Raw genomic sequence first — 57,671 nt, forward strand, 5'->3', positions numbered from 1 at the left:
GGGCCGGCCGGGAGTGCGTGGTGAGGCTGCCGTGAGTCGATCCAAGCATCGCAGACGCCCGCTCCTGTGTGACGGCTCTCAGTTACCTGGTGGTATCGGCTGCATTACCTGACAGTTAGTCAGGTTACTGAACTGACGCTGCGTCAGGAATGGGGCTGCGCGGGAAAGCTCGGGCGGTCGCGGCGCCGGGCCGGATCGCGTGGGACCCCTTGCGCGGGCGCGGCCCATGGGCTGAACTGACGTACCGTCAGAATTGGGGAGGGGTGTGCGGGATGCAGACGATCTGGCTCGGCGGGGCGGAGTGGCTGGCCGTGCTCCGCATCGGCCTCGGCCTGTGGTGGCTGGAGAGCTGGCGCCACAAGGACAAGAAGGGCTGGTTCGAGCGCGGTACGGGCATCGCCTGGGCGGCGGAGGTGGCCGGCAAGCACCGCTGGAGTGCGGTGCGCACCGGCTTCGACAAGGTCGTACGGCCCCGCCCCAAGGCGATGGCGTATGTCGTGGTCTACGCCGAGCTGGCGCTGGGGCTCGGCCTCGTCCTCGGCTTCCTCACGCCGGTCGCGCTGGTGGGCGGCCTGGTGCTCAACCTGCTCTACCTGGTGCTGATGATCCATGACTGGGCCGAGCAGGGACAGAACGCGATGATGGCCCTGATCTCCCTCGTCGCCCTGTTCGGCATGGGCTGGCAGACCTGGTCGCTCGACGCGGCCGTGGGGGTGTTCCCGTGACGGCCGGTGCCGGTGGGAGTGCGGCGGAGGCGGGTGCGCGCGGCGCCGGGCGGGACGCGGCGCACGGCGCGGCGAGGTTCGATCTGCCGGAGGTGGACGCCTTCACCCGGCCCTACTGGGAGGCGGCGGCCGAGGGACGGCTGCTGCTGCGGCGCTGCCGGGCCGAGGGGTGCGGTGCGGCCCACCACTACCCGCGCGAGTTCTGTCCGTACTGCTGGAGCGAGGACGTCGACTGGGAGCCGGCCGGCGGGCGCGCCACGCTCTACACCTGGTCCGTCGTGCACCGCAACGACCTCCCGCCGTTCGGCGACCGGGTGCCGTACGTCGCGGCCGTGGTCGATCTGGCCGAGGGGCCGCGGATGATGACCGAGATCGTCGACTGCCGGGAGGCGGAGCTGCGGATGGGGATGCCGCTCCTGGTGCGGTTCCGTCGGGTGGGGGCGGCTGCCGGGGACGGCGCCGGTGCGGCCGGCGGTCTCGCCGTGCCCGTCTTCCGTCCCGTGTGACCCCGGCCGGGCCCGCAGCGGGGCCCGGCGGGGCCGGGACGAATCCGGTGGCGGCCCGGCCGGGGGCCGCGTCATGCTGGGGCCATGCTGATCCGTGAGGCGACCGCGGCCGACTGGCCCGCCATCTGGCCCTTCCTCCACACCATCGTGGCGGCCGGCGAGACCTACACCTACCCGCGCGACCTCGACGAGGCGACGGGCCGGGAGATGTGGCTGCTGGAGCCGCCCGGCCGCACGGTCGTCGCCGTCGACGACTCCGGGACGGTACTGGGCACGGCCAAGATGAACCCCAACCACATGGGCGGCTCCTCACACATCGCCAGCGCCAGCTTCATGGTCGATCCGCGGTACGGCGGACGCGGCGTCGGGCGGGCGCTGGGGGAGCACGTACTGGCCTGGGCCCGCGCCGAGGGCTATCGGGCGATGCAGTTCAACGCTGTCGTGGAGACCAACACCGGCGCCGTCGCCCTCTGGAAGTCCCTGGGCTTCGAGATCATGGCCACCCTCCCCGAGGGCTTCTGGCACCCCACCAAGGGGTATGTGGGGCTGCACATCATGTATCGGCGCCTGTGAGGTGACCACGGGGGGAGGGGTGTACAAGGAGCGGAGGCAAGCGCTCTCGGCGCGACGTTACGGCCAGAGCAGCTCCTTGGCCCAACGACCACCCTCGTAGCGGTAGTTGAGGCGTACGTGCCGGCGCCGTGCGTCGCCCTGGAAGAACTCGACCTCCTCGGGGTGCAGCACGTACAGCGTCCAGCTGGGCACCGCCGCGTCCGGTTCCCGCTGGGCACGCTCCCAGGCGGCCTCCGAGGCGCAGGCCAGCTCCTCGACCGAGCCCAGCACCTCGCTCTGCCGGCCGACCAGCGCCGCGGCCAGCGCCCCCGTGGAGCGGCGGTGCAGATCGGCCGCGCTCTCCTCGGGCCCCGCCTCGGTCACCGGCCCGCTGACCCGCACTTGACGGCCGACCGCCGGCCAGTAGAAGCCGAGCGCCGCCCGCGGCCGGGCCGCCAGTTCGCGGCCCTTGCGGCTGCCGCGGTGCGAGGCGAAGTGCCAGCCGCGCTCATCGGCGTCGTGCAGCATCAGGGTCCGTACGGAGGGGGCGCCGGCCGCGTCCGCGGTGGCCAGGGTCATCGTGTGCGGCTCGGGCTGGCCCGCTTCGGCGGCCTCCCGCAGCCACTGCCGGAACAGCGGCAGCGGCTCGTCCGGTGCCCCCGCCGGGTCGAACGCGGGCAGTTCGCAGTCCCAGACCCGCAGCCCGCGCAGCAGCTCGCGGAACGCGCGGGCGGCGGCGTCCGCCTCGCCGACGGGGGCCGCGGGGTCGGCGGGGACGGCGTCCGCTGTGTCCTCGTGCGCGGGGTGATCGCTCATGCTAGGCAGCGTACGTGCGGTCCGCGGCGGCCGGTACGGGATCGGCCGCCGCCCGTGCCGGAACCCGCCCCCGGCCGGGCAGCGGATGGTCCTTGAGCGTGATCGCACGGGCGCCCCGCTGCACATCCTCCGCGATCTTCCTCGCCACGACGTTCTTCCACGGCATGTACGGCAGGATCCGCAGCATCAGATGCCGGAGGCGGATCTGCCCCCGGGTGTCCGCCGTCATCTCCCTCGCGAACTTCCGCGCGAGCGCGTGATTGACCGCGACATAGCCGCGCATCTCCCGCTCGTAGCGCGCGAAGGCCGCCTCCGGGTCCCCTCCGGCCGCCAGCTCCCCGGCCAGCACGTACGCGCCGACCAGCGCCATCCCCGTGCCCTGCCCCGACGCCGGCGAGGCGCAGTGCGCGGCATCGCCGAGCAGCACCACCCGCCCGCGCGACCAGCGGTCCATCTCGACCAGCTGCAGCCCGTCGAAGTAGAGGTCGTCCGCCTCGCGGGCCGCTTCCAGGAGCCGTGGGACCTGCCAGCCGACGCCCTCGAACGCGCCCTGGAGCAGCGCCAGTTGCGCGGTGCGGTCGCGGTGGTCGTAGGTCAGGCGGGGCGAGCGGAAGACCAGCAGACCGGTGGCCCGCGGATCGCCGGCGGAGCTGTAGGCGCAGATCAGCCTGCCGGGTACGGCGTGGTACAACTCCTCGCGGTCCAGGCCGAGTGCGTTCGGCATGGAGAAGGCCGAGATATACGCGCCGAGGTGCCGTACGAACCGCTCCTCCGGGCCGAAGGCCAGGCGCCGGACGGTCGAGTGCAGGCCGTCGGCGCCGACGACGAGGTCGAAGCGGCGCGGGGCGCCGTGCTCGAAGGTGACGTCGACGCCTTCCGGCGCGGTGTCCGCGTGGTCGGCCGGGCGCGGTGCGCCGGAGGTGCTCGCGGCCGGGGGCGCGACGGGGGTGAGCGAGGTGATCGAGTCGCCGAAGAGGTACTCGACGTCGGAGCGGGTGCGCTCGTAGAGGATGCGGGCCAGTTCGCCGCGCATGATCTCGTCGTCGCGATCGACCCGCGCGCCGAAGATGTCGGCCGGGAGGGTGGCGATCCGCTTGCCGGCGTCGTCCACGTACGCGCCGGTCTGCATGTCCGTACTGGCGCGCCGGATGTCCTCCAGGATGCCCATCCGCTCGACGACCTCGATCGCGGCGCCCCGGATGTCGACCTTGTAGCCGCCGGTCCGCAGTGCGGGGGCGCGCTCGACGACGGTCACCGCGAAGCCGTGGCGGTGCAGCCAGTAGGCGAGCGCCGGGCCGGCGATGCTCGCGCCGGAGATCAGCACGGTGCGGGGCGCGGTGCGGGGGCGGGCGCTGATGCGGGCGTGCGGGGCGGTTCCGGGCATGGCGGGGTCCCTTCGGGTGTGGGGCGGGTGGTGCTGGGGGGCGGGCTGCGTCGCGCGTCGCGGCGCTCGGTCGTGGCGGGCTGGCCGACCGACGGTTCGACTATACGAGCGTCTTAAACGCTTGTCTATGACGCTTGTATAGGCGCCCGAAAAACCGTTCGCCCCGTGCCGCCGTCCCTCGCTAGGCTCGCCGCATGCACCACTTCCAGCAGATCTACGGCTGACACGGCCGAGGGCGGTCGTCCGCCCCGCCCGCACACCCAGGCGTGCCCGCCGCGCCACCGACCTCCGGTCGGTGCTGCGCGCCGCCGCCCGGGCCGTCGGGCATGCCGTGTTCCCTCCGTGAATTCTGTGGTGAAGGAAGTGCTCTCCCATGTCCCGTACCGCCCATATCGCCATGCTCGGCTCGCCCATGGCCAGCCATGTGCTGCCCGGCCTGGAGGTCATCAAAGAGCTGGTGGCCCGCGGTCATCGCGTCACGTACGCCAACAGCGACCACGCGGCCGCGCTGATCGCCCCCACCGGCGCCGAGTTCGTGCGCTGCACCACCACCCTGCCGGCCGTCGAGAACGACTGGCCCCAGGACCCCATCGCCGCGAGCTCGCTCTTCCTCGACGAGGCCATCGAGATGCTGCCGCAGCTGCGGGCCTTCTACGACGAGGACCCCGCCGACCTCTACCTCCACGACGTCTGCTCGTTCGCCGCCCGCGCCCTGGCCGAGGCGCAGGGCCGCGACCTCGTCCAGCTCTCCCCGACGTTCGTGACGTGGGAGGGTGCCCAGGAGGAGATCGGCGCCGCCTACGCCGCACTGCCGGGGGCGCGGGCGTACCAGGACCGGTTCGGCGCCTGGCTCGCCCGGAGCGGTGCGGTGACCACGGACGTGGACGAGTTCTCCGGCCGGCCGCGCCGGGCGCTGGCGTTGATCCCGCGGGCCATGCAGCCGCACGCGGACCGGGTCGACGCCGACGTCGTGACCTTCGTCGGGCCGTGCCTCGGCAGCCGTGCCGAGCAGGGCGGCTGGGTGCGGCCGGCCGGTGCGCGGAAGGTGCTGTTGGTCTCGCTCGGCTCGGCGTACACGCGGCAGCCGGAGTTCTACCGGCAGTGCGTGGCGGCCTTCGGGAACCTGCCGGGCTGGCATGTGGTGTTGCAGATCGGCAAGTACGTCGACCCGGCGGAGCTGGGGACGGCGCTCCCGGCGAACATCGAAGTGCGGTCGTGGGTGCCGCAGTTGGCTGTCTTGGAGCAGGCGGACGCGTTTGTGACGCATGCGGGGATGGGCGGCAGCGGTGAGGGGCTGTACACCGGGGTGCCGATGATCGCGGTGCCGCAGGGCGCCGAGCAGTTCATCAACGCCGACCGGCTGGTCGAGCTGGGTGTCGCCCGCCGTATCGACACCGCCGACGCCACGGCGGAGGCGTTGCGTACGGCCCTGGTGGAGCTCACGGCCGATCCGGCGGTGGCCGCGCGTTCGGCCGAGCTGCGGGCCGAGGTCCGTGCGCAGGGCGGCGCCCGCCGGGCCGCGGACCTGATCGAGGAGCGGTTGGGCTGACGGCACAGGGGCGGCCGGGGCCGGGGTGCGAGCCCGGGGCCCCGGCCGCCCCTCGTCAGTCCCGTCCCAGCACCACCGTCCCCGACGAGCAGAACCAGCCGCCCGTTCCCGAGGCGACCGCGAGCCGCGGCAGTGCGCCGTCGGCCCGGTGGACCTGGCGTTTGGGCCCGGCCTCCCCGCGGAGCTGGCGTACCGCCTCGACCAGCAGGAACAGGCCGCGCATACCAGGGTGGCAGGCGGCCAGGCCGCCGCCGTCGGTGTTGACCGGCAGCGCGCCGTCCCGCAGCAGCCGCCCCTTCTCGACGAACGCGCCGCCCTCGCCCTTGGCGCAGAAGCCCAGGTCCTCCAGCGTCACCAGGGTCATATAGGTGAAGGCGTCGTAGATCTGCGCGAGGTCGATCTCGGCGGGGCGGACTCCGGCGCGGTCGAAGGCGAGGCGCCCGGAGACCGCCGCGGGCGAGACGGTGAAGTCGTCCCACTCGGACATGGTGGTGTGGGAGACCGCGGTGCCGGAACCGAGCACCCATACCGGGGGCTTGGCGAGGTCGGGCACGCAGTCCTCGGCGACCAGCAGGACCGCGCAGCCGCCGTCGGAGCGGATGCAGCAGTGCAGCTTGGTGAACGGGTCGGCGATCATCGGGCCGGAGAGGACCTCGTCGACGGTGATCGGGTCGCGGTACATGGCGTCCGGGTTGGCCGCCGCGTTGGCACGCGCCTGGACCGCGATCTGGGCCAACTGCTCCAGCGTGGTGCCGTATTGGTGCATATGGCGGCGGGCGGCCATGGCGTACTTGGCGATCAGGGTGTGCCCGTAGGGGACCTCGAACTGGAGCGGGCCGCGGGCACCGAAGGAGAGGTTCGCGGTGCGGCGGCGGGCCTTGATGTCGGCGCGGGCGGTGGAGCCGTAGACGAGGAGCACGGCGCGGGCCTGGCCGGCGGCGATCGCGTCGGCGGCGTGCGCGGCCAGCACCTCCCAGGTGGCACCGCCGACCGAGGTCGAGTCGACCCAGGTGGGGCGCAGCCCCAGGTACTCGGCGACCTCGACGGGGGCGAGGGTGCCCAGCCCGGCCGAGGCGAAGCCGTCGATCACCGACCGGTCCAGGCCGCTGTCGGCCAGCGCCCGGCGGGCGGCCTGCGCATGCAGGGCGTACGGGGTGGCCCGGTCCACGCGGCCGCAGTCGGAGAGGGCCACCCCGGCGACGGCCACCCGGCGACGCCTCGACGGGACCCTTGAAGTCGCTGACGGCACTGGCACTGGCGGCACGGGCGGCGCTGAAGGCATGAATCTGACGGTACATCAGATACGCTCGGGCGGGCAGGGCGCCTCGGGCGCCCCAGGATCGGGAATCCCCTGGGAAATTGCACCCTCCGTCCCTACTATGACGCTCCGTCAGATCGCAAAGCCGGGGCCCGTTCGGACCGGACGGGCGTTGTCGCACGGCCGGGAGGAGCCCGCCGATGGATGCCGCGTTCACCGAGGAGCAGCACGAGATCCGCCGTACGCTGCGCGAGCTGCTGCACAAACGCTGCGGCCCGGACGAGGTCAAAGCGGCGGTACGCACCCCACCGGGCTACGACGAGCAGCTGTGGCGCCAACTCGCCGCCCAGCTGGGGCTCCCCGGGCTGGCGCTGCCCGCCGTGTACGCCGGGGTGGGCTGCGGACCCACCGAACTCGCCCTGGCCTGCGAGGAGACCGGCCGCGCCGTCCTCCCCTCGCCGTTGATCGCCACCGCGGCGCTGGCCGCCCCGCTGATCCTCGCCCTGGGCAGCGAACGGCAGCGCGCCGAGTTGCTGCCCCCTCTGGCGACCGGGGAACTGACCGGGACGCTGGTCGTACCGGGCGGACGGCTGGCCACCGCGCTGGCCCTGACCGGCGCCAACGACGGCGACTGGGCGGGTGGCGGCCGGGCCGGCGGCATCCAGGCGCGGCGTGTGGCACCGCAGGGCGCGGTGCCCGGGCCGAAGGGCGGTGAGGGGTCAGGGGCGGGCGCCGGCTGGCGGCTGTACGGGGAGGCCGGGCAGGTGCTGAACGGGCACACCGCGCAGGTACTGGTGGTCGCCGCGCACACCGGCGGCTTCGCGCGCAGCCGCACCCTGCTCTTCCTCGTACGGGCGGACGCCGTCGGACGGACGGGCGCCCAGGTAGGTGACGACGGGCCGGCCGGCCTCCGGGGGCTGCTGCGGACCCGTCAGACCGCGCTGGACGAGACCCGGCCCCAGGCGCGCGTCGAACTGCGCGACGTCCCAGCGGAGTTGCTGGGCGAGGGGGCGGGGGAGGGCGAGGAGGCCGGCGGCGCCGACGGGGCGGCGGTCGCGCGGGCGCTCGCCGCGACCGGTGCGGTGGCCGCCGCGGCGCTGGCCGCCGAGGCGGTCGGGGCGGCCGATACGGCGCTGGCCCGGACCGTCGCCCACGTCCGGCAGCGCGAGCAGTTCGGGCGGCCGATCGGCTCCTTCCAGGCGGTCCAGCACCGGCTCGCCGACCTGTACGTGTCGCTGCAGGCGGCGCGCTCGGCGGTGTACTACGCGGCGTGGTCGGCGGGGCGCGGACGGTCCGGGGAGCCCACCGCCGCCCCGTACGGTCCGCACGCGACGGCCGAGCCCGGGGTGGCCGCGCTGGCCCTCGCACAGGCGCTGGAGACGCTGCGGGCGGTGGCGGCCGAGGCGGTGCAGCTGCACGGCGGCATCGGCTTCACCTGGGAGCACGAGGCGCATCTGTACTTCAAGCGCGCGGCCTGCGACGAACTGCTGCTGGGGCCCGTGCACCGGCTGCGCGCCCGGGCCGCCGAGGAGGCGGGGCTGTTCCCCGGCGGGGCGGACGCGGTGGACGGCGGCGGTCCGGCGGGGGCCGCGGGGCCGGCCGGTGCGCCGGCGACGGGCCGTGCCCGAGAGGCGGTCGATGCGTGATGCCGGCAGGTGAGCGGCTGGTGCAGAGGGTCTCGGCGACCCGTACGTTCGCCCGGGTGGCACCGCACGTCATCCCGGCGCTGGACCGCGCGGTGCACCGGCTGACCCGCGGAAAGGTGCTGCTCAGCGCCAGGATGCTGCCCGGGTTGATCCTGACCGCGACCGGCGCCAGGAGCGGGCTGCCGCGGCGTACGCCGCTGGCCTGCGTGCCGCAGGAGGACGGCGGGTGGCTGCTGGTCGGCAGCAATTTCGGGCGGCCGGGCCATCCGGCCTGGACCGGGAACCTGCTCAGGAATCCGGAGGCGGAGGTGAGTTGGCGGGGTCAGGACATCGCCGTACGGGCCCGGTTGCTCACGGGTGAGGAGCGGGCGCGGGCGTGGCGGGCGGCGCTGGCGTTCTGGCCGCCGTACGCCGCGTACCAGGCGCGGGTGGCGCGGGAGATCCGGTTGTTCCGGCTGGAGCGGCGCTGAGCCCGCCGTACGCGGACCGTTCCCACGCACACACAGCGGGTGCCCCGGCGTACCCCTTGGGGGACGGGCGGCACCCGCTGTGTGTGCGCTACAGCTATGGCAGGACGGATACAGGACCGATACGGGCCGACGGCGAACCGGCTCGGGTGCAACGGGGCTTCGGGGCGCGGCTGTTGCCTGGCCGCTCCCTTGGTCGCCGGTGCGGTTGCCTGGTGGTGGATCCGTTAGGAAGTCCGCTTCATATGGTCCGCTTCATTTGGTGGGCTTCTTGCCCGTGATGCCGAAGTGCACCAGCAGCGCCAGATTCGGCTTGAGCTCGGCCTGTTTGACGCCCCAGCTCTGGAAGCCCTTCTGGTGTCCGGCGACCGCCGCGAGCATCGCGACGATGGAGCCGGCCATGGCCGCCGCGCTGACGTCCTTGTCGACCTTGTTCTTGCTCTGGAGTTCCTGGATGGAGTCCGTGAGCGAGTTGGTGACGGCGTTGAGGATCTTCATGCGGATCTTGTAGAACCGCTTGTCGCCCTCGGCCGCACCCAGGTCGACGACGCGGAGGATCGCGTCGTGCTTGCGCCAGAAGGAGAGGAAGCCCTCGACCAGGTCCTCTGCCGCCTGCCAGCCGGACTTGCCCACCCAGGAGCGTTCGGCGACAAGATCGGTCAGAGTGGCGCCTTCCTTGGCCATCTCCTCGGCGATTTCGAGGACGGCTCCCTCGACGTCCGGGAAGTACTGATAGAACGTAGCGGGAGAAGTCCCCGCTTTTCGGGCCACATCGATGACCTTGACGTCCCGGTAGGGGGACGAACTGAGCATTTCACTGAGGCAGTCGAGAAGCTTTTGCCGCGTCGCCTGTCCGCGGCGGCCAGCAACTCTGCCGTCGACGGTTCGAACTTGTCCTGTCATGCCGTCAGCTTACCGAGGGGTGATCGGAGCGCGATTTGACTGCCTGCAAATGGGGATGGGGAGTTAGAGGTGCGCGCTCCCCTGCGAGTGTGCTGGTGGTGGGCCTGCTGAGGGCGGTGGATTCGGTGCGGAGGCTTGATCCGAAGCGGTGAATGGCCTTATCAACAGGCTGTGGACAACTTTGGTGGATAAGCGGTCACTGTCTGTGCATGAAATAGGCAATCGCGGACGCCAGTTGGGCGCCCGGCGCATATATCGCGTAAGGCTTCCGCTTTCTCGCGCGGAATCGATCAGTATCCACCGGAATCGAGTTCGCGTTCGATTGATTGTGTTTGATTACTCGGCGAGCGCGCGACGCGAACCGGCGCTAGCTTGGACATATGGCCACCACGGCGGCCGGCGATAGCGCCTGCGCGGACGGTGATCGCCGCGCCGCGCGGGTGGCTTGGTGTCGAAGTGGTCGGCGGCGGCGCAGAATTGAGGCGTCGGGCAGGGGAGGGTGACGGGGGGCGACGAGGGGTAACGGCGGGGGCATGGCCGGCCGGCCGTCGAAACGCAGCGGTGAACGTCCGTATATCGGGCGGTGTCGCGCCCGGGGGGAGCCGCAACTCATCGGTAACCCCCAGGTGGCCACCCGGCGGCGGACGTATCGGAGCACGTCAGGCCAGGTTGGGTTACGTCGGGTAACGGGCCTGTTGCGGGTCGCGGGGGGTATGCCATGACACGGCGGACAGGCCCCGGGTTCGCAACCGTCGGCTCGGCCAGGAAGAATCAGCACGCGGACGGCCGTTTCGGCCAGGCGGTGAGACGCTGCATCGGGGCAGTGGCTCTCGGCGGCTCGTGGCTTTTGAGAGTCTCTTTTTTTACGCCCCACGGGGAGGTGGCAGGCAAGTGGTGGAGCAGCTGAAGCAGCTGACGCAGCACGATCCCCGGCGGATCGGGCCGTTCGAGGTGCTCGGCCGTCTCGGGGCCGGCGGCATGGGACTGGTCTATCTGGCGCGCTCGGCGTCCGGCCGGCGCGTGGCGATCAAGACAGTGCGTACCGAGCTCGCCGAGGACCAGCTGTTCCGGGTCCGCTTCACACGCGAGGTCGAGGCGGCCCGCGCGGTCAGCGGCTTCTACACCGCGGCGGTGGTCGACGCCGATCCGCGCGCCGCGGTGCCCTGGCTGGCGACGGCGTACGTCCCCGCGCCCTCCCTCGAGGAAATAGTCAATGAGTGCGGGCCGCTGCCGGCCCAGGCGGTGCGCTGGCTGGCGGCCGGTATCGCCGAGGCGCTGCAGTCCATCCACGGCGCGGGGCTGGTCCACCGCGACCTGAAGCCGTCGAACGTACTGGTCGTCGAGGACGGCCCCAGGGTGATCGACTTCGGTATCGCCTCCGGGGTGTCCAACACCCGGCTGACGATGACCAACGTGGCCGTCGGCACGCCCGCCTACATGTCGCCCGAGCAGGCCAGGGACTCGCGCAGCGTCACGGGCGCGAGCGATGTCTTCTCCCTCGGCTCGACCCTGGTCTTCGCCGCCACCGGGCACGCCCCCTTCCACGGCGCCAACCCCGTCGAGACCGTCTTCATGCTGCTGCGGGAGGGCCCCGACCTGACCGGACTGCCGGACGAGCTGCGTGGGCTCCTGGAGTCCTGCATGCAGATGGAGGCCGGCCACCGCCCGTCCCCCGCCGATCTGCAGTCCCAGCTCGCCCCGCACCTCTTCGGCTCCGGCAGCGACGACAGCGGTACGGCCTCGGCCTGGCTGCCGCCCGGTGCGGTGGCGCTCATCGAGGGCCGGCGCGGCGGGCGCTCCGCCGTACCGAAGGACACCCAGCGGGCCGGCTCCGGGCGCGCTGCCGGCCGTCCGGCGGCCGCGCCGCCGTCGGCGCCCCCGATGCCCGCCCCCCGGCCCGTACAGGCGCCTCCGCGGCCCGAGAGCGCCCCCGCGGGTGCCGCCGCGGACGGCTGGCCCGGTCGGATCGGCGCCGGTCCCGGTGCGGCGCACCGCGGCGGCGACCCGAGGGGCAACCCCGGCCCGATGCCGCAGCCCGCGGCGCTCGGCCCGGACATCTCCACGGCCCGCATGACCCCGGTCTCCGCGGCGCCGCCCGCCACCGCGCCGCCCGCCGAGGGCGCCGCCGGTCCCGTACACCTCGGCGGCTCGCCCGCCGCGATAGGGCCGGGTCCGCGCGCCGACGCCCGCGAGCCGCAGCCGCGCGGCCAGGCCGGTGCCGCGACGAACTGGGTACGGCCTCCCGGTGGCGGCCCGGCCCCCGGTGCGGGGCAGCAGGGCGCCCCGGCGGCGGAGGGCGCCGCGCCGCAGCCCGCCGCCCCGCCCGAGGCGCCGTCCGCCGAGCCGGGCCGCTGGCGCCCCTGGCGGTTCCGCATGTCGAACGATGTGTGGGGCACCCCCGCCGTGGACGGCGATCTGCTCTACGTCACGTCCTTCGAGGTGCACGCGCTCGATGTGGCCAGCGGGCGCCGCAAGTTCAAGACCCGTGACGTCGCCTGGGCGATGGCGGTCGCGGACGGGCGGATCCACGCCTCGGACGGTCCGAGCCTGTACGCGCTGGACGCCGTCGACGGCACCGAGCGCTGGCGCCTGAACACCGAGGGCTGGGTCTACGCCCTCAAGGTCGACCGCGGGACGGTCGTCACCAGCACCCGCGGTGGCGGTGTCCAGGCGTGGGAGGCGGCCAACGGCGAGCTGCTGTGGGAGATCGGTGGCGTCCAGACCGACTTCGAGACCGGCGAGGCCGGGCCCGTGGTGCACGAGGGCACGGTGTTCGTGTGGGCCGACGCGCGGCTGAAGGCGCTGGAGGCGCGTACCGGCGCCGAGCGCTGGTCGTACCCGGTGGGGGACGTGGCGGCCTGTGGCGGGGTGCCGATGCGGCTGCTGCCCGCGTCGGACGGCGCGGTCTACGTGGTGGCGGGGACGCGGGTGCTGGCGATCGACATCGCGCGTGGCGAGGTGCGCTGGCACTTCGAGGCGCCCGCGGTGTTCCTGAGCCCGCCGGCCTTCGCCCCCGGACCGGCCGTCACCGGCGGCGGGGTCTATCTGGCGGACTATCTGGGCACGGTCTACGCGCTGGACGCGGCGGACGGCCGCGACCGCTGGCGGATCGCCACCGAGGCCCGGCAGTCCGTCGAACCGGTGCTGGTCGCGCACGGCGCGGTCCATCTGGGCAGCGGCAAGGCGCTCTACACCCTGGACGCGGTGACCGGCACCCCGCGCTGGCGCTTCCAGGCCGGCGCGGAGGTCGTCGGCGCACCGGTCGTCGCCGAGGGCCGGGTGCACTTCGGCTCGGCCGACCACTGTCTGTACACCCTCGATGCGATGGGTGGCCAGCTGCGCTGGAAGCTGGAGACCGGCGGCGAGATCACCGGCTCGCCGGTCGCTGTCGGCGGGGTCGTCTACGCCTGTAGCAAGGACCGCTGCGTGTACGCGCTGGACGCGGCCAAGGGGACGGGGCTGGCGCGACGGGCGTAGCCGCGACGGGCGTAGCCGCGCGATCGCGGAACACGGCTTGGCGATCGGGGAATACGGCTTCGCCCTCGACTCGTTGCTGCCCCGCAGGGGGCGTCCGCGTCCCCTACGGGATGTGTTCGCCCCCGCCCTAGGGTCTCCCGGCGCCCCGCGCCCCCGGGCCCTCGTTTCCCGCCGCCCCGCCCTGCCCGGCCCCGCCCTGCCCGGCCCCGCCCTGCCCGGCCCCGCCCCGCCCGAGCCCGTCTCCCCGCCCCTACTCCCGTTCCTCCGGGGGCGGTTGGGGCTTGTCGGGTTGGGGTTCCCGGGGCTGCTGCGGCTGTTGAGGCTGCGGCCGGCGGTACTCCTGGCCCCATTCCACCGGGGGTGTGGGAGGCAGCCTGCGGGATGTCATGGTCGGCGGTGGCTCCTGGGGCTGTGGCTGGGGCTGTTGCTGGGTGTGTTCCTGGGGCCGTTGCTGCCGGGGCCGCGGAGAGAAGGGCCGCCGTTGCCGTTCGGTCGGGGGCGGCTGGGTGACCGGCAAGGGGGCGGTCGGGGTGTCGCCCTGCTCCCGGTAGGGATCGCCGGCGCTGCCCGCGGGCGGTCCGGGCGGCCCCGGGGCGTACGGCTCCGGGTCCCACTCCTCCGCGCCCGGGCGGCCCGCGTCCCACGGTTCGGGCGTCCCCGGCGGGTAGGCGGCCGGCGGAGCGGGCCTGCGGCTGTCGTAGGGGGCGTCGGGTCCGTAACGGCCGTAGTACCCGTCGTCGTACTGCCGGTCGTCATAGCGCCGGTCGTCGTAGCGCCGGTCGTCGTCCCGCCGGTGGGCGCCGCGGCCGTGTCCGACGCGGTCGCGGCCCCGCATGATCAGGGCGCCGAGCAGCAGCAGCGCACCACCGCCCAGCGCGTTGGCCACGCCCACGCCGAGCCCGCGGGCCCCGGCGGTCAGCTCGCTCGCGGCCTGCCCCTGGCGGACCATCCACAGGATCGTGAAGCCGAGGACGACCAGGCCCGCGAGGGCGACCAGCAGACGGGAACGCAGGGCGACGCCGATCAGGGTCAGCAGCGCGGCGAAGGCCATGGGGAGCACGACGGAGCCGAAGAGGGGGGCGCTGGCGGGGGTGATGCCGTCGAAGAGGTCCTCGATCCGGATGTCTCTGCCGTGACGGCCGTCGTACCAGGGACGGAAGGGGCTCCAGACGGCGGCCGTCGCTCCGACGAGGGCGATCAGGGACCCAAGAACGTTGCGCACCACGGGCGTCGCCTCGCTTCGGATTGTCCTGTTCGTCCTCCGTGACCGACGCTACGCCTGCCCGTCTTCACCCGCTAGACAAGTACGGCCACCCGCGTCCCAGGGGCCTGTGGGCGCTGTCACCGGCTCTTGCTAGGGTGCCGTGCACGCGTCAATCCATGGGGTGGCGGGGCTCAGAGGTTTCCACGGGGGACGGTCGGATGAAGCAGCGCACACGCACGGACATCGGCAGCCGCGGCGGTGCCCGTAGGGGTATCAGGGTGGCGGTCGCAGGCGGACTGGTGCTGGCCACGGTCGCCACGGTCAGTGGCTGCATCAGCAGGCCACGGGTCCACGTGCCGACGAACTTCCCGAGCCCGTCGTCCTCCAGCAGTTACGACCCGTACGGTTCGACCCCTACGGGATACCCGTCGGACACCTACTCGCCCTCGCCGACCCAGGAGACCTTCGACCCCGACGGGCGCAACGACGTCAGCGGCAGCAACTGCGACTTCTCGAACTCGCTGCGCCAGTTCACGTACACGGTCTCCATCACCAACCCGTCGTCCACCGACAGCTTCTCCTACGACATGGCCGTCAACTGGATGAAGGCCAGGCCGGCCGACGGCAAGGCGTACGGGCTGCACGAGCGGTCCATCGTCGTGGGCCCCGGCGACACCGAGACCTACACCGCCAAGTACACGGTGAACCAGTCCTCCATCGGGCAGTTCTGGTACACCTGCCAGATCACCCGGGCGCAGAAGACCCGGATGTGACGGCTCAGCGGGCCGGGTCCCGCTTCCGGGCGGCGAACAGCTCCGCCTGACGCTCCGGAGGCAGACTGCCCAGCGCGATCAGCGAAGGGGCCTGCGCCAGGGCCTGCGCCCTGGCCGCCTCCTTCGCCGCCCAGAGGGCGCGTACGGTGCCCTGGACGGCCCCGGTCGGCTGCGCGGCGACGGCGGCCGCGCGGCGCAGCGCCACCTCGGCCGCGGCGCCCGGTGCGGTCAGCTCGGAGACCAGGCCGATCTCGTGGGCGCGTGCGGCGCCCAGCCGCTCGACCGTGCCCATCAGGGACAGCCGGGCGATCTCGCCCAGGGGCATCCGCTGCGCCATGTGGATGGACTCGTAGGCGCTGACCATCCCGTAGGTGGTGTGCGGGTCGAAGAAGGTGGCGGTCTGGGAGGCGATGATGAACTCGGCCTCGCCCAGGAGGTAGAAGGCGCCGCCGCAGGCCATTCCGTCGACGGCGGCGATGACCGGCTTCCACAGGTCGTTGGCCTTCGGGCCGATGCGCAGCAGCGGGTCGTCCAGGGAGTAGGGGGAGGGCGGCTGGGGGACGTCGACCGAGCGGTCGACACCGGTGCAGAAGGCCCGGCCGCCGGCGCCGGTGATCACCGCGGCCCGTACGGAGTCGTCGAAGCGGAACGCCCGCCAGGCGGCGGTGAGTTCCTCGGCGGTGTCGAGGTCGATCGCGTTGTGCCGCTCGGGCCGGTCGAGGGTGACCAGCGCGACGCCGTCCGCGATCTCGATGCGCACGGTCACGGTCGCTCCAGGGTCCAGCGGGGTACGGTCACGCCGCCGGGCATGGGGTGGAAGACGGCCTTCACCGGGGCGCCGATGCGCAGCCGCGACGGGGCGACGGAGTTGAGGGGGGCGTCGGCGTCGGCGACGAGGTTGCCGACGAGGCGGATGCGGGGGGCCTCGGCCAGCTCCACGATGATCGCGTTGTAGCCCGGGAGCGCGGCGTAGGCGGGCAGCAGCGGCGGGTGCGGCAGCACGTAGGACCAGATGCGGCCGCGGCCGGTCATCCGCTGCCAGTGGGCGGCGAAGGACTGGCAGTGCGGGCAGCAGGGCCGGGGCGGGAAGCGCAGTTCGTCGCAGCCGGAGCAGGCCTGGATGCGCAGTTCGCCCCTGGCGGCGTACTCCCAGAAGGGTGCGCCGTCCTCGTCGGGGACGGGAAGCAGCAGGTCGGCGTGGTCGTCGGGCGGGTTGTCAGTGGCGGGTGCCACGCTGGGCGTCATGGACCTACGAACGGACTCGGGTGCACTCATCGCGCCTCAACTCCTCAGCAGCAGGGCCGAGGTGGGGACGCCCTCGCCCGCGGTGACCAGGCAGGTGGTGGCGTCGGGGACCTGCGCCGTGCTGGTGCCGCGCAGCTGCTTGACGCCCTCGGTGATCAGGTTGAAACCGTGTACGTACGCCTCGGAGAGGCCGCCGCCGCCGGTGTTGAGGGGGAGCCGGCCGCCGATCTCCAGCGCGCCGCCCTCGGTGAAGGCCGCTCCCTCGCCGCGTCCGCAGAAGCCGTAGCCCTCCAGGGAGAGGGGGATCAGGGGGGTGAACGCGTCATAGATCTGTGCCACGTCGACGTCCTGCGGCCCGAGGTCGGCGCCCTTCCACAGGTGCCGGGCGGCGGTCCAGGCGGGGCCGGTGAGCGGGTCGTCGTTCCAGTAGTTGACCATGCCGTGGTGCTGGGCGGGCAGGCCCTGGGCGGCGGCGTGGAGGTAGACGGGCCGCCGGCGGCAGTCCCGGGCGCGCTCGGCGGAGACCACGACGCAGGCCAGGGCGCCGTCCGTCTCCAGGCAGTTGTCGAAGAGGCAGAGCGGCTCGCTGATCCAGCGGGCGGTCATGTACATCTCGCGGGTCAGCGGGCGGTCGTACATGATCGCGGCCGGGTTCTGGTTGGCGCGGTTGCGGCAGGCGAGCGCGATGTTGAAGAGGTGGTCGCGGGTGGCGCCGTATTCGTGCATGTAGCGGCGGGCCAGCATGCCGATCTCGTCGGCGGGGCGCAGCAGTCCGAAGGGGCGGGTCCACTGCCCGGGGGTCGGCAACTGGACCTGGGTGTTCTTCCAGGGGCGCGGCCCCGAGCCGCGTTTGCGGGACCGCCAGGCCACCCCGACGCTCGCCTGGCCGGTGGCGATGGCGGCGGCCAGATGGGCCACCGTCGCGCAGGAACCGCCGCCGCCGTAGCCGACCTTGGAGAAGTGGGTGACGTCGCCGGCGCCGATGGCCTTGGCTATCTCGACCTCGTCGGTCTCCTCCATGGTGTAGGAGGCGAAGGCGTCCACCTCCGAGGGGGCGATCCCGGCGTCGTCCAGCGCCGCGACGATCGCCCGGCAGGCCAGGGTCTTCTCGGATTCGGGCAGGCGCCTGGCGAACGGGGTCTGCCCGATGCCGGCTATCGCCGTAGCGTCCTTGAGGGTCGCTGCCATCGCCACCTCCGTGGCCGGTCGCCAGTGCTGACAGCGGAGGAGGCTACCGCTAATCTGACGGGCAGTCAGCTAGTGGGGTCGGCTCTTCGGGCGAAAGGCACTGCGATGGACGACGACGTGGACGCGCGGGCGGACCTGGCGTATGGCACCATCGCCCGGCTGGTGCGCGAGGCCGCCCGGCGCCACGGCTCCCGGGAGGCCGTCGTCGAGGGCCGCACCCGCATCTCCTACGCCGAGCTGGGCGAGCGGGTGGAGCGGGCCGCGGCCGCCTGCATCGCCTCCGGGGTCGCGCCCGGCGACCGCGTCGCCGTATGGGCGCCCAACACCCTGGACTGGATCGTCTCCGCCCTCGGGGCGGTGACCGCCGGCGCCGTCCTGGTCCCCGTCAACACCCGCTTCAAGGGCGCCGAGGCCGCCTACGTCCTCGCCCGCACCCGCGCCAAGCTGCTCTTCGTCACCGGCACCTTCCTCGGCACGTCCTACGTCGCCTCGCTCCGCCGCGCCGCCCAGGAGGGCGCCGGAAACGGCCCGCTGCCCGGACTGCCGCAGCTGCACCAGGCCGTGGTGCTCTCCGGCGACGCCCCGGCCGGCTTCGTCACCTGGCGGGACTTCCTCGCCGGCGGCGCCGCCGTCCCCACCGAGGCGGTCCGCGACCGGGCCGACGCCCTGCGCCCCGAGGACCCCTCGGACATCGTCTTCACCTCCGGCACGACGGGGCACCCGAAGGGCGCCGTGATCACCCACGCCCAGACCCTGCGCGCCTACGACGTCTGGAGCGAACTGGCCGGCCTCCAGGAGGGCGACCGCTATCTGATCGTCAACCCGTTCTTCCACACCTTCGGCTACAAGGCCGGGGTCATCGCCTGCCTGCTGCGCGGCGCGACGATGGTTCCGCAGCCGGTCTTCAGCGTGCAGACCGCACTCGCCAACATCGCCGCCGAACGGATCTCCGTCCTCCCCGGGCCGCCCACCCTCCATCAGCAGCTCCTCGACCACCCCGACCGCGCCCTGCACGACCTGTCCGCGCTGCGCCTGGTGGTCACCGGCGCCGCCGTCGTCCCCCTGGAGCTGGTCGAGCGGCTGCGCGGCGAGCTGAAGATCTCCACCGTCCTGACGGCGTACGGCCTTTCGGAGAGCTCGGGCATCGTCACGATGTGCCGCCGCGGCGATCCGCCCGGCGTGATCGCCGCGACCTCGGGCCGTGCCCTGCCCGGCACCGAGGTCCGGGTCGTCGACGCCGAGGGCCGGCCGACGGCGCCCGGAGACCCCGGCGAGGTGCTGGTCCGCGGCTACCACGTGATGTCCGGCTACTTCGAGGACCCGGCCGCCACGGCCCGCGCGATCACGCCCGACGGCTGGCTGCGCACCGGCGACGTGGGCACCCTGGACGCGGCCGGCAACCTCCGGATCACCGACCGCATCAAGGACATGTTCATCGTCGGCGGCTTCAACGCCTACCCGGCCGAGATAGAGCGACTCCTCGGCCGCCATCCGGACATCGCCGAGGTCGCCGTCGTCGGCATACCCGACCCCCGCCTCGGCGAGGTCGGCAAGGCCTTCGCGGTGCGTCGCCCCGGCTCCTCCCTCACCGCCGACGACCTGATCGCCTGGTCGCGCCGGGAGATGGCCAACTACAAGGTCCCGCGCGAGGTCGCCTTCGTCCCCGAACTCCCGCGCAACGCCGGCGGCAAGGTCCTCAAGACCCGGTTGCGCGACGGCGTCCCGGGCCCCGCTCCCGCGTGATCCGCCCGGCTCCCTCCTGAAGGCCACGCTCCCGCGTGATCCGCCCGGCTCCGCCCCGACGAGGCGCGCCCTACGACCCCGGTGGCGTCCAGTCCGGCCGGCGGCCGCTGAGCGCCACCACCTTGTCCAGGAGCGGGGCATCCCCGGGCACCGCGACCACCGCGCCGAACAGCGGCCCGCCCGACCCCTCGGCCCAGGACGACAGCAGCCCGTAGGAGACCCCCAGGCTGTCCGCGTCGGGCGCGTAGCCCTGGCCGGTGGCGCGCGCCAGGTCCCAGCCGTGCACCACCAGCTCGTTGAGCGCGATCCGGCCCGCCACGGCGCCCGGCAGGGGCACCCCGCCCGCCTCGGTCTCGCCCTGCCACGCCTCCGGTGCGCGCCAGGCCTGGGCCATCCCCGAGAGGTTCCGGTCCAGTTCGCCGCGCCAGTCGGGCCCGACATCCGGCCGGAACGCGTCGGGTGAGGTCCCGGTCGTCGGCCCGAGCTCCTTGCGCGCCACGTCCTGGAAGGCGGCGGCCAGCCCGACGAGATGGCCCAGGAGGTGGCGTACGGCGTACTTCTCGCACGGTGTGGGTGCCTGGAGCTGCTCCTCGGTGGTGTGCGCCGCGAGCTGTGACACCAGCCGGGTCTGCGCGCCGAAGTCGATCATCTCGGTCATCGTCCCTGGTTCCTTCCGCCCTGGGGCCTGCACTGCGGTCCGGGGCCGTCCCTGCCGGCCCCGCCCCTGCCAGTGAAGACTCCGCGGCCTCGCGGAACTCATCGCCACACCGTCGAAGACCCTCGCGCGGGGCACCGGCTACTGCGTGTACCGCTCCCGCAGCGCCGCCTTCAGGACCTTGTTCAGCGGGCCGCCGCGCGGCAGCTCCTCGGCGATCTCCAGCTGCTCCGGCAGCTTCTGCGTCATCAGGCCGGCCGCCCGCAGATGTGCGGTCAGCGCGCCGAGCGTGAGCGGCGGGGCGGCCGGATCGGCGGGCGTGACCACCGCGCACACCCGCTCGCCGCGTTCTCGGTCCGGCAGCCCGATCACCGCGGCCTGCGCCACCGCCGGGTGGGTGTGCACCAGGTCCTCGATCTCCTGCGCCGAGATGTTCTCGCCCTTGCGGATGATGATGTCCTTGAGGCGCCCGGTGAGCACCAGGTGCCCGTCGGGCCGCAGTCGCCCCAGGTCACCGGTGTGGAAGTAGCCCTGTGCGTCGAACGCCTCGGCGGTCAGCGCGGGGTCGGTGTACCGCCGCAGGACCATCGGTCCCTTGAGCGTCACCTCGCCGGTCTCGCCCGTCGCGGCCTCGCTCCCGTCCGCCCGGGCGATGCGTATCCGCGCCCCCGCCACCGGCCTGCCCACCGTCCGCGCCAGCTGCTCGTCGCTGTCGTACGGCGTCCCCATCGCGATCATCGGGCACTCGGTCATCCCGTAGCCGTGCACGATCGCGCACTGAAGCTCCCGCCCGGCCGCGGCATACAGCTCCGGCGGCATCGGCGCCCCGCCGCCGGACAGCAGCCGCAGCGAGGGGATCAGCCGTCCGGCGGTCGGCTGCTCCTTGCGGTAGCGCCGTGACTCGTCCGCGAACGCCTGGTAGAAGGCGGTGCTGCCGCCGGCCATGGTGACGCCCCGGCGCCGGTAGACGGCCGCCGCCCGGCCCGGCTCGAAGCTGTCCAGGATGACCGCGGGAAAGCCGCTGACCAGCATGGCGATGACATAGTCCGGGCCGGCGATGTGCGCGTAGGGGAAGGCGATCGAGCCGATGTCCCGCGTGGACATGCCCAGCGCGGTGGCCAGGCCCACCCCGCCGGCGATCAGCGTGGCATCGGTGTGCTCGACGCCCTTGGGCGCCGAGGTGGTGCCGGACGTGTAGTAGATCCAGGTCGTGCGGCCGTCCGCGCTCGCCGGCGCCGCCGGGCCCAGCCCGCCCGGATCGCCCACCGGCAGTCCGCCCGCCACCGAGATCACCCGCACCCCGTCCCCGGCGAGCCCGTTCACCATCGCGGTGTGGTCGAACCCCCGCCAGGTGCCCGGCACCAGGACGTACTGCGCCGCCGACTCCGCCAGGACGAAGCCGACTTCGCGCTCCCGGTGGAGCGGGATGACGGGCGTCTGCACGGCTCCGAGCCGGGCCAGCGACAGCGAGGCGACCACGGTCTCGATCCGGGTCGGCAGCTGCCACGCCACCCGGGTCCCGGCCCCTATCCCCAGCTCCCGGAACCCGGCCGCCACCCGCAGCGCCTCGTCGCGTACGCCGTCGAAGGTGACGGTCCGCCCGTCCCCGTCGAAGAACATCGGCGCCCCGCGCGAGGCCCGCGCCCGGTACTCGACCAGTTCCCAGAGCGTCTGCACACGAGCGGCTTCGAACACGGCGCGCCTCCTGACTGCGAGCAGGGCGGTACGGGCCCGGCCGGGACCCTCGCCGGTCCGGGTGGCGCGACTGTACCAACGAAACTGACGGAGCGTCAGAGTCGCGGAGGAGGAGGAACGCGGTGCCGTGTGAAGGGGGGCGACAGGAGGGCGGCGGGGAAAAGCGACGGCAGCGGGGCCATGCCCTGCGCATGGTCTCGCTGCCGGCTCGCTGTGCGGATCGGTGCCGAAGTACCCCGTGGGTCAGGCGCGGTGGCCCTCGGGTGCGAGGTCTTCGGAGGTGCCGAGGTTTCCGGTTATCGGTACGTGGTGATCGAAGGTGGAGATCCTGCCGGGCCGGGAGTGGTCCGAGTCGGCCGTCGCCGGTGCGGCGGCCGCGGCCGCGGCGGCGAGGGTGAGTGCGGCGAGGACAACAGCCTTGTGTGTGCGGGTCATGCCGGTTCCTCCGTGACGGATGGTGTGCTGGTGCGTGTTGTGCGTAGAGAGTAGAGAGCGACCGGCGCTGCACGAGCGTATGTTCGAACGCGTGGCCGGAAAGTGCCGTGGCGCGACCGGATGCCGAATTCCGCGCGGATACGCCGCAGGGGCCGTTTTCGATGGCTCCCCTCCATGCCATCGAAACGGCCCCTGCGATCCCCCGAACCTTATTGCGCGGTGCTCACTTGGGCTCGCCCAAGGCGTCGCCGAGCGGCTTGCCGATGGGCTGGTGGTGGTCGAACGTCGTGATCTCTTCCCCGGGCGTCACCGGCTGGTCCTTCTTGCCGGCGATACGGCGCCCGTTGGGGCCGAGGATGGGCTGGTGATGGTCGAGCGGCTTGATGATGTCCCGCTCGTCCGGCTGCTGGGTGTTCTCGGTGGCCAAGCTGATCAACTCCAGTGTTTGGGCGCTTGTTACCGGCACACCCGGCCGGCGACTCCCCCGTGGGTCGCCGGTCAGGTGCATCGGGGCCGAACACCATAACGGTGGGGCCAACTCACCGAACCGCTTGCCCCCCGAGGCGGCGGGTCGGTAAGTAGAGATTGGCGTGACGCGATGAACGATCGATAAACGTCCGCGTCTACCTCCGCCGTCGACCGCCCGCAGCAGCGTCGTTGCTGGTCATACGGTCGCGACGGGGCGCAGCAGGTCCTGCACCACCGCGCACTCCGGAGAGTCCAGACGCTCGAAGACCGCCAGCGCCTCCTGCCAGCACACCCGGGCCCGCCCGGACTGCCCGACTCCGTCCAGGGCCCGCCCCAGCAGCGTGAGGACGTTGGCGTGCCACCACTCGCCGCCGATGGCGCGCAGGGCGGTGAGCGCCTGCTCGGCGTGGTTGGCGGCCTGCGCGGGGTGACCGGCGGTCAGGTCGGTCTCCGCCAGCCGGAAGTAGGTCATGCCCTCCCAGAACCGCTGCCGGCTCGCCTGGAAGATGGCCAGGGCCTTGTTCAGCTGCTCGCTGGCGTCGTCCAGCCGCTTGGCGCGGGTGAAGGCCAGGCCGAGCGCGTACATGCCGTTGGCGAGCCGGCGGGTGGCGCCCAGTTCGCGGTAGATCGCGATGCCGTCCTGGGCCAGCCGGACCGCGGTGTCCACCCGGCCCGTGGCCAGGTGGACCCGGGAGAGGTTGCACAGGGCGCTGGCTTCCGAGGGCTTGTTGCGGTCCGCGCGGAAGGCGGTCAGCGCCTGGGTCAGGTAGGCCTCGGCGTCGGCGTGGCGGTTTTGCGAGTTGGCGATGATGCCGCGGTCGTTGGGGGCGTAGGAGGAGGCGAACGCGTCGTCGGTCGCCAGTCCGAGGAGCATGGCCGACTGGGCGTGCTCGTCGGCCTTGTCGAACCGTCCGGCCAGGGTGTGGACGTTGGTCAGCGCGACGTGGATGCGGGCCTGGGCGCGCTGGTCGTCCATCGTGCGCGCGGCGTCCAGCAGCGCCATGTTGACCTGTTCGTACTGCCGGGAGTCGGCGCCCGACTCCGCGAGGTCCTGCGCCAGCAGCAGCAGGTCCGCCGCGCGCCGCAGGGTGGCGGGCCCGGCGGACTGCTGTGCGCAGGCCATCAGGCACCGGGCCTCCCCGAAGAGCCATTCCAGGGCCCCTATGCGGTCGGTGAAGACCAGCCCCGCGTACTGCGGGCGCGCCATGTGGTCGGCGAGCCGGTCGCCGGGACGTTCGAGGGTGTAGACCTCCTTGGCCGTGGCCAGGTAGAAGTCCAGCAGCCGGGAGAGCGCCGCGTCCCGCTCCGCCGGCGGCTGCTCGTCGCGTTCGGCGCAGGCCCGGGCGTAGAGCCGGACCAGGTCGTGGAAGCGGTAGCGGCCGGGGGCGGCGGACTCCAGCAGGCTCGCGTCGACCAGGGACTCGATGAGGTCCTCGGCGGACTCCAGGTCCATGTCCAGGAGGGCGGCCGCGGCGGCGAGCGAGATGTCCGGGCCGTCGGCGAGGCCCAGCAGCCGGAACGCGCGGGCCTGGTGGGGCTCCAGCTGTCCGTAGCCCAGTTCGAAGGTGGCCGTGACGGCGAGGTCGCCGGCGCGCAGCTCGTCCAGCCGGCGCCGCTCGTCGGCGAGCTTGCGGGCGAGGGTGGAGACGGTCCACGTACGGCGCGCGGCCAGCCGGGAGGCGGCGATACGGATGGCCAGCGGCAGGAAGCCGCAGGCGCCGACGACGGCCATCGCGGACTGCCGCTCGGCGCCGACCCGCTCCTCGCCGACGATGCGGGTGAAGAGGTTGAGCGCTTCCTCGGGGCTCATCACATCGACGTCGATCAGGTACGCGCCCGCCAGGTCGATCAGCCGGGCGCGGCTCGTGATCAGCGCCGCGCACCCCTCCTGTCCCGGCAGCAGCGGCCGCACCTGGGCGGCGTCCCGGGCGTTGTCGAGCAGCGCCAGCACCCGCCGCCCCGCCAGTGTGGAGCGGTACAGCGCCGAGCGCTCCTCCAGGCCGTCCGGGATGGAGGCGTCGGGGGTGCCCAGCGCACGCAGGAAGGCACCCAGCACCGCTTCCGGTTCGGAGGGGGTGTGGCCGGCGCCCTGGAGGTCGACGTAGAGCTGGCCGTCGGGGAAGTGCTCGCGGGCGGCGTGGGAGACGTGCACGGCGAGGGTGGTCTTGCCGACGCCGCCGATGCCGGTGAGCGCGGAGACCGCCATCACACTGCCCTCGGCGGTGGCGAGCTGCCGGCCGAGTTCGGAGACGAAGGCGTTGCGGCCGGTGAAGTCGGCGACCGTGGCCGGGAGTTGCTGGGGGCGTACGACGACACGGTCGCCGGCGTCCGGTCCGTCGATGACGACGGGCGGTGCGTCCAGGTCGGCGTCCGCCCGCAGGATGCGCTGCTGGAGGTCGGAGAGCGAGGCGCAGGGGTCGACGCCCAGCTCGTCGGCGAGGAGCCGCCGGGTGTCGGCGTAGACGGCGAGCGCCTCGGCCTGCCGGCCGCTGCGGTACAGCGCCAGCATCAGCAGTTCGCGCAGCCGCTCGCTCAGCGGGTGGGCGGCGGTGAGCGCGGTCAGCTCGGAGACCGCCTCGGTGTGGCAGCCGGCCTCCAGGACGAGTTCGAGGCGGGTCTCGGTGAGGGACAGCCGCCATTCCTGCAGGCGGGTGCGCTGGGTCTCGGCGTACGGGCCGGCCAGTCCGGCCAGCGGCTCGCCGTCCCACAGCGCCAGCGCCTTGTCCAGGAGCTGCCGGGCGCGGCCGCGGTCGCCGGAGGCCTTGGCCTTCTCCGCCTCGGCCGCGTACTGCTCGGCGTGGTCGTGGTCGAGGTCCAGGGGGCGTCCGTCCACGGGGCGGAGCGCATAGCCGCCGGACTCGCTGACCAGCGTCTCGGCGTCCTCGCCCAGGGCCTTGCGCAGGCGGGAGGCGTAGGTGCGCAGCGCGGCCAGCGCGGCGTGCGGCGGCTCGTCGCCCCACAGGGCGTCGACGAGCTCGTGCGCGGTGGCGGTGCGTCCGCCGCGCAGCAGTAACGCGGCGAGCAGTGCACGCTGCTGCGGGGAGCCCGCTGCCAGCGGCGTTGCGCCGCGCCAGGCCCGTACGGGACCGAGCACGGTGAAGCGGAGCCGCTCCCGACCCGGACCGTCGTCCATGGTGTCCCCCTGCCCTGTGCCAAATTGACCACGCTGTATGCACGTTCTCGCTGTGTGCAACGGCCAGTCTGCCTTGTCACGCCCGCTTCCGTCAGTAGGGGTCCGGACCGTGCACAAAGCCTCCTCGGCTGCTGGGGGCGGGGGCGGGGCGGCGTACGGCGGGGTGGTGGAGCCGTAACTTCCGCGCTCCCGGCCGTTCCCCGGCGGCGGCCCGCAGTTTACTGACGGATCGTCAGATCGGCGCTACGGTAGCGGGTATGGAGACCTTCCCCAAGATCATTTCGGTGGACGACCACACGGTGGAGCCCCCCAACGTCTGGCGGGACCGCCTCCCGTCGAAGTACCACGACATCGGCCCGCGCATCGTCCGCGCCCCCCTGAAGGAGATGACCTTCGTGGGCGGGAAATTCGCCCCCACGATGGGCGCCCCGGGTGACGACGGCCCGATAGCCGACTGGTGGGTCTACGAGGACCTGCACCGCCCCCTGACCCGGCTCGACACCGCCGTCGGCTACGACCGCGACGAGATCACACTGGAGGGCATCACCTACGAGCAGATGCGCCCGGGCTCCTTCAGCGTGCCCGACCGCCTCGCCGACATGGACGTCAACCACGTCCAGTCCGCCCTGTGCTTCCCCACCTTCCCCCGCTTCTGCGGCCAGACCTTCACCGAGGCCAAGGACCGCGAACTGGGGCTGTTGGGGGTGCGGGCGTACAACGACTGGATGGTGGAGGAGTGGTGCGGCCCGCAGGCCGAGGGCCGTCTGATCCCCCTCACCCTCATCCCGCTCTGGGACGCGGAACTGGCCGCCGCGGAGGTACGGCGCAACGCGGCCCGCGGCGTACGCGCGGTCTGCTTCAGCGAGATCCCGCCGCACCTGGGACTGCCCAGCATCCACACCGACTACTGGGACCCGTTCCTGCGCGCCTGCGACGAGACCGGCACGGTCGTCGCGATGCACATCGGCTCCTCGTCGAGGATGCCGTCGACCTCCGCCGACGCCCCGCCCGCCGTGGGCTCCACCATCACCTTCGCCAACTGCTGCTTCTCGATGGTCGACTGGCTGATGAGCGGCAAGTTCGACCGCTTCCCCGACCTGAGGATCATGTACGCCGAGGGCCAGATCGGCTGGATCCCCTACATCCTGGAGCGCGCGGACGTGGTCTGGGAGGAGAACCGCGGCTGGGGAGGCGTCGCGGACAAGGTCCTGCGCCCGCCGTCCGAACTCTTCACCGAGCATGTCTACGGCTGCTTCTTCGACGACGCCTTCGGCCTGCGCAACCTGGACGCGATCGGCGCCGGCAACGTCCTGTACGAGACCGACTACCCGCACTCGGACTCGACCTGGCCCACGTCCCGGCAGGTCGGCGAGGCCCAGATGGGCCACCTCCCGCCGGACGTGGTGCAGCGCATCGTCCGGGGCAACGCGATCGAACTGCTCGGGCTCACGCGGGACGGGCTGTGGGGGCCGTCGGCTCCGGCGGTATGACCCTCCTGGCCGCCGTGCGCGGGGCGAGGGGCAAGTCGAGCGACCGTGCCGCTCCCGGCCCGTGGCCCGCTTAACATGTCCAGGTCAACTGATCACGGCGGGGGGAACGGGGGAGAGCAGTTGGCTTTCTTCACCCCTGCGGCCGAGGCACGCCGCATCCGGTCGGCGAACCCTGCCCGGCCACATCTGCAAAGGAACGTCATGCGTTTCCATCGAACACTCGCCATCGTCGGAACCGCCGTCGCCCTGGCATCGGTCTCCGCCTGCGGGCTGCCCTCCGCGGACTCGCCCCAGGGCGCGGGGGAGTTCTTGAAGTCGGCGCTCGGCTGCAAGGTCGTGGACATCGCCACGCCCCACGAGGTGCAGCGGGTCGAGGCCATGGGGATGACGGGCATCAACGGCGGCGGCGAGTGCGACGACCCGGCGGACGGCGGCGGGGACGCCGACTTCCTGACCGTCGAGGACATGGAGGCGTTCCAGACCGCCGTCAAGGGCGACGAGGGCGAGCAGGACGACCTCATGATCGGCGACGACTTCGCCGTCGACCCGGGCAGCGACGACCAGCGCCATCAGCTCCTCAAGGCCGGACTGCTGTTCCTCAACTGCACCTCGGACTTCAAGGCGCCGGAAGGCGCGTCGGTCGACGACGGCGAGATCGACGGCTGCGTCACGACCGACTACTCCAAGGACCTCGACTGACGTCCTGAGGCCCACACCCGGGCGGCGGACGTCCGCGCGGAACCCGCCACCCCGTCCCCGCCCGGACGGGGTGGCCGGGGCCGCCGCCCGGAGCCGCGCCGTCAGCCGCAGGTGGGCTGCGACGGCGGGGTGGTCCCCACATAGCGGCGCCATTCGGCGTCGGTCAGGCTGCGCCCGGCGATTCGGCAGAGGCTCGTGATCCATGAGTCCACGGAGAAGTCCCAGGAAAGGAGTTCGCCGCCTTCGGTGGCGGTCCACAGCGTTCCCGCCCGGTCCACGACGAAGCCGGTGTGCTGGCCGATGCCACGGTTTCCGGACATCGTGCGGGGCGGAATCGGCACCTTGGGGCCGCCCAGCCGGTCGCCGGTCTCGACGTCCCAACGGGTCAGGATGCCGCTGTCGGTCAGGGTGACGACCGTACGGCCGTCCGCGCTCGCGGCCACCCGGGCCGAGCTCGGTTCGTCGCTCTGCCAGCGCAGCCGCCGCTCGTCCAGGTCCCAGCGGGCGAAGGTGTGCCTGGTGCCTTCGAGGAACAGCGAACGGCCCTCGGCGGACAAGGCGAAGTTGCCCACCGCCTCGCCCTTCAGGCGCGCCGTTTGCACCTTGCGCCCGGAGAGGACGTCGTAGAGGTCGACGGCGCCCTTGGTGTTCTCCACCGCCGCGATGCGCCCGTCGGTGCTCAGCGAGGACAGCAGCAGCTGCTGGGAATCGCCGGTTCCCGGCGGGACCACGACCCGGGTGCGCCGCGCCGACCGGTCGGCGACATGGACCGCGCCGTCGCCCGTGGTCACGACCACGGAGCCGGCCTCGAGCGGGGCGATCTCCAGCGGGACCGCGGGGTAGCCGTCCTCGTAGCTCGCCTGCGTGCCGGAAAGGTCTATCGTGCGCCGCTTCTCCAGGTGTTTGCCGACGATCCGCCATTCCTGGACCCCGCCCGTGTGCCCCGCGTAGAGGGTGCGGCCGTCGGAGCCGAAGGCGACGCTGTAGTAGCCGGCGTCGTCCCCACCGGCGATGGTGCCGCCCTTCGGGCTCCAGACGTGCAGCGGCGTCTCCGGGTCGGAAGGCGACTCGGTCTCCAACGGGTTGCTCCAGGCGATCTTGCTGTCGGGCCCGGTGGCGAGCGGCGGAGCGACGACCATGGTCTGGTCGTCGGTGAGGGAGACGCCATGCCGGTGCGCGGTCCGGGACGGCTGGCCGAGGTCCCAGAGCGCGACCGTCCGGCCGTGCGCGGAGGCGAGCCGCTCGCCCGTGGCGGAGAACCCCAGCAACGTGGGACTGCCGGTACCGGTGAGGTTGCGGAGCTGGTTCGGCTGCCCTCCGGACGGTCCGTTCTCGCTGTGGATCTCCCCGTCGACCACCGTGATGCCGGACGCCGTTCCGACGGCCATCCGGCCGGTGTCGGTGAGCGCCACCATCAGGGCCTCCTCGTCGGGGAGGACGGGGAAGTCTCCGCACGTCTCGGCGAGCGTCTCGTGGCCCTTGGCCTTCGGGAGCCCAGTGCTGGTGAAGAACCCGTATTTGAGGTAGCCGAAGCAGTGACCTCCGGGGGAGACGGCGACCGTGGCCTGCCCAGCCGGCAGCGTCGTCTCCCTGCTGTCCAGGACCGCGCGCAGGTCGGGCACCGTGTACAGGGCGCCACCGCCCACCGCGTCGCGGACCAGCAGATGGCTCTCCTCGTTCTGGAAGACCACCAGGCTGCCGAGGTGGCCGGTGCGCTTGGAACGGATCTTCTCCCGGGCCTGCTCGTAGAGCGTCACCGTGCCGTCCTCGTCCGCGACGGCCAGATTCCCGCCCATGCCGAACTGCAGTGAGGAGACCGCCTTCGGCATCGGCGCGAGCCGCCGCAGCTTCCTGCCCGCCAGGTCGTAGACCCCCAGATTGCCCTTGCCGTCCCCGACGGCCAGCCGCTTGCCGTCCGCGCTGAAACCCGCCGCCGTGATCCGGCCGGGCAGCTTGGTACGGGCGCGGACGGTGCCGCCGTCGCTGCTCCACACCGTCACCGCGCCGCCCTCGTCCCCCACGGCGACGGCGCCGTCGTCCCCGCTGAAGCCGACCGCGCTGACGTCCTTCGGGCTCGACACCATCCTCACCAAGTACGGGCTGTCGGTGGCGAGACGGTTCAGCGCGGCGATGGCCTCGGGCGACTTCTGCATGCGGTACGCCTCGATGCCCAGCAGCGAGGCCAGCCGCAGGTTTCCGTCCTTGAGGTTCAGCGCGGTGGCCGCCAGTTGCCGCGAGGTCGCCAGCCGGGCCTGCCTGCGGGCCTCGTCCCGCTGCAGCACCGCCACCACCGACGCCGCGCCGGCGAGCACGGCGAGGGTGGTGATGACGGCGAGCGCGCCCCGCGCCAGCCGCCGGGTCTTGCGGTGCTGGGCGACGTCCGCGCCGATCAGGTCCTCTTTGGGACGACCGTGCAGGGGCGCCGCCAGATCGGCCACGCACTGCTGGAACCGGGGGTCGCGGAGCGAGCCGGGGTCCTCCTCCGACATCCAGCGCAGATCGACCCAGCGCGGTTCGTCGGTGAACATGCCCGCCATGGTGCGCGGCAGACACGTGGTGCGCTCCCAGTCGAAGTCCGCCCGCTCGTGGTCCCACACCAGCTCCCCGCCGGTGACGGCGATGAGCATCTTCCGCGGCCCCAGGCCGGTGCGCCACCATTCGGCCTCCTTCTGCACCCACACCGAGTCGGCCGAACCCGGGCAGGCCAGCAGGATGAAGGCGCCGGAATCGGCGAGCTGGCGCTCGATCTCCGGCCACAGCCCCGGATTCGCGGACAGCGAGGCCTTGTCGAGAAAGACGCGCAGCGCGCGTAATTGCCGCCAGCTGCGGGCGAAATTCTGCAGCCCGCGCCGCAGATGGGCGGCCTTCGCGCTGTCCGACGCATGGTGATAGGAAATGAAGGCGTCATTCCGGTACGGCCGCTCCGCCGCGTTCCCGTCTCCCATTCTCTCCCCCGTCCGTATCGGACCGTCCCGGGCCCGCCGCCGGATCCCGGTTGCCGCATCATCCTCATCACCGGATGCGCCCGCAACAGGGCCTGCGGGCAGGGCGATCGGCGTCGGAGCGCGCATACCGCCCGGCGCCCGCGGCACAGCGGGACGGCCGTCGCCCGAGCGTGGCCCGTAACCTCCCCGTTCCCCGCCCGAACACCCCCGATCGCCTCTAGACTCCTCACTCCTCCGATATTTCGGACGCATGCTGCGAGTGCGAGTGCGAGGGGCGGGCGGGGCTGCGGATGGACGAGGTGCGCACACTCGGCGACGGGGATTTCCCGGCGGTATTCCGTTCGGCGGACACTGCCTCCATCTCGGGGCAGCGGCGCTATATGACGGGCACGAAATGGCGGCTGCTGCTGGCGATCGCCGCCGCGGCCTGCGCGGTGTCGAGCGCGGACGCGGCGGTGGCGATGGTGCTGCTGGCGTTCCTGGCGACCGTCTATTTAGAGGTCTGGATGCTCACCGACCGGCCGGAGCGGGCATGGTACGACGGGCGGGCCCTGGCGGAGTCGGTCAAGACGCTGTCGTGGCGGTACGCGGTGGCCGGCGACCCGTTCCCCGTCACCCTGCCCGCGGCCGACGCGGAGCGCAGGTTCCACGAGCGGCTGGAGGTCCTGCTGCGGGAGGCGCCGAGCGACAGTCTCGTCCCGGTCGGCTCGATGGCCGCGACCGAGACCATGGGCGAACTGCGCCGAAGCCCGTTCGCGGTCCGCAAGCAGGCCTATCTCACCGGGCGGATCGCCGATCAGCAGGACTGGTACGGGGCCAAGGCGGCCACGAACATCACGCTCGCCCGCCGCTGGCGGATCGGCCTGATCACCGTGGAGGCACTGGGCGTGCTCGCCGCCGTACTGCGCCTGTTGGAGATCGTCACCTTCGACCTGCCCGGTGTCCTGGCGGCGGTGCTGGGCGCCGGGGCCGCATGGTTCGCGGTCCGGCAGCACGAGTCGCTGGGCCGGGCCTACACCTTCGCCGCGACCGAACTGAGCATCGTGCACCAGCGGCTGTCCGCGGTGCACGACGAGGCGGAGTGGGCCCAGGAGATCGCCGACGCCGAGGAGGCGATCAGCCGGGAGCACACGATGTGGCGGGCGTCCCGGGGCGCGGTGTAGGCGGGCCGGTTCCCAGGGTCCGCCGACGGGCCCCGACGCCTCGGACGGACCCTGGTCGTGCGGCTTTGGACCCCGGGCGGAGATCAACGGCGCCGTCGCGGTGCCGTGCGTCTCGGTCGCCTCGCCGTCGGTCACCGGCCGCGAGCGACAGGCGTGCTCCGTGATCCTTGAGGCGCGATGCCCACAAAGTGACATCGGGTCCGCCCCTCCCCGGCCCTTGCCTGATGGCAGGTAAGGCACGACCATGACCCGGCAAGCGATATGACGGTCCGTCAGGTATGGCTGGAGGGCGCGTGGACGGCGACATGAGCGGTGCGGGGCAAGGCGTGTGGCGGCCAGAGCGGGGGCGGCTGGCGTACGGGATGCAGCTTCCGGTGCAGTCGCAGAGCACGCTCTACGCGGAGAGCTGGGAGGTCGCCGCGGGGCCCGCCGATCTGGTCGAGATCGCACGGGCCGCCGACCGGCACGGGTTCTCCTACCTCGCCTGCTGCGAGCACATCGCGATCCCGCGGCGGCTGGCCGAGGCGATGAGCACCGTGTGGTACGACCCGGTCGCCACGCTCGCGCATCTGGCCGCTGTGACGGAACGGGTGCGGCTGCTGAGCCATGTGGCGGTGGTCGGGCTGAAGCATCCGCTGGTCACCGCCAAGCAGTACGCGACGCTCGATCACCTCTCCGGCGGGCGGCTGATCCTCGGGGTCGGCGCCGGGCACGTCCGGGAGGAGTTCGAGGCGCTCGGGGTGGACTTCGCGCGGCGCGGGGCGGTGCTGGACGAGACGCTGGACGCGCTGAAGGCCGCGCTGGGGCCCGAGGAGTTCCCGAAGTTCGCCGGGGAGCGGTTCGCGTTCGAGGGGCTGGGCCAGGCGCCGCGGCCCGCGCAGCGGCCGCGGCCGCCGATCTGGGTGGGGGGATCCTCGCCCGCCGCCGTACGCCGGGCCGCGGAGCGCGCGGACGGCTGGCTGCCGCAGGGCGACCGGCGTGAGCAGCTGCCCGGGCAGATCGCGACGCTGCAGGTGGCCAGGGAGGCGGCCGGAATCGAGGAGCCGGCCGTGATCGGGGCCATCGTCGAGCCGGTGTACGTGGGCGCGCCGGGGTGGGAGGTCGGGCGGCGGACCCTGTCCGGGGAGCCGGAGCGGATCGCCGCGTCGCTGCGGGAGTACGGCGCGATGGGCGTGCACCAGATCCAGGTGCGGTTCAGATCTCGCAGCCGCGGCGAACTGACCGACCAGATGGCGGCGTTCGCGGCCGATGTCGCGCCTCACCTGGACTGACCGGTCGCGGGCACCCGGACCGACTGTCCGGACAGGGTCCGCCGCCCGGCCTCCCGCACCTGCACCAACCCTCCGCACCTGAACCAACCATCCGTACCCGAACCGACCTTCCGCACCTGAACCGAGAGGCCAAGGAGGCTGTCATGGGAAAGCTGGACGGACGCGTCGTCATCGTCACCGGCGCGGCGCGTGGGCAGGGCGAGCAGGAGGCGCGGCTCTTCGCGGACGAGGGCGCGCGGGTGGTCCTCGCCGACGTCCTCGACGACCAGGGCGAGGCCCTCGCCAAAGAGATAGGGGAGGGGCGGGCCGCGTACGTCCACCTGGACGTGAGCCGGGAGGACGACTGGCGGGGCGCCGTCGCCGCGGCCAAGCGGGCCTTCGGGAAGGTCGACGGGCTGGTCAACAACGCCGGCATCCTGCGCTTCAACGAGCTGACCAGCACCCCGCTCGACGAGTTCCAGCAGGTCATCCAGGTCAACCAGGTCGGCGCCTTCCTCGGCATCAAGAGCGTCGCGCCCGAGATCGAGGCGGCGGGCGGCGGGACCATCGTGAACACCGCCTCGTACACGGGCGTCACGGGCATGGCGTACGTCGGCGCGTACACCGCCACCAAGCACGCCATCGTGGGCCTGACGAGGGTCGCCGCGCTCGAACTCGCCGCCAAGGGGATCCGGGTGAACGCGGTGTGCCCGGGGGCCATCGACACCGCGATGAGCAATCCGGCGCAGCTCGATCCGGAGGCGGACGGCGAGGCGGCCGCGCAGGCCCTCGGCGAGCTCTACGCCAAGCTCGTGCCGCTGGGGCGGGTCGGACAGCCGGAGGAGGTCGCCAAGCTGGCGCTCTTCCTGTCCTGCCAGGACTCGTCGTACATCACCGGGCAGCCGTTCGTCATCGACGGCGGATGGCTGGCGGGGGTCAGCGTCCTGTGACGGCGCGGAAGCCCGACCCATCACTGATCTGACGGATAGTCAGACAAGCGTGCGGCGGCTATTGACGCCCCTGGCGTGCGATGGAACAGTCGGCTCACACATCGAATCTGACGCTACGTCAGAAACAGCTCGGGACGGTGAACCTCCTTGGAATTCGGGCTCTTTGTACAGGGATACGTGGGCAAGCGGGCCGAGACCGACCCGCTCGCGGAGCACAAGGCGCTGATGGAGGAGACCGAGTACGTCATCCAGGCGGACACCTCCGGCTTCAAGTACGCCTGGGCGTCCGAGCACCACTTCCTGGAGGAGTACTCGCACCTCTCCGCCAACGACGTCTTCCTGGGATACCTGGCGCACGCGACCGAGCGGATCCATCTGGGCTCGGGGATCTTCAACCCGCTCGCCCAGGTCAACCACCCCGTGAAGGTCGCCGAGAAGGTCGCCATGCTCGATCACCTCAGCGAGGGGCGGTTCGAGTTCGGCAGCGGGCGCGGCGCCGGCTCGCACGAGATCCTCGGCTTCCTCCCCGGCATCACCGACATGAACCACACCAAGGAGATCTGGGAAGAGACCATCGCCGAGTTCCCGAAGATGTGGCTCCAGGAGGAGTACCCCGGGTTCCAGGGCAAGCACTGGCAGCTGCCGCCGCGCAAGATCTTCCCCAAGCCGTACGGGGCCTCGCACCCGGCGATGTGGTACGCGGCCGGGTCGCCGTCCTCGTACGCCATGGCGGCCAAGAAGGGGCTCGGCGTGCTGGGCTTCAGCGTCCAGAAGGTCTCCGACATGGAGTGGGTGCTGGAGCAGTACAAGACGGCCGTCCGGGACGCCGAGCCGGTCGGCGACTTCGTCAACGACAACGTGATGGTGACGTCGACGGCGATCTGCGCCGAGACACACGACAAGGCGGTGGAGATCGCCGTGGGCGGCGGGCTCAACTACCTCCAGTCGCTGGTCTTCCGCTACCACGACACCTTCCCGCGGCCCGAGGGCATCCCCGAGTGGCCCGAGCTGCTGCCCGACTACACCGCCGAGATCATCGAGCTGCTGATCGCCGAGGAGCTGATGATCTGCGGCGATCCGGACGAGGTGCTGCGGCAGTGCAAGCGCTGGGAGCAGGCCGGCGCCGACCAGCTGAGCTTCGGGCTGCCGATCGGGGTGTCGTACGAGGACACCATGAACACCATCAAGCTCATCGGCGAGCACGTGATCCCGAAGATCGACACGGATCCGGTCCATCGCACGACCCGCTTCCGGCAGGCGGCCGGCGACTGAGACGTCCGGTCACCGGGAGGTCCGGCAACAGAAGGGTCCGGCAACCGAAAGGGAGGCACCGCCGCCATGCTCGACCACCTGATCAGGGGCGCGACCGTCGTGGACGGGACGGGCGCGCCCGGGTACGTCGCCGACGTCGGGATACGCGGCGGGCGCATCGCCGTCATCGCCGGACCCGGGACGGTGCGCGAGGAGGCCACGACGAGCGAGGACGCCCACGGCCGGATATTGGCGCCCGGGTTCGTCGACCCGCATACCCACTACGACGCCCAGCTCTTCTGGGACCCCTATGCCACGCCCTCGCTCAACCACGGCGTGACCACCGTCGCGGGCGGCAACTGCGGCTTCACCCTGGCCCCGCTGAACCCCGCGCGGCCCGAGGACGCCGACTACACCCGCCGGATGATGTCCAAGGTGGAGGGCATGTCCCTGGTGGCGCTGGAGGAGGGCGCGCCCTGGAACTGGCACTCGTTCGGGGAGTACCTGGACGCGCTGGAGGGACGCATCGCCGTCAACGCGGGCTTCATGGTGGGGCATTGCGCGCTGCGCCGCTACGTGATGGGCGCCGACGCGGTCGGCGGACAGCCGAGCGAGCAGCAGATGGCGCAGATGCTCGCCCTCTTCCACGAGGCGATGGAGGCGGGGGCGTGGGGGCTGTCCACCACCCAGTCGTCCACCCACTCCGACGGCGACGGCGAGCCGGTCGCGTCCCGGCACGCGAAGCCGGCCGAGCTGCTCGCCCTGTCGCGGGCCGTCGCCGAGCACGAGGGCACGCAGCTGGAAGCCATCGTGGCCGGCTGCCTCGACCAGTTCAGCGACGCGGAGATCGAGCTGTTCGTGGAGATGAGCGCGGCGGCCGGGCGGCCCCTGAACTGGAACGTCCTCACCATCGACGCCGCCGTCCCCGAACGCGTGCCCCGCCAGCTCGTGGCCGGCGAGCGGGCCCGGAAGGCCGGCGGCCGGATCGTGGCGCTGACGATGCCGATCCTGACGCCGATGAACATGTCGCTGGGCACCTTCTGCGCCCTGAACCTGATCCCCGGCTGGGGCGAGATCCTCGGGCTGCCGGTCGACGAGCGGATCGCCAGACTGCGCGACGCGGAGGTGCGCGCCGAGATGCTGCGGCGCGCGGACAGCAAGGAGGCCGGCGTCTTCCGGCGGCTCGCCGACTTCGGCCGCTATGTCATCGGCGACACGTACAGCGAGGCCAACGAGGGCCTGACGGGGCGGGTCGTGCGGGACATCGCCGCCGAGCGCGGACAGGAGCCGTTCGCCTGCCTGGTGGAGATCTGCGCCAACGACCGGCTCCGCACCGTGCTGTGGCCCATGCCGACCGACAACGACCCGGAATCCTGGGCCCTGCGCGCCGAGACCTGGCAGCACGAGGACGTGCTGCTGGGCGGCTCGGACGCGGGCGCGCACCTGGACCGGATGTGCGGGGCCCCGTACACGACCCGCTTCCTCGGCGACTGCCTGCGCGGCCGCAGGCTGGTCGGCCTGGAGCAGGCCGTGAAGATGCTCACCGACGACCCCGCGCGGCTCTTCGGCCTGCGGGAGCGAGGACGCGTCCAGGAAGGCTGGCACGCCGATCTGGTGCTCTTCGACCCGGAGACCATCGACGCGGGCAAGGCGACGCTCGTGCACGACCTGCCGGGCGACAGCCCCCGCCTGGACTCCACGGCGATCGGCGTCAACGCGGTATGGGTCAACGGCGTCGAGGCGATCCGTGACGACGCGGTGACCGGAGCCGTGCCGGGCAGGGTGCTGCGGTCGGGGCGGGACACCAGGACGGTGGCCACCCGGTGACGGCGGTCGGGTGCCCCGTGGGTGTGCGGGGGCGTCAGGTGGCGTCCGGCGACAGCCAAGTGGCGACCGGGGCGGGCCATATGACGGCGGGGAGCGCCAAGTGGCGGCAGGAGAGCACCACATGACGGCCGGGGAGCGCCAAGTGACGACCGGGGGTGCCAAGTGACGGCTGTGGACGGGAAGCTGTTCATCGGCGGGGAGTGGGTCGAGCCGGCCGGCGGGCACTACGAGGTGATCGATCCGGCGCACGAGTCGGTCGTCGGGCGCGCGCCGGAGGCGTCCCGGGCGCAGGTCCACGAGGCGGCCGCGGCGGCGCGCGAGGCCTTCGCGGCCTGGTCCCGTACCCGGCCGGAGGAGCGCGCCGCGATCCTCGACCGGGCCGCTGACGTCATCCAGCGCGACCTCGCCGCGAACACCGAGCTGGCGCAGGCAGAGAGCGGTGCGACGACCGGGACCGCGCGGGGCATGCAGGTCGGGGTGGCCGTGGCGCGCTTCCGCCGCTACGCCAAGGGAGCCCTGGAGCCGGTGGAGCAGGCCCTCGTGCCGCAGATCAACGAGGCCGGGCCGATGGGCGGGGCGGCGGTGATCGGAGCGCTCGCGGTACGCCAGCCGGTCGGCGTCGTCACCTGCATCACCTCCTACAACAACCCCTGGGCGAATCCGGCGGGCAAGGTGGCCCCGGCCCTCGCCATGGGCAACACGGTCGTGGTCAAGCCCGCCCCGCAGGATCCCCTGTCGGTGTACCGGATGGCGGCCGCGCTGGCGGAGGCGGGCGCGCCGCCGGGTGTGGTGAACGTGGTGAGCGGCGCGTCGGCGGAGGTCGGCGCGGCGGCCGTCGACGCGCCGGACGTGGACATGGTCAGCTTCACCGGCTCCACGGCCGTCGGGCAGCGCATCGGCGAGGTCTGCGGGCGGGGCATGAAGCGCCAGCTCATGGAGCTGGGCGGCAAGGGCGCGGCGGTGGTCTTCGACGACGCGGACCTGGAGTCGGCCGTCCGGGGCATCGGCACGACCTTCTCCTTCTACAGCGGGCAGATCTGTACGGCGCCGACCCGGGTGATCGCGCAGCGGGGCGTGTACGAGGCGCTGGTGGACGGGCTCGCGCGGTACGTCGGCCGGCTCGGGGTCGGCGACCCGAGGGAGCGGGGCACGGTCGTCGGGCCGGTGATCTCGGCCGCGCACCGGGACCGGGTCGAGTCGTATGTGGAACTGGGCCGGAAGGAGGGCGCCCGCCTGGTCGCGGGCGGTGAGCGGCCCGCGCGGGAGAAGGGGTTCTATGTGGCCCCGACGCTCCTCGCCGACTGCACCCGCGAGATGCGCGTGGTGCGGGAGGAGATCTTCGGCCCGGTCGTCGTGGTCCTTCCCTTCGACGAGGAGGACGAAGGGGTGGCCCTGGCCAACGACAGCGACTACGGCCTGATCGACTACGTCTGGTCGGGCGATGTGGCCCGCGCCTTCCGGGTGGCCCGGCGGCTGCGGGCCGGCGGGGTCGGGGTGAACACGGTCGGCCGGAACATGGAGGCGCCGTTCGGCGGGTTCAAGAGGAGTGGGGTGGGGCGGGACGTGGGCTCGTACGCGCTGCATGCGTACAGCGAGCTGCAGGCGATCGTGTGGCCGGGGTGAGGCGGGGCGGTGGGGCCGTCGGGGCGGCACGGTGTCGGGGCGGCCGGCGTCGGGGCGGCGCGGCGTCGGGAGGAGGCTGCCGGGCGGAGCGGGAGGCTGCCGGGTGGAGCGGGGGAGCCGGAAGATCCGGTGAGCGAGATGTGGTGTTCAAAATCCGGACGGGAAAATTTTGAATCGTGGCAAATCGGACAGTGCTGCGATTCCCGCAATGTGGAAGCGGTGACGCGCGGCCGTTGAATCAAAGGTTGATCCTGCAACAAGGCTTGGCATTGGGCGGGTGGGGCGCCAGCTCTCCTGTGTAGCGAAGGCTTCCGTTGCGGAGTTCGATCTTCCGGATACGAATACAGCAGCGCTTAACGTCCTGTTCATGGTTCAGGTTGACCCCCGGCCCCAGACCGGAGACACGGTAACGAGCGTCGGCACCACCGGCGGTGACACCCGCAGCAAGGGCCTCAGCGGCAACTCCGTAGGCCTGCTCGGCAGCGCGGTCATCGGCATCTCCACCGTCGCCCCCGTCTACTGCCTCACCTCGACGCTCGGCCCGACGGTCGGCGAGGTCGGGCTGCAGATGCCCGCCGTCTTCCTCGCCGGCTTCCTGCCGATGCTGCTGGTCGCCTTCGCCTACCGTGAGCTCAACAAGGCAGTGCCGGACTGCGGCACCTCCTTCACCTGGACCGTCAAGGCCTTCGGGCCGCGGATCGGCTGGATGTGCGGCTGGGGGCTGGTGATCGCGACGATCATCGTGCTCTCCAACCTCGCCGGCGTGGCCACCTCGTTCTTCTACCTGCTGCTCGGTGAACTCACCGGCAGCCAGGCCATCGCCGACCTCGACGGCAACAAGGCCGCCCACATCCTGACGTGCCTGGCCTTCATCGCCGTCGCCACCGCGATCAGCTACCGCGGGATGACCGCCACCAAGGGCGTCCAGTACGCCCTGGTCGGCCTCCAGCTCGCCGTCCTCGCGGTCTTCGTCGTGATGGCCCTGACAAAGGCACAGTCCGGCGACTTCGCCGGCTCCGTCCACTTCTCCTGGACCTGGCTCGATCCGTTCGCCGTCCAGTCGTTCTCCGCCTTCACGGCCGGCCTGTCCCTCTCGATCTTCATGTTCTGGGGCTGGGACGCCTGCCTCACGGTCAACGAGGAGACCGCCGGCAGCGCGAAGACACCCGGCCGCGCCGCCCTGCTGGCCATGCTCGTACTGATCGGCTCGTACCTGCTCACGGCCGTGGCCTCCCAGATGTTCTCCGGCGCCGGCGACAAGGGACTCGGCCTGGGCAACCCGGACACGTCCGACAACGTCTTCGCCGCCCTCGCCAACCCCGTCATGGGCACCGTGCTCGGCGTACTGCTCTTCGTCGCGGTACTCGCCTCGGCCGCGGCCAGCCTGCAGACCACGTTCATTCCCGTGGCCCGTACGGTCCTGGCGATGAGCGCGTACGAGGCGCTGCCGGCGTCCTTCGCCAAGATCCACCCGCGCTTCCGCTCCCCGGGCCAGGCCACCGTCGCCGCCGGTGTCGCCACCGGCGTCTTCTACACCGTGATGAGCCTCCTCAGCGAGAACGTCCTCATCGACACCATCTACGCCCTCGGCCTCATGATCTGCTTCTACTACTCGATCACGGCCTTCGCCTGCGCCTGGTTCTTCCGCCGTGAACTACGCACCTCGGTCCGCGACCTGCTCTTCAAGGGGGTCTTCCCGTTCCTGGGCGGCGCCCTGCTCGCGGCCGTCTTCGCCAAGACCCTGATCGACATGTGGAACCCCGCCTACGGGTCCGGCAGTTCGGTCCTCGGCATCGGCTCGGTCTTCGTCATCGGGGTCGGCCTGCTCCTGCTGGGCGTCGTGCTCATGCTGGTCATGCAACGCAGCAGCCCCGCCTTCTTCCGGGGCGAGGTACTGACGCGGACTACGCCAGCGTTGGTGGTGGAGGAGTAGGCGCCGGGGGGGACGGGGCGGGGGCCCGCCCCACCCCCCCACCCCCCCACCCCACCCCCACCCCCAACCCCGCCCCGCCCGCGCCCGGCACGTTGGCCTCACACCTCATGCCTCACACCTGACACCTCACGCCTCAGACGCCAAGGGCGGCTCCGACACCGGCCCGCAGCTCTGGCGCTCGCGTCACCTCAGACACCTGCCAAGCCTCCGATGCCGGGGCCGCCCCCGAGGTCGGCCTCACTTCCGATGCCTCGTCGTCCCCACACCAGATGCCCCGATGCCTGGTCGCCCCCACACCAGCCGCGCCCCCTATGCCCGGCCGTCCCCGACACCGGCCGCCTCACCGCCGATGCCTGGTCGCCCCCACACCAGCCATGTCCCCGATACCTGGGGTGTCCCCGAGAGCGGCCTCACCTCCGATGCCTAGCCGTCCCGATCCCAGTCACGCCCCGATGCCTGGGCCGCATCAGACACCGGCCTCACTTCCGATGCCTGGCCGTCCCCACACCAGCCGCGCCCCCGATGCCCGAGCCGTCCCCGAGACCGGCCTCACCCCCGGCGCCTCCGCCGCCTCAGGCATCCCAAACTCCTCAGGTTTCACGCCCTCCCAGGAACACCGGGTTGGTCATGGCCGCCATCGGGCCCGGGAGGCCCGCTGTGGTCTGTGGGTGGCGGACTTCCGCGCGTATATAGGCGGCGTAGTCCGGGGTGGTCTGCCAGGTGACGGTGCCCTCGCCGGACGGCGGAAGCGGGGTCGTGTACAGCCGGCCCTGGTCGGTGACGAAGGAGACCGTGCAGCCGGGGGTTCCGGACACCTTCAGCCGTGCGGTGACCCGCGTCGTGCGGGAGACCTCCAGACGCTCGCCGATTCCGGCGTGTTCGCCGCGCTCGCCGGTGACGGAGAAGGCCAGGTCGACCTTCGAGGATTCGGCGATCCAGACCCGGCCCGACCGTATGCCGTCCTGCAGGGCACGGCGGGAGAGATCGTCGGCGAGCACCACGGTCTGCGGCAGACCGACGACGTCCGGGTCGCGGTGGGCGTCGCTGTGGCCGACGGCCGGCAGCCAGTCGGCGCGGCCCTGGGCGTGTGCGACCAGCGTGTTGTCCCACTCGGCGAGGGTGACCTCGTCATCGGGGGTGTACGGGCCGTTCCAGACCTCCACCGCATCCGCTTCGTTCAGCCCGAACTTCCAGTTGCAGCCGATGCATGTGGCGTGCGGGTGCGCCGGGATAACCAGGCCCCCGGCCCGACGGATGGCACGCGCGAACTTCCCGAAGGCGTTGTCGCGCGCCCGGTAGCGCCAGTCGACGAAGGTCCCGGGGTCGGTGCCCATCGCCACCACATGCCCATTGCGGGTGGTCACCTCCTCACCGGTCATGATCAGCAGGTCGTCGCCCCACAGCCCCTCCCAGGCGCGGTGCGCGGAGGTGGTGTTGTGCTCGGAGGTGTTGATGAAGTCCAGGCCGGCGGCGCGGGCCAGCGCCGCGATCTCGGCGGGTGTGCGCTTGCCGTCGGAGTGGACCGAGTGCAGATGGCTGTCGCCGCGATACCAGGCGCGTCCGCGGCCCCGGGCACGCTCGGGCGGATAGACGGGCGCCGGGGTGTGCCCCCGCGGGCCGTACCGCAGGGTGATCGTGACGTCGTAGGACAGTCCCTGCGGAGCGACCGTGTACGGGCCGAGGGCGATGTGCCAGGTGCCGGCGTTGACGGGGCCGGGGAGGTACCCCGGGGTGGCCTCGTCTGCGCGCAGGAAGAACTCCGAACGCGCGCCGCCCGACCAGCCGCGGAAGCCGGGGCCGCCCAGCTCCGTTCCCCGCTCGTCGAAGATGCCGATGTCGCAGGCGTTGCCGGCCGTGCCTTCCGGCACGGGCGGTTTGTCGTAGCGGTAGGAGACGGCGATCTCCCTCACCCCGCGCGGCACTTCGACCGGCAGATAGACGAAGTCCGGCGCACCCGTCGGCAGATGGCCGGTGACCCGGCGGGTCTGCTCGCCCGGCCCGCCACCGGGCTGCCCGGCCGCCGGCTCCGCGTCGGCGAAGCTCACACGTCCGAGCGTAAGCGCGCCCGTCGCGCCCGCAACCGCCGAAAGTCTCAGAACATCGCGTCGTTCCATACCCGCCCCCCGCGTCGTCTCGTGCCGTCTCGTGTCGCTGTGTGGTCTCGTACCGCTGCGCGGTCGGTTCGTCGCGCCGCGTGAAAACTGTTGTACGCGGCTGTGACGCGGAGGGAAAGGCCTGTGGATAACTGTCGGGCGCTGAGGCAACATGCCGTCACCCACACGCCTGACGGAGGTGTCCCCAGATGCAGATCGCGACCACGATCTTCCTGACCGACGAGACGATCAGGCCGGACCGACTCGCCCGTGAGCTGGAGCAGCGCGGATTCGCCGGCCTCTACCTCCCCGAACACACGCACATCCCCGCCAGCCGCGACACCCCCGCGCCCATGGGCGAGCCGCTGCCCCGCGAATACGGCCGCACCCTCGACCCGTTCATCGCCCTGGGCCAAGCCGCCGCGGTCACCGAGCGCCTCGCCCTGGGCACCGGCATCACCCTCGTCACGCAGCACGACCCGGTCGACCTCGCCAAGCAGATCGCGACCCTCGACTTCCTCTCCGGGGGCCGTTTCACGCTCGGCATCGGCTACGGCTGGAACGTCGAGGAGGCCGCCGACCACGGGGTGGAGTGGTCGACCCGACGCGAGCTGACCCGTGACCGGGTGGCGTTGATGCGCGCCCTGTGGGCGGACGAACCCACCGCGTACAAGGGGGAATTCGGGTCCGTACGGGCATCCCTGGCCTACCCCAAGCCGGTGCACGGCGCGCCGCGCACGCTGCTCGGCGGCGCGGCCGGCCCCAAACTCTTCGGGCAGATCGCCGAGTACGCGGACGGCTGGCTGCCGATCGGTGGCCGCGGGCTGACCGAGACCCTCCCGGTGCTGCGGCAGGCCTGGTCGGACGCGGGACGACCGGGCGAGCCGCTGGTGGTGCCGTACGGAGTGCGGCCCTCGGCCGGAAAGCTGGCCCACTACCGCGACCTGGGCCTGCGGGAAGTGGTCCTGCAACTGCCCGCCGCCGGGGAGGCGGAGGTGCTGCGGACGCTGGACGACTTCGCGCGGTACCTGTGACGCGGCAGCCCCCCGGCGGTCGGCGCAGCAGCACCCGTGACGTACAGGAGCGTGCCGTGCGGGGTGGGTGACGGGCGGGTAGGGCCGGGGTGCGTGCCCGGGGAGGGCTGGGGCTTCGGCCTGCCCTAGGACCATCGGCGTACGGCCCGGTACCGGCCCGGCCGGTACCGCAGACCGATCCGCGCCGGCGCCCGCGGTCGTACCGTCGAAGGTGAAGGACCCGCAGGTCCACGGTCCGCAGGAGATCGATCACCGGTCCCGGAGGCCGGCGGCCCGAGCCGATCCAGGGCGATCCAGGGCTCACGGGGGGCGCCGCCGACCACCGGACCACAAAGATCAAGGAGATCCCAGATGCCCCGCCTCGACCACACGATCGTGCAGAGCACCGACCGCTTCGCCTCCGCCCGCTTCCTCGCCGGTCTGCTGGGAGTGCCCGAGCCGAAGTCGTTCGGACCCTTCGCCGCCCTCAAGCTGGACAACGGGGTGGCCCTCGATTACGCCGAGCATCTCGCCGGCAGCGGTGAGTTCGTCCCCACGCACTACGCGTTCCTGGTCACCGAGGACGAATTCGACGCGATCCTGGGCCGCATACAGGAGCGCGAACTGCCCTACTGGGCCGACCCTCTGCACCGCAAGCCCCAGGATCAACACCCTGGACGGCGGCCGCGGCGTCTACATCAACGACCCCGATGGTCACAACATGGAGTTCCTGACCCGGACGTACTCCGACGAGCTGTTGGCCAGCATGTAGGCATGCCGGGAGCCGCCGCCGGGGAATTGCCCGCTTTGGGCGCGGGCATAACCTCCGTCCGCAGTGATCAGTGGCACACCGGCCGCCCCATCTCAGGCTGGGGCGCTGTCGGCGCGCGCTCGTATGCTCGGGGAATGACTACCAGCGCGCAGGGGCCTGACCAGGCATCCGACCAGGTGACCGACCAAGGGACGAGCGCCGGGCCCACCCAGGGCCGCCCCACGGCGAACGCGATGCGCCGCGCGCTGAAGCGGGCCCGCGACGGCGTGGCGCTGGACGTCGGCGAGGCCGCGGTGCTGCTGCAGGCTCGCGGCGAGGACCTCAAGGACCTGTGTGCCTCCGCGGCCCGGGTGCGGGACGCCGGCCTGGAGGCCGCGGGCCGCCCCGGCGTCATCACGTACTCGCGCGGTGTCTTCATCCCCCTGACGCGCCTGTGCCGGGACAAGTGCCACTACTGCACCTTCGTCACCGTCCCCGGCAAGCTGCGTCGCGACGGCCACGGAATGTTCATGTCGCCCGACGAGGTGCTGGACATCGCGCGCCGCGGCGCGGAAATGGGCTGTAAGGAAGCCCTGTTCACCCTGGGGGACAAGCCCGAGGACCGCTGGCCGGAGGCCCGTGAATGGCTGGAGGCGCACGGCTACGACGACACGATCTCGTACCTCCGCGCCATGGCCATCCGCGTCCTGGAGGAGACCGGACTGCTGCCGCACCTCAACCCCGGGGTGATGTCCTGGACGGACTTCCAGCGCCTGAAGCCGGTGGCCCCGTCGCTGGGGATGATGCTGGAGACGACCGCCGAGCGCCTGTGGAGCGAGCCCGGCGGTCCGCACTACGGATCGCCCGACAAGGAGCCGGCCGTCCGGTTGCGTGTCCTGGAGGACGCCGGCCGCTCCAACGTTCCCTTCACCAGCGGGCTGTTGATCGGCATCGGCGAGACCTATGAGGAGCGAGCCGAGTCCCTCTTCGCGCTGCGCCGCATCCAGCGCGCGTACCACGGCATCCAGGAACTGATCATGCAGAACTTCCGCGCCAAGCCGGACACGGCGATGCGCGGCATGCCGGACGCCGAACTGGAGGAGCTGGCCGCGACGATCGCGGTGGCCCGGCACATCATGGGCCCCTCGACCCGTCTCCAGGCCCCGCCCAATCTGGTCGACGGCGAATACGCGCTGCTCATCGACGCCGGGATCGACGACTGGGGCGGCGTCTCCCCGCTGACCCTCGACCACGTCAACCCCGAGCGCCCCTGGCCGCAGATCGAGGAACTGACCGAGCGCTGCGCCACCGCCGGCTTCGAACTGCGCGAACGGCTCCCCATCTACCCGGAGTTCATCCAGCGCGGCGAACCCTGGCTCGACCCCCGCCTGCTGCCCCATGTCCGCGCCCTCGTCGACCCGGAGACGGGACTGGCCGTCGAGGACGCCCCGGTGGTCGGCCGCCCCTGGCAGGAGCCCGACGAGGGCTTCGCGATGCACTCCACGGGCCGCACGGACCTGCACCGCACCATCGACACCGACGGCCGCACCACCGACCGCCGCGACGACTTCGACGAGGTCTACGGCGACTGGGAGGCGCTGCGTGAGGCCGCCGCCCCGGGGATGGCGCCGGAGCGGATCGATGCCGACGTACGGCAGGCCCTGTCGCAGGCCGCCGACGATCCCACCAAGCTGACCGACCCGGAGGCGCTGGCGCTGCTGCACGCCGACGGACCGGCGCTGGACGCCCTCTGCAAGATCGCCGACGAGCTGCGCCGCGCAACGGTTGGTGACGACGTCACCTACATCGTCACCAGGAACATCAACTTCACCAACGTCTGCTACACCGGCTGCCGCTTCTGCGCCTTCGCCCAGCGCCGCACGGACGCCGACGCCTACACGCTCTCCCTCTCCCAGGTCGCCGACCGTGCCCAGCAGGCCTGGGACGTGGGTGCGGTGGAGGTCTGCATGCAGGGCGGCATCCACCCCGACCTGCCCGGTACGGCGTACTTCGACATCGCCCGCGCCGTCAAGGAGCGCGTCCCGGGCATGCACGTGCACGCCTTCTCGCCCATGGAGGTCGTCAACGGCGCGACGCGCACCGGTATGTCCCTCCGCGAGTGGCTCACCGAAGCCAAGGCCGCCGGCCTGGACAGCATTCCCGGGACGGCCGCCGAGATCCTCGACGACGAGGTCCGCTGGATCCTCACCAAGGGCAAGCTGCCCACCGCCACCTGGGTCGAGGTCATCAAAACCGCCCATGAGCTGGGCATCCGCTCGTCATCGACGATGATGTACGGCCATGTCGACCAGCCGCGGCACTGGCTCGGACACCTCCGCCTGCTGGCCGAGATCCAGCAGTCCGCGCTGTCCCACAACGTCGATGGCTTCACCGAATTCGTCACCCTCCCCTTCATCCACACCAACGCCCCCGTCTACCTCGCCGGTATCGCCCGTCCCGGCCCCACCACCCGAGACAACCGCGCGGTGACGGCCATGGCCCGTCTCCTGCTCCACCCGCACATCACCAACATCCAGACCAGCTGGGTCAAGCTCGGCACGGACGGCGCTGCCGAGATGCTCCGCTCGGGCGCCAACGACCTGGGCGGCACCCTGATGGAGGAGACCATCTCCCGGATGGCGGGATCGAGTTACGGCTCCTACCGCTCCATCCAGGACCTGATCGCCATCGCCGACCAGGCCGGCCGTCCCGCCCGCCCGCGCACGACGACCTACGGCCCGGTGCCGCAGGAACGTCACAGCACGGCCCTCGCGTCGGACGGCCACCTGCCGGAGCTACTGCCGGTGGTGGAGTAGGAGTGGAGTAGGGGTGGAATGGACGGTGAACTGAGGCTGACGGCGTCGACGCCGGCCAGGCCCGACCAGGCCGAGCAACTCGACGCCCTCGACGCCCTCGACGCCCGTGACGCTCTCGACGAGCTACTCGTCACCCTCCATACGCACTCCGCACGCCCAGCGAACTTGGCCGACTCAAGCGCGAGTTGACCAGGTCATATGGCGGTGGCGGACCGACGGAACGCCTCCCCGCTCGGAGTTATCCACAGCCCCCGACGCTCGACTCCGCCGAAGGCTAATCTGCGTGAGCAGGGCGGCAAGGCCGTCAGGACCGGCAGACGCTGACGCGGAGGGGGTGGAGGCGTGGACCGCAGCAGGATGTCGCGGCAGGAGTTGATCCGGAGGCGACGGCGGGAGGGATTCGTCGGGCGGCAGGGCGAGATCGCGGCCTTTCGCGACAATTTCGCGCGGGCGGTGGAGGACCCGGCGTTCCAGTTCCTGTTCCATGTGCACGGTCAGGCGGGCGTCGGCAAGACCTCCCTGATCCGGCAGTTCGAGAACACCGTGCGCGAGCGGGGCGCGCCGACCGCGTACATCGATGAGGCCGTGCACGGCGTGCCCGAGGCGATGGCCGCCGTGAGCAGCCAGCTCGCCGCGCAGGGCAGCCCCTTGAAGGCGTTCGACAAGCTGTTCGCGACCTATAGGGAGCGGCGGCACGAGGTCGAGGCGGCGGCCGTGGCCGCGCAGGAGGGACCGCCCGGGGCGGCGGAGCCGGGCGATGCAGCGGGGCCCGCCCCCTCGCCCGGCAGCGTGATCGCGGCCCAAGCCGGTCTGGCCACCCTCAATCTGGTGCCCGGAGTCGGAGCCGTCACCGGATCGCTGGACGCCCGCCAGGTGGCGCGCGGCGCGGAACGGCTGCGCGGTCTGCTCAGCGCCCGGCTGCGAAACCACGACGATGTCCAACTGGTGATGTCGCCGCAGGAGGTGCTGACCCCGGTCTTCGTCCGTGAAGTGAGCGCCGTCGCCGACGAGGTGCCCTGGCTCGCCCTCTTCTTCGACACCTACGAACGGACCGGGCCGCTGCTGGACGTCTGGCTGCGCGACGTGCTGGTCACCGACCGGTACGGCCCGCTGGCACCCAACGTGGTGGTGACGCTGGCCGGACAGACGTCCTTGGACCGCCGATGCTGGGCCGACTCCCTCGACTGCGTGGCGGAACTGCCGCTGGACGCCTTCACCGAGGCTGAGGCGCGGCAGTTCCTGGCGACCAGGGGCATCGTCGACGAACGCATCGTCGAGGTGATCCTCCGGCTGTCCGGCGGGCTGCCGGTACTGGTCTCCACCCTCGCCGAGAACCGCCCGCGTGCGGCCGAGGCCGTCGACGACCCCAGCGACACGGCCGTCGAGCGCTTCTTGAAGTGGGAGACCGACCCGATCCGCCGCGAGGCGGCACTGGCGGCCGCCCTGCCACGCCATCTGGACGAGGACATCTTCCGGGCGGCGGTGGACACGGACGCCGCCGAGCAGTTCGGCTGGCTGTGCGGACTGCCGTTCGTCGCCGACCGGGCCGGGCGGTGGCAGTACCACGAGGTGGTGCGTACGGCGATGCTGCGCCTCCAGCGGCGCCGATCACCGCAGACCTGGACGGCACGGCATCGCCGTCTCGCCGAGGCCGCCCGACGCCGCCGTACGGAACGCGCCGTCGACGCCGACCCGGAGCGGTCCTGGACCGACGAACGCTGGGTGGAGTACCGACTGCGGGAGACCTATCACCTGCTCTGCGCGGATCCACAGCAGGCTCTGCCCCGGGCACTGGCCGACATCCTGGATGCGGCCGAGTACGAGCGGCCCGTCGTGCGCAGGGCGGCGGACAGCCTGCGTCAGGCCGGAGAGGACGCGGGCGCGGCCGAGACCCGGGCATGGGGTGATCGGCTGGTCGCCGCACTCACCGAAGACGGGGACGGCCTCATCGAGGTGCTCACCGCGCTGCTCGCCCGGCCCGGTCTGGAGGTCGCCGAACAGGCCCGTATCCACCGGATCCGGGGCCGGGAGCACCGCAAGGCCGAAGCCTGGCCGCAGGCGTTCGCCGACTTCGACCGCTGCCTGGAGCTGGCGCCGCACGACGTACCCGCCTTGCTCGGCCGAGGGCTGACGCACCGGTACATGCGCTCCTTCGAGCGAGCCGCCGAGGACTACACCCGAGCCCTGGACATCGCCCCGGACTCGGTGGATGCCGCCTCCCAGCTCGGCGAGGTCTACCGCCTCATGGGCCGCTTCGAGCAAGCCGTCACCGAATTCGACCGTGCCCTGGCCGGGCAGCCCCGGCACGCCTTCACCATCGCCAGTCGAGCCGTCTGCCATCGCCGCCTCGGGCGCCATGAGGAGGCACTGGCGGGCCTGGAGCGCGCCATCGAGATCAACGCGGAGTACGCCTGGGCGATGGCCGAGCGCGGTGCGACCTACCGGGACCTGGGGCAGTACGACCTCGCCCTCGCGGAGTTCGACCGCGCCCTGGCGATCAATCCCCACTATGTCTGGGCCTACGCTCGCCGCGGCCTCACCCTGCGCGTGATGGGCCGCTACGAGGAAGCGCTGACCGCCTTCGGGCGCGCGGCCGAACTCCAGCCGGATGACCCCTGGATCTGGGGGGAGCGCTGCAACACCTACCTGGAGACCCAGCGTTACGAGCAGGCGCTCGCGGAGGCCGAACGGGCCCTCGACATCGACCCTTCCTACGCCTGGGCCCATATGGCCCGTGAGGTCGCTCGGTGCGCGGCCCGCGGGAGCGCCAACCTGCTCACGGGACGACTGGCCGAAGCGCTGGCGGACTTCGACCGGGTCGTCGAACTCGGCGCGGAACAACCGCCCGGCGGCGCCTCCCCCTTCGTACAGCGCGGCAAGGTCCATCTCCTACTCGGCGACGATCTCCACGCCTTGGCCGACGTCGATCGTGCACTCGCCGTGGCCGGTCCGACCGAGGCGCTCCTGGCCCTCAAGGCCGGCTGCCTACGCCGCCTCGGACGCCTGGAGGAGGCACGGGAGGCGGTCGACACGGCGACGCAGTCGGCCGGTGCGCTCGCCGGCCCGACGGTTCGCTACGAGACGGCGCTGCTGGCCGGGATGCCGAGCGGGGTGGGCGCGGCCGGATCGGCGGCCGCCTGGGAAGACGTGCGGTCCGACGGGATACGACCTGCCTCCGAGCCCAACGGCAGTGACCTGAACGGCGACGGGCTGAACAGCAGTGATCTGAACCGCAACGGACTGAACGGCAGTGATCTGAACCGCGACGGGCCGAACAGTAGGGATCTGAACGGGAGTGATCCGAACGGGAGCGATCTGAATGTGCTGAACCGGTTCATGGGTGCTCCTGCCCTGGCGGTCGTCAGTCGCTGTGCGCTCGGTGACTGGACGGGTGCCGAAGGAACCGTGGCGGAGCTGCTGGATGGCGGTGCTTGGGAGCCCATAGCCGAAACCGAGTTGGGGGTACGTGAGCTGGCTCGGCTTCCGGGGGCGGACGCTGAGCGGCTGGAGACGATACGCGCGGCGCTGATACGTGGGATGGCAACCACAGTGGGACGACCCGGCTGAGCGAAGCGACAGGGGTCCGCCTTCGCCCCGGCGAGGCGACGCGGCCGCCCGCGCCATGCCCGGGCGGTACGGGCCGAGTCGCTCGCTCCTGAGCGGGGCGGTGGCCCGCGCCCTGCCCGAGCCGTGTGGCCGAGCTACTGCTGGGCGGGCGGCCCCGTGTCACTCGCCGTCGTACTCGGCCTCGTGCTGGAGGATGCACTGCTGCCACTGCGACAGGGCCTCCTCGCGGTCGCCTCCGCTGTCCTGGGCGGCGACGATCAACGCGTCGGCGGCCATGGCGGCGAGCCGTACCGCGATGTGGCAGACATCGCGCTGAGGGAGCGGCCGAAGGAGTTCCACCGCGCCGTCGCTGTCTCCGGAGAGCGCGGAGGCGACGACAGCCATGGTGGTGCGATCCCACTCGTACTCGGACATGGGGAGAGCATGCCCAGCGGGCGCCCTCGCCATCATCGAATGGATGAGCGGCCCGGCGGCGAGGCATGGGACGCCGAGGGAGGCTTCAGGACGGCGAGGGGGCGAGGGGCGAGGGGGCGAAGGGACGTATCGGGAGGGGACGGCGGAGGGAGGCGGGCGGGGCGGGGGAGGGAAGAGGGGAGGGGAGGGGAGGGGAGGGGAGGGGAGGGGAGGCCCGGGGCGGGGTGGTGCCCGAGCCGCACGTGGGTACTTCGTCGGCGGTTCCGTCAGGCCAGTTGCCGGATCGGGCTGCCGTGCAGGAAGGCGGTGATGTCCTCGACGGCCTGCTGGAAGTAGCCCTCGTAGTTGCGGCGGGTGACATAGCCGAGGTGGGGGAGGGAGAGGACGTTCGGGAGGGTGCGCAGGGGGTGGTCGGCGGGCAGTGGCTCGTGGTCGAAGACGTCCAGGCCGGCGCCGGCGAACCAGTTCTCGCGCAGCGCCTGGAGGAGTGCGGGCTGGTCGACGATGGCGGCACGGGAGGTGTTGATGAGGTAGCCGGTGGGGCGTATCCGGCGGAGTTCGTCCGCGCCGAGCAGGCCGCGGGTGCGGTCGCTGAGGACGAGGTGGATGGAGACGTAGTCGCTGGTTTCCAGCAGCACTTCCTTGGTGGCGGCGAAGCGTACGCCCGCTTCCCCGGCGCGCTCGGCGGTCAGGTTCTGGCTCCAGGCCGCGACGTCCATGCCGAAGGCCTGTCCGATCCGGGCGACCCGGGTGCCGATCTTGCCCAGGCCGAGCAGTCCGAGCGTACGGCCGTGCAGGTCGGCGCCGAGCGTGCTCTGCCAGGGGCCGCCGGCGCGCATCGCGGTGTTCTCGGTGACGAGGTTGCGGGCGAGGCCGAGGATCAGCGCCCAGGTCAGTTCGACGGGCGGTTCGGTGTTGCTGGCCGTGCCGCAGACGGTGACGCCGTGCCGGGCGGCGGCTTCCAGATCGATGGCGGCGTTGCGCATCCCGGAGGTGATCAGCAGCCGGAGGCGGGGCAGTCGCGCGAGGAGCGAGGCGGGGAACGGGGTGCGCTCGCGCATCGCGACGACGATCTCGCAGTCACCGATCGCCGCGACCACGTCGTCCTCGGAGCGGAACGGCTCCCGCAGCGTACGGACGTCCACGGCGCCGGCCAGGGGGGACCAGTCGGCCATGGCGAGGGCGACGCCCTGGTAGTCGTCGAGTACGGCGCACTGCTGTGTCATGCGATTCTCCGGAGAGCAGGGGACGGGGGACAGGGGACAGGGGACAGAAGGCAGGCGACAGGGCACAGAAGACAGGGGGCAGGGGCGGACGCACGGCACGATCGGCACGATCACGGGCAGGAGACCGCCCACAGGCACGATCACGGGCAGGAGACCGCCCACGTGCACGAGCCGAGGGCACGAGCCGACGGCACGAACCGACGGCACGGGCAGTAGCAGAGCGGTGCCGGATGGTGCATGTCGTCGAGCCCTCCCCATCCGGACCGTACCGCCCAAAAGCCTCCTAGTCAGTGACTGTTCGCATACTCACCTGGCCTGAAATTGATCAATCCTGGTCGATTACAGTGCTGCGCCAGGGGGTCCCACAAGGTCTCGGCACGTAGTGAGCTTCGGGAGGGCGCAGTGAGCGAGCGCAGCGAGCGCGCGGTTCAGGGGTGCGCGCCGTGCGAATGCGAGGCCGAGCGGAGCGAGGTGTCGCCATGAGCGCAGCGGGAGGCGGCGGCGCCATCTGGGGCCGCGCGGAACAGCAGGACTTCCGCAGCCGGGTACGCGGCTGTCTGCTCGGCGGCGCCATAGGCGATGCCCTCGGAGCCGGGATCGAATTCCAGTCGCTCGACGCGATACGCGAGGCACACGGCCAAGAGGGCGTGACGGATCTCGTGCCCGCCTTCGGGCGGCGCGGCGCGGTCACCGACGACACCCAGATGACCCTGTTCACCGTCGACGGCCTGATCCGGGCGCAGGTGCGCCGTGACACCGGCGCCTGGCACCCGCCCACCGACGTACACCGCGCCTACCTGCGCTGGGCCGCCACGCAGCACGACTGGGGTCCGGACGAGCGCAGGAAGGACGACGGCTGGCTCGCCCGCGAGGAGTGGCTCTACTCCCGCCGCGCCCCCGGGAGGGCCTGCCTGTCCGGGCTCGGCGACGAGGTGATGGGCACGCTCGAAAAGCCCAAGAACCCCGACTCGAAGGGTTGCGGCGCGGTGATGCGCTCCGCGCCGTTCGGGCTGCTGGTCGGCTGGGAGCCGCAGTTGGTCTTCCAGCTCGCCGTCGAGTGCGCGGCGCAGACGCACGGCCACCCCACCGGCTATCTGGCGGCCGGCGCGCTCGCGGTCATCAGCCACTCGCTGGCCCGCGGCGAGGACCTCGACAGCGCCGTGCAGAAGGCCCTGGCGCACCTCGCCACCCGCCCCGGCCACGAGGAGACCACCGACGCCCTCAAGCGCGCGCTGGGGGCCGTACGGCAGGGCATGCCGACTCCCGCCCGGGTGGAGTCGCTGGGCGAGGGCTGGACGGCTGAGGAGGCGCTGTCGATCGCCGTGTACTGCGCGCTGGTCGCCGAGGACATCCGGCACGGCCTGCTGCTCGCCGTCAACCACAGCGGCGACAGCGACTCCACTGGCGCCATCTGCGGCAATCTGCTGGGCACGCTGCACGGCGAGACGGCGCTGCCGCCGGTGTGGCTGGTCGAGCTGGAGGGCCGGGACACGATCCTGCAGCTGGCCGACGACTTCTCCATGGAGATGACGCAGGGCGCCGCGCTGCACGGTCCGGGCGGTTCGTCGCCGGGGTGGCTCGCCCGTTACCCACGGGCCTGAGGCGGCCGATACCCGCGGGCCGAGCCAGCCGGGACCCGCGGCCCCTCACGCCCCTACCCCTCACCCACCCGCGCCTCATCGACGATGACGCACCCCGCGCCCAGCAACCGGCTCGGCCGGACCCCGAACGTGGCGTGAAACGTGCTGCTCAGGTGGGACGGACTGGCGAAGCCCGCCTCCGCGGCCGCCGCGGTCAGGGTGCCGAAGTCCGGCAGCGCCCGGCCGGCCCGCAGCATCCGCGCCCACATCCGGTAGCGGCGGAAGCTCGTCCCGGTCTCCGCGCGGAAGAGGTGCAGGAACCGGGACCGGGACAGACCGGCCGCGGCGGCATACTCCAAGGCGCCGTCCGGGAGTTGTGGCTCCCGGAGGAGTCGGCGTACGGCGGCACGGATGCGCGGATCGATGTCCGGGCGCTCCGCCCGCTCCGGTGTCGCGCAGAGCCGGCGTACCAGGTCCTGCTCCGTCGCGACGGAGACCGTCACCGGCTCCTCGCCCGCGTCCAGCGCCTCCCGGCAGGCGCGTTCCGTCGCCGAGCCCGGCTCGAAGTAGCCGAAGGTCATCCGGCCGCCGTGCGCGTCGATCCGGTGCGCCACCCGGGGACGTATCAACGCACTGCGGGCGGTGCGCCGTACCCCGTCTGCCGCCGTCTCGATCGTGAACGCGACCTCGTCGCCGACGGCGAGACAGGACACCGAGCCGGAGTGCATGTCCCGTTCCAGGGAGGGGCCGCTGTACCGGGCGCGGCCGGGCCACAGGGTCAGCCGGGCCTGCGGCTCCGGGCAGCACATTGGTGAAAGCGCATCGTCGGGCATGAACGGCATCCTGGCCGACATGACCATTCCTCTCACGCCCCCGTTGGCACTCGTCACGCCCCCGTCGGCACTCGTCACGCCCCCATTGGCACTCGGTCCGGGCATGTCCCCTACGTCGACCGCCGTACAGATCGTCTTCGCGCTCTTCTTCCTCGTGATGGGGCTGGGCGGGCTGGCCGCCCCCGCCCGGGTGCTGCGCCCGTTCGGAATCCCCCTGGAAGGGGCCACGGCCCGTACCGAAGTGCGTTCCGTCTACGGCGGGTTCGGGCTGGCGATGGCCGGGCTGCTCGGCTGGGCGGCCGTCGAACCGGCGGATCCGCTGCGGCGCGGCGCGGTGCTCGCGGTCGCCGTCGCGATGCTGGGGATGGCTGGCGGGCGGCTCGTGGCCCGCTTCGTCGAAGCGCCGGAATCCTGGTACCCGTCGTGGTTCTACTTCTGGGTGGAGGTGTTCGCCGGGGGCGCGATACTGGCCACCGTCACGGTGACCTGAGTCCCGCCTCCGGTACGTCGCCCGTGCCGTCCGCCCGCGCCTCCGGTACGTCGCCCGTGCCGTCTCCCCGCGCCGCCGGAAGCCCACCGGGCCCACCGTCTCCCGGCGCGGGGACCGCCCTCGCCCCCGCGGCGGCCGCCCCGTCACCGTCGTCATCGTCCCCGGAGTTGATCCGCGCCAGCACCGTGTCCCGCTCCGCCGTGTCCTGCGGCCGTACGAGGCCGATCACGACGAAGAGCACGAGCGAGGTGGCGACCGGTGAGGCGATCTGGATCTGCAACTGGACCCCGCTCAACCCGTAGTTGGTGAGCCAGAAGGCGAACAGGCCGCCTGCCCAGGACCCCAGCGCCGCCGTGGGCCCGGACCTGCGGAACGTCCGCAGCATGCCGAGCAGGAACGGGATGGAGATCGGGCCGACCAGGCCCGCCACCCACTTGATGACGACGGTGATGATGTCCTTGAACGTGGGCGAGTCGACCTGGGTCGCTATCGCCATCGACAGGCCCAGGAAGGAGACCGTCGACAGCCGCGCGGCCAGCAGCCCGGCCCGGTGCGACCAGCCGCGCGCCTTCGCCGAGAGCGCCGGTGCGATGTCGCGGGTGAACACCGCGGAGACGGCGTTGGCGTCCGAGGAGCACATGGCCATCGTGTGGGAGAAGAAGCCGACGACGACCAGGCCCAGCAGACCGTGCGGCAGCAGCCGTTCGGTCAGCAGGGCGTACGCGTCGGAGGCGTCCGGCTTCTCGGCCCTGACCAGCAGCGGCGCGACCCACATGGGGAAGAACAGCACCGCGGGCCAGACGAACCACAGCGCGGCCGACAGCCGGGCCGAACGCCTGGCCTGCCGGGCGCTGCTGGTGGCCATGAAGCGCTGGGCCTGGTTCCACATGCCGCCGCTGTACTCGAAGGTCTTGATGAAGAGGTAGGCAAGCAGGAAGGTCAGGGTGTACGGGCCGACGGTCGGCTCGGTGTGGCTGTCGGGCAGCCTGTCCCACACGGTCCACAGCGCGCTGACGCCGCCCAGTTCGCCCATGACGGTGACCAGCATCGCCACACCGGCCAGCAACTGGATGACGAACTGGCCCAGTTCGGTCAGCGCGTCCGCCCACAGGCCGCCGACCGTGCAGTAGACACCGGTGATCAGGCCGGTGAGGAGAATGCCCTGGTTGAGCGAGATGCCGGTGAAGACGGACAGCAGGGTGGCGATCGCGGCCCATTTGGCGCCGACGTCCACGATCTTCAGCAGCACCCCGGACCAGGCCAGCGCCTGCTGCGTCGGCAGGTTGTAGCGGCTCTTGAGGTACTCCAGGGGGGAGGCGACACCGAGCCGCGACCGCAGCCGGTTGAGCCGCCCGGCGAACAGCTGCGCCCCGATGGCGATGCCGATCGCGATGGGGAAGGACCAGGTGACGTAGGAGGTGACGCCGTATTGGTAGGCGATGCCGGCGTACCCGGTGAACATCACGGCGCTGTAGCCGGACATGTGGTGGGAGATGCCGGACAGCCACCACGGCATCCTGCCGCCCGCGGTGAAGAAGTCGCTGACATCGTCCACCCGCTTGTGCGACCACACCCCGATCGCCACCATGACGCCGAAGTAGCCGATGAGCACGGTCCAGTCGAGACTGTTCATGCCCCCTCCAGGGGTCCGCCTTGTGAACGTGCGGATGACGTTCCGCATCAGGAACCACTTCGCCGTGACGTCCTGTGGGGCGTGTATCCCCATGCGGGAAGGGGGACTTCGGGGATTGAACCGTCAGTCGAGCAAGCCGGTCAAGGCTTCTCCGGTCATGAGTATGAACCGCGATCAGTAAAGGGAACGATTTTGCGGCCCTTTGACCAATCGAGCCGTTGTCTGGGCCATGCCGCCGACCCACGATGAACGAACACTTCGCCGGGCTCCGTCGGCCATGACGCGGCAGCCGCACGGGAGCG

At 72.2% G+C, this 57,671-nt stretch carries 43 protein-coding genes and 1 pseudogene (1 of these 44 only partly in view); 24 read left to right on the plus strand and 20 right to left on the minus strand.

Going from position 1 to position 57,671, the window contains the following annotated elements:
• A protein-coding gene (locus ACFWZH_RS15670) for an acetate--CoA ligase family protein (protein WP_384430089.1) crosses the window boundary here: on the minus strand, nt 1–49 show its beginning. It extends 2,210 nt beyond the left edge of the window; only the first 49 of its 2,259 coding nucleotides appear in the window; the start codon lies at nt 47–49; the stop codon falls past the left edge of the window.
• A gap of 223 nt (nt 50–272) precedes the next feature.
• On the opposite strand from ACFWZH_RS15670, the gene ACFWZH_RS15675 reads away from it, so the two are divergent.
• From ACFWZH_RS15675 to ACFWZH_RS15685, 3 genes are all read left to right on the plus strand, one after another.
• Nucleotides 273–725 (plus strand): DoxX family membrane protein, encoded by a 453-nt coding sequence (locus tag ACFWZH_RS15675; RefSeq protein WP_384430092.1) that lies wholly within the window; start codon nt 273–275, stop codon nt 723–725.
• 83 nt (nt 726–808) lie between these two features.
• On the plus strand, nt 809–1,231 hold the full coding sequence (locus ACFWZH_RS15680; RefSeq protein ID WP_384430244.1) for a Zn-ribbon domain-containing OB-fold protein: 423 nt from the start codon (nt 809–811) through the stop codon (nt 1,229–1,231).
• An 84-nt stretch (nt 1,232–1,315) separates the two neighbouring features.
• Nucleotides 1,316–1,804 (plus strand): GNAT family N-acetyltransferase, encoded by a 489-nt coding sequence (locus tag ACFWZH_RS15685; protein WP_384430095.1) that lies wholly within the window; start codon nt 1,316–1,318, stop codon nt 1,802–1,804.
• 57 nt (nt 1,805–1,861) lie between these two features.
• Here the strand turns inward: ACFWZH_RS15685 and ACFWZH_RS15690 are convergent, their stop codons facing one another.
• Together ACFWZH_RS15690 and ACFWZH_RS15695 are read right to left on the minus strand one after the other, a co-directional pair.
• Complete coding sequence (locus ACFWZH_RS15690; protein WP_384430098.1) at nt 1,862–2,599, minus strand: pyridoxal 5'-phosphate synthase; 738 nt, start codon at nt 2,597–2,599, stop codon at nt 1,862–1,864.
• 1 nt (nt 2,600) lies between these two features.
• Nucleotides 2,601–3,983, minus strand: a complete 1,383-nt coding sequence (locus tag ACFWZH_RS15695) for an FAD-dependent monooxygenase (RefSeq protein WP_384430101.1) — start codon at nt 3,981–3,983, stop codon at nt 2,601–2,603.
• A 373-nt stretch (nt 3,984–4,356) separates the two neighbouring features.
• On the opposite strand from ACFWZH_RS15695, the gene ACFWZH_RS15700 reads away from it, so the two are divergent.
• Complete coding sequence (locus tag ACFWZH_RS15700; protein WP_384430103.1) at nt 4,357–5,532, plus strand: macrolide family glycosyltransferase; 1,176 nt, start codon at nt 4,357–4,359, stop codon at nt 5,530–5,532.
• Nucleotides 5,533–5,587: 55 nt separating this feature from the next.
• On the opposite strand, the gene ACFWZH_RS15705 is transcribed toward ACFWZH_RS15700, so the two are convergent.
• Nucleotides 5,588–6,814, minus strand: coding sequence for an acetyl-CoA acetyltransferase (locus ACFWZH_RS15705; protein ID WP_384430106.1), 1,227 nt, complete (start codon nt 6,812–6,814; stop codon nt 5,588–5,590).
• A 176-nt stretch (nt 6,815–6,990) separates the two neighbouring features.
• Between ACFWZH_RS15705 and ACFWZH_RS15710 the strand changes: the two genes are divergently transcribed.
• On the plus strand, nt 6,991–8,436 hold the full coding sequence (locus ACFWZH_RS15710) for an acyl-CoA dehydrogenase family protein (RefSeq protein WP_384430109.1): 1,446 nt from the start codon (nt 6,991–6,993) through the stop codon (nt 8,434–8,436).
• Nucleotides 8,436–8,906, plus strand: coding sequence for a nitroreductase family deazaflavin-dependent oxidoreductase (locus ACFWZH_RS15715; RefSeq protein WP_384430112.1), 471 nt, complete (start codon nt 8,436–8,438; stop codon nt 8,904–8,906). The genes ACFWZH_RS15710 and ACFWZH_RS15715 overlap by 1 nt, the downstream gene beginning before the upstream one ends.
• A 252-nt stretch (nt 8,907–9,158) precedes the next feature.
• Here the strand turns inward: ACFWZH_RS15715 and ACFWZH_RS15720 are convergent, their stop codons facing one another.
• Nucleotides 9,159–9,806, minus strand: coding sequence for a TetR family transcriptional regulator (locus ACFWZH_RS15720; protein ID WP_384430115.1), 648 nt, complete (start codon nt 9,804–9,806; stop codon nt 9,159–9,161).
• Nucleotides 9,807–10,697: 891 nt separating this feature from the next.
• On the opposite strand from ACFWZH_RS15720, the gene ACFWZH_RS15725 reads away from it, so the two are divergent.
• Nucleotides 10,698–13,283 carry a PQQ-binding-like beta-propeller repeat protein gene (locus tag ACFWZH_RS15725; protein ID WP_384430118.1) on the plus strand — a complete coding sequence of 862 codons (2,586 nt, stop codon included), beginning with the start codon at nt 10,698–10,700 and terminating at the stop codon, nt 13,281–13,283.
• A gap of 250 nt (nt 13,284–13,533) precedes the next feature.
• Here ACFWZH_RS15725 and ACFWZH_RS15730 read toward each other — a convergent pair whose 3' ends face one another.
• On the minus strand, nt 13,534–14,505 hold the full coding sequence (locus ACFWZH_RS15730; protein WP_384430121.1) for a hypothetical protein: 972 nt from the start codon (nt 14,503–14,505) through the stop codon (nt 13,534–13,536).
• Between the two features lie 200 nt (nt 14,506–14,705).
• Here ACFWZH_RS15730 and ACFWZH_RS15735 point away from each other — a divergent pair, with 200 nt between their 5' ends.
• Nucleotides 14,706–15,260, plus strand: a complete 555-nt coding sequence (locus ACFWZH_RS15735) for a hypothetical protein (RefSeq protein WP_384430124.1) — start codon at nt 14,706–14,708, stop codon at nt 15,258–15,260.
• A 4-nt stretch (nt 15,261–15,264) separates the two neighbouring features.
• On the opposite strand, the gene ACFWZH_RS15740 is transcribed toward ACFWZH_RS15735, so the two are convergent.
• Genes ACFWZH_RS15740 through ACFWZH_RS15750 form a run of 3 tightly spaced genes read right to left on the minus strand, consistent with a single transcriptional unit; the run spans nt 15,265 to nt 17,693 of the window.
• On the minus strand, nt 15,265–16,026 hold the full coding sequence (locus tag ACFWZH_RS15740) for an enoyl-CoA hydratase/isomerase family protein (protein WP_384430127.1): 762 nt from the start codon (nt 16,024–16,026) through the stop codon (nt 15,265–15,267).
• Nucleotides 16,023–16,505 carry a Zn-ribbon domain-containing OB-fold protein gene (locus ACFWZH_RS15745; protein ID WP_384430130.1) on the minus strand — a complete coding sequence of 161 codons (483 nt, stop codon included), beginning with the start codon at nt 16,503–16,505 and terminating at the stop codon, nt 16,023–16,025. Before ACFWZH_RS15745 ends, ACFWZH_RS15740 begins: the two co-directional genes overlap by 4 nt.
• A 36-nt stretch (nt 16,506–16,541) precedes the next feature.
• On the minus strand, nt 16,542–17,693 hold the full coding sequence (locus ACFWZH_RS15750; RefSeq protein WP_384430133.1) for a lipid-transfer protein: 1,152 nt from the start codon (nt 17,691–17,693) through the stop codon (nt 16,542–16,544).
• A 105-nt stretch (nt 17,694–17,798) separates the two neighbouring features.
• Between ACFWZH_RS15750 and ACFWZH_RS15755 the strand changes: the two genes are divergently transcribed.
• On the plus strand, nt 17,799–19,436 hold the full coding sequence (locus ACFWZH_RS15755; protein WP_384430136.1) for a FadD3 family acyl-CoA ligase: 1,638 nt from the start codon (nt 17,799–17,801) through the stop codon (nt 19,434–19,436).
• 70 nt (nt 19,437–19,506) lie between these two features.
• Here ACFWZH_RS15755 and ACFWZH_RS15760 read toward each other — a convergent pair whose 3' ends face one another.
• The 5 genes from ACFWZH_RS15760 to ACFWZH_RS15780 form a co-directional block, all read right to left on the minus strand.
• Nucleotides 19,507–20,094, minus strand: coding sequence for a TIGR03086 family metal-binding protein (locus ACFWZH_RS15760; protein ID WP_384430139.1), 588 nt, complete (start codon nt 20,092–20,094; stop codon nt 19,507–19,509).
• Between the two features lie 138 nt (nt 20,095–20,232).
• The gene (locus ACFWZH_RS15765) at nt 20,233–21,786 is read right to left on the minus strand and encodes a class I adenylate-forming enzyme family protein (protein ID WP_384430142.1); all 1,554 of its coding nucleotides are present in this window, start codon (nt 21,784–21,786) and stop codon (nt 20,233–20,235) included.
• A 243-nt stretch (nt 21,787–22,029) separates the two neighbouring features.
• Entirely contained in the window at nt 22,030–22,221 is a 192-nt protein-coding gene (locus tag ACFWZH_RS15770; RefSeq protein ID WP_384430145.1) for a hypothetical protein, read from the minus strand.
• Nucleotides 22,222–22,444: 223 nt separating this feature from the next.
• A complete protein-coding gene (locus ACFWZH_RS15775; RefSeq protein ID WP_384430147.1) occupies nt 22,445–22,648 on the minus strand; it encodes a hypothetical protein in 204 nt (67 codons plus the stop codon).
• Between the two features lie 237 nt (nt 22,649–22,885).
• Nucleotides 22,886–25,822, minus strand: a complete 2,937-nt coding sequence (locus ACFWZH_RS15780) for a BTAD domain-containing putative transcriptional regulator (protein WP_384430149.1) — start codon at nt 25,820–25,822, stop codon at nt 22,886–22,888.
• Nucleotides 25,823–26,079: 257 nt separating this feature from the next.
• Here ACFWZH_RS15780 and ACFWZH_RS15785 point away from each other — a divergent pair, with 257 nt between their 5' ends.
• On the plus strand, nt 26,080–27,312 hold the full coding sequence (locus ACFWZH_RS15785) for an amidohydrolase family protein (RefSeq protein WP_384430152.1): 1,233 nt from the start codon (nt 26,080–26,082) through the stop codon (nt 27,310–27,312).
• A 201-nt stretch (nt 27,313–27,513) separates the two neighbouring features.
• Nucleotides 27,514–28,011: a hypothetical protein gene (locus tag ACFWZH_RS15790; protein ID WP_384430155.1), complete on the plus strand. Its 498-nt coding sequence runs from the start codon at nt 27,514–27,516 to the stop codon at nt 28,009–28,011.
• Nucleotides 28,012–28,112: 101 nt separating this feature from the next.
• Here ACFWZH_RS15790 and ACFWZH_RS15795 read toward each other — a convergent pair whose 3' ends face one another.
• Complete coding sequence (locus tag ACFWZH_RS15795; RefSeq protein WP_384430158.1) at nt 28,113–30,956, minus strand: toll/interleukin-1 receptor domain-containing protein; 2,844 nt, start codon at nt 30,954–30,956, stop codon at nt 28,113–28,115.
• A 290-nt stretch (nt 30,957–31,246) separates the two neighbouring features.
• Here ACFWZH_RS15795 and ACFWZH_RS15800 point away from each other — a divergent pair, with 290 nt between their 5' ends.
• The 7 genes from ACFWZH_RS15800 to ACFWZH_RS15830 all read left to right on the plus strand — a co-directional run bounded on the left by ACFWZH_RS15800 (nt 31,247) and on the right by ACFWZH_RS15830 (nt 40,953).
• Nucleotides 31,247–32,119, plus strand: coding sequence for a DUF4231 domain-containing protein (locus tag ACFWZH_RS15800; RefSeq protein WP_384430162.1), 873 nt, complete (start codon nt 31,247–31,249; stop codon nt 32,117–32,119).
• A 305-nt stretch (nt 32,120–32,424) separates the two neighbouring features.
• The gene (locus ACFWZH_RS15805; RefSeq protein ID WP_384430247.1) at nt 32,425–33,390 is read left to right on the plus strand and encodes a TIGR03619 family F420-dependent LLM class oxidoreductase; all 966 of its coding nucleotides are present in this window, start codon (nt 32,425–32,427) and stop codon (nt 33,388–33,390) included.
• 143 nt (nt 33,391–33,533) lie between these two features.
• A complete protein-coding gene (locus ACFWZH_RS15810) occupies nt 33,534–34,319 on the plus strand; it encodes an SDR family NAD(P)-dependent oxidoreductase (protein WP_384430165.1) in 786 nt (261 codons plus the stop codon).
• Between the two features lie 147 nt (nt 34,320–34,466).
• Nucleotides 34,467–35,591, plus strand: a complete 1,125-nt coding sequence (locus ACFWZH_RS15815; protein ID WP_384430168.1) for an LLM class flavin-dependent oxidoreductase — start codon at nt 34,467–34,469, stop codon at nt 35,589–35,591.
• 66 nt (nt 35,592–35,657) lie between these two features.
• On the plus strand, nt 35,658–37,397 hold the full coding sequence (locus ACFWZH_RS15820; RefSeq protein ID WP_384430171.1) for an amidohydrolase family protein: 1,740 nt from the start codon (nt 35,658–35,660) through the stop codon (nt 37,395–37,397).
• Between the two features lie 162 nt (nt 37,398–37,559).
• Complete coding sequence (locus tag ACFWZH_RS15825; protein ID WP_384430174.1) at nt 37,560–39,020, plus strand: aldehyde dehydrogenase family protein; 1,461 nt, start codon at nt 37,560–37,562, stop codon at nt 39,018–39,020.
• A 367-nt stretch (nt 39,021–39,387) separates the two neighbouring features.
• The gene (locus tag ACFWZH_RS15830) at nt 39,388–40,953 is read left to right on the plus strand and encodes an APC family permease (protein WP_384430177.1); all 1,566 of its coding nucleotides are present in this window, start codon (nt 39,388–39,390) and stop codon (nt 40,951–40,953) included.
• A 590-nt stretch (nt 40,954–41,543) separates the two neighbouring features.
• Here the strand turns inward: ACFWZH_RS15830 and ACFWZH_RS15835 are convergent.
• Nucleotides 41,544–43,067 (minus strand): CehA/McbA family metallohydrolase, encoded by a 1,524-nt coding sequence (locus ACFWZH_RS15835; protein WP_384430180.1) that lies wholly within the window; start codon nt 43,065–43,067, stop codon nt 41,544–41,546.
• A 188-nt stretch (nt 43,068–43,255) separates the two neighbouring features.
• On the opposite strand from ACFWZH_RS15835, the gene ACFWZH_RS15840 reads away from it, so the two are divergent.
• The 4 genes and pseudogenes from ACFWZH_RS15840 to ACFWZH_RS15855 all read left to right on the plus strand — a co-directional run bounded on the left by ACFWZH_RS15840 (nt 43,256) and on the right by ACFWZH_RS15855 (nt 51,193).
• Nucleotides 43,256–44,080 (plus strand): TIGR03619 family F420-dependent LLM class oxidoreductase, encoded by an 825-nt coding sequence (locus tag ACFWZH_RS15840; RefSeq protein ID WP_384430183.1) that lies wholly within the window; start codon nt 43,256–43,258, stop codon nt 44,078–44,080.
• Nucleotides 44,081–44,431: 351 nt separating this feature from the next.
• Nucleotides 44,432–44,831: pseudogene (locus tag ACFWZH_RS15845) on the plus strand (VOC family protein).
• A 134-nt stretch (nt 44,832–44,965) separates the two neighbouring features.
• The gene (locus ACFWZH_RS15850) at nt 44,966–47,626 is read left to right on the plus strand and encodes a bifunctional FO biosynthesis protein CofGH (protein ID WP_384430186.1); all 2,661 of its coding nucleotides are present in this window, start codon (nt 44,966–44,968) and stop codon (nt 47,624–47,626) included.
• A gap of 342 nt (nt 47,627–47,968) precedes the next feature.
• Nucleotides 47,969–51,193 (plus strand): tetratricopeptide repeat protein, encoded by a 3,225-nt coding sequence (locus ACFWZH_RS15855; protein WP_384430189.1) that lies wholly within the window; start codon nt 47,969–47,971, stop codon nt 51,191–51,193.
• Between the two features lie 159 nt (nt 51,194–51,352).
• Here the strand turns inward: ACFWZH_RS15855 and ACFWZH_RS15860 are convergent, their stop codons facing one another.
• Nucleotides 51,353–51,607: a hypothetical protein gene (locus ACFWZH_RS15860; protein ID WP_384430192.1), complete on the minus strand. Its 255-nt coding sequence runs from the start codon at nt 51,605–51,607 to the stop codon at nt 51,353–51,355.
• A gap of 266 nt (nt 51,608–51,873) precedes the next feature.
• Nucleotides 51,874–52,833 carry a D-2-hydroxyacid dehydrogenase family protein gene (locus ACFWZH_RS15865; protein WP_384430194.1) on the minus strand — a complete coding sequence of 320 codons (960 nt, stop codon included), beginning with the start codon at nt 52,831–52,833 and terminating at the stop codon, nt 51,874–51,876.
• 479 nt (nt 52,834–53,312) lie between these two features.
• Between ACFWZH_RS15865 and ACFWZH_RS15870 the strand changes: the two genes are divergently transcribed.
• Nucleotides 53,313–54,434, plus strand: a complete 1,122-nt coding sequence (locus ACFWZH_RS15870) for an ADP-ribosylglycohydrolase family protein (RefSeq protein WP_384430197.1) — start codon at nt 53,313–53,315, stop codon at nt 54,432–54,434.
• A 53-nt stretch (nt 54,435–54,487) separates the two neighbouring features.
• Here ACFWZH_RS15870 and ACFWZH_RS15875 read toward each other — a convergent pair whose 3' ends face one another.
• On the minus strand, nt 54,488–55,246 hold the full coding sequence (locus ACFWZH_RS15875) for a helix-turn-helix domain-containing protein (protein ID WP_384430200.1): 759 nt from the start codon (nt 55,244–55,246) through the stop codon (nt 54,488–54,490).
• A gap of 19 nt (nt 55,247–55,265) precedes the next feature.
• Between ACFWZH_RS15875 and ACFWZH_RS15880 the strand changes: the two genes are divergently transcribed.
• Nucleotides 55,266–55,736 (plus strand): DUF4345 domain-containing protein, encoded by a 471-nt coding sequence (locus ACFWZH_RS15880; protein WP_384430203.1) that lies wholly within the window; start codon nt 55,266–55,268, stop codon nt 55,734–55,736.
• Here the strand turns inward: ACFWZH_RS15880 and ACFWZH_RS15885 are convergent.
• Nucleotides 55,723–57,369, minus strand: coding sequence for a sodium:solute symporter family protein (locus tag ACFWZH_RS15885; protein ID WP_384430206.1), 1,647 nt, complete (start codon nt 57,367–57,369; stop codon nt 55,723–55,725). The two genes, ACFWZH_RS15880 and ACFWZH_RS15885, sit on opposite strands and share 14 nt — an antisense overlap.
• Between the last annotated feature and the right edge of the window lie 302 nt (nt 57,370–57,671).

This window comes from Streptomyces sp. NPDC059008 (assembly GCF_042749045.1).
GTDB lineage: Bacteria > Actinomycetota > Actinomycetes > Streptomycetales > Streptomycetaceae > Streptomyces.

Bases quoted from the DNA above. Each gene is read 5' to 3' on its own strand.
- ACFWZH_RS15830 (WP_384430177.1), top strand. From the start codon at position 39,388: ATGGTTCAGGTTGACCCCCGGCCCCAGACCGGAGACACGGTAACGAGC.
- ACFWZH_RS15780 (WP_384430149.1), bottom strand. From the start codon at position 25,822: ATGGACGACGGTCCGGGTCGGGAGCGGCTCCGCTTCACCGTGCTCGGT.
- ACFWZH_RS15710 (WP_384430109.1), top strand. From the start codon at position 6,991: ATGGATGCCGCGTTCACCGAGGAGCAGCACGAGATCCGCCGTACGCTG.
- ACFWZH_RS15735 (WP_384430124.1), top strand. From the start codon at position 14,706: ATGAAGCAGCGCACACGCACGGACATCGGCAGCCGCGGCGGTGCCCGT.
- ACFWZH_RS15750 (WP_384430133.1), bottom strand. From the start codon at position 17,693: ATGGCAGCGACCCTCAAGGACGCTACGGCGATAGCCGGCATCGGGCAG.
- ACFWZH_RS15805 (WP_384430247.1), top strand. From the start codon at position 32,425: ATGAGCGGTGCGGGGCAAGGCGTGTGGCGGCCAGAGCGGGGGCGGCTG.
- ACFWZH_RS15885 (WP_384430206.1), bottom strand. From the start codon at position 57,369: ATGAACAGTCTCGACTGGACCGTGCTCATCGGCTACTTCGGCGTCATG.
- ACFWZH_RS15700 (WP_384430103.1), top strand. From the start codon at position 4,357: ATGTCCCGTACCGCCCATATCGCCATGCTCGGCTCGCCCATGGCCAGC.
- ACFWZH_RS15790 (WP_384430155.1), top strand. From the start codon at position 27,514: ATGCGTTTCCATCGAACACTCGCCATCGTCGGAACCGCCGTCGCCCTG.
- ACFWZH_RS15755 (WP_384430136.1), top strand. From the start codon at position 17,799: ATGGACGACGACGTGGACGCGCGGGCGGACCTGGCGTATGGCACCATC.
- ACFWZH_RS15685 (WP_384430095.1), top strand. From the start codon at position 1,316: ATGCTGATCCGTGAGGCGACCGCGGCCGACTGGCCCGCCATCTGGCCC.
- ACFWZH_RS15840 (WP_384430183.1), top strand. From the start codon at position 43,256: ATGCAGATCGCGACCACGATCTTCCTGACCGACGAGACGATCAGGCCG.
- ACFWZH_RS15705 (WP_384430106.1), bottom strand. From the start codon at position 6,814: ATGCCTTCAGCGCCGCCCGTGCCGCCAGTGCCAGTGCCGTCAGCGACT.
- ACFWZH_RS15720 (WP_384430115.1), bottom strand. From the start codon at position 9,806: ATGACAGGACAAGTTCGAACCGTCGACGGCAGAGTTGCTGGCCGCCGC.
- ACFWZH_RS15745 (WP_384430130.1), bottom strand. From the start codon at position 16,505: ATGACGCCCAGCGTGGCACCCGCCACTGACAACCCGCCCGACGACCAC.
- ACFWZH_RS15850 (WP_384430186.1), top strand. From the start codon at position 44,966: ATGACTACCAGCGCGCAGGGGCCTGACCAGGCATCCGACCAGGTGACC.
- ACFWZH_RS15810 (WP_384430165.1), top strand. From the start codon at position 33,534: ATGGGAAAGCTGGACGGACGCGTCGTCATCGTCACCGGCGCGGCGCGT.
- ACFWZH_RS15785 (WP_384430152.1), top strand. From the start codon at position 26,080: ATGGAGACCTTCCCCAAGATCATTTCGGTGGACGACCACACGGTGGAG.
- ACFWZH_RS15800 (WP_384430162.1), top strand. From the start codon at position 31,247: ATGGACGAGGTGCGCACACTCGGCGACGGGGATTTCCCGGCGGTATTC.
- ACFWZH_RS15835 (WP_384430180.1), bottom strand. From the start codon at position 43,067: ATGGAACGACGCGATGTTCTGAGACTTTCGGCGGTTGCGGGCGCGACG.
- ACFWZH_RS15820 (WP_384430171.1), top strand. From the start codon at position 35,658: ATGCTCGACCACCTGATCAGGGGCGCGACCGTCGTGGACGGGACGGGC.
- ACFWZH_RS15770 (WP_384430145.1), bottom strand. From the start codon at position 22,221: ATGACCCGCACACACAAGGCTGTTGTCCTCGCCGCACTCACCCTCGCC.
- ACFWZH_RS15695 (WP_384430101.1), bottom strand. From the start codon at position 3,983: ATGCCCGGAACCGCCCCGCACGCCCGCATCAGCGCCCGCCCCCGCACC.
- ACFWZH_RS15675 (WP_384430092.1), top strand. From the start codon at position 273: ATGCAGACGATCTGGCTCGGCGGGGCGGAGTGGCTGGCCGTGCTCCGC.
- ACFWZH_RS15795 (WP_384430158.1), bottom strand. From the start codon at position 30,956: ATGGGAGACGGGAACGCGGCGGAGCGGCCGTACCGGAATGACGCCTTC.
- ACFWZH_RS15870 (WP_384430197.1), top strand. From the start codon at position 53,313: ATGAGCGCAGCGGGAGGCGGCGGCGCCATCTGGGGCCGCGCGGAACAG.
- ACFWZH_RS15860 (WP_384430192.1), bottom strand. From the start codon at position 51,607: ATGTCCGAGTACGAGTGGGATCGCACCACCATGGCTGTCGTCGCCTCC.
- ACFWZH_RS15760 (WP_384430139.1), bottom strand. From the start codon at position 20,094: ATGACCGAGATGATCGACTTCGGCGCGCAGACCCGGCTGGTGTCACAG.
- ACFWZH_RS15880 (WP_384430203.1), top strand. From the start codon at position 55,266: ATGACCATTCCTCTCACGCCCCCGTTGGCACTCGTCACGCCCCCGTCG.
- ACFWZH_RS15715 (WP_384430112.1), top strand. From the start codon at position 8,436: ATGCCGGCAGGTGAGCGGCTGGTGCAGAGGGTCTCGGCGACCCGTACG.
- ACFWZH_RS15690 (WP_384430098.1), bottom strand. From the start codon at position 2,599: ATGAGCGATCACCCCGCGCACGAGGACACAGCGGACGCCGTCCCCGCC.
- ACFWZH_RS15865 (WP_384430194.1), bottom strand. From the start codon at position 52,833: ATGACACAGCAGTGCGCCGTACTCGACGACTACCAGGGCGTCGCCCTC.
- ACFWZH_RS15875 (WP_384430200.1), bottom strand. From the start codon at position 55,246: ATGCCCGACGATGCGCTTTCACCAATGTGCTGCCCGGAGCCGCAGGCC.